The organism is Verrucomicrobiia bacterium, assembly GCA_019634625.1.
GTDB lineage: Bacteria > Verrucomicrobiota > Verrucomicrobiia > Limisphaerales > CAIMTB01 > CAIMTB01.
This window is the reverse complement of the sequence record JAHCBA010000023.1, coordinates 1-57,671: the sequence shown is the minus strand read 5'-3', so window position 1 is coordinate 57,671 and position 57,671 is coordinate 1. Positions and strand designations below refer to the sequence as shown.

31 protein-coding genes (1 of these 31 running past the window's edge) are annotated in these 57,671 nt (G+C 68.1%); 21 read left to right on the top strand and 10 right to left on the bottom strand.

The annotated features are described in order from the left end of the window. From dnaJ to KF833_14440, 3 genes are all read left to right on the top strand, one after another. Positions 1-61 carry the 3' end of a molecular chaperone DnaJ gene (dnaJ, locus tag KF833_14450; protein ID MBX3746505.1) on the top strand. The gene continues 1,085 nt to the left of window position 1, outside the view, so 61 of the gene's 1,146 nt are visible here — the last part of the coding sequence; its start codon lies off the left edge, out of view; the stop codon is at positions 59-61. Positions 62-76: 15 nt separating this feature from the next. Then, a complete protein-coding gene (locus KF833_14445) occupies positions 77-835 on the top strand; it encodes a 16S rRNA (uracil(1498)-N(3))-methyltransferase (GenBank protein MBX3746504.1) in 759 nt (252 codons plus the stop codon). A 65-nt stretch (positions 836-900) separates the two neighbouring features. Further along, entirely contained in the window at positions 901-2,157 is a 1,257-nt protein-coding gene (locus KF833_14440; GenBank protein MBX3746503.1) for a hypothetical protein, read from the top strand. On the opposite strand, the gene KF833_14435 is transcribed toward KF833_14440, so the two are convergent. Together KF833_14435 and KF833_14430 are read right to left on the bottom strand one after the other, a co-directional pair. Then, positions 2,136-3,350, bottom strand: coding sequence for a glycosyltransferase (locus KF833_14435; GenBank protein ID MBX3746502.1), 1,215 nt, complete (start codon positions 3,348-3,350; stop codon positions 2,136-2,138). The genes KF833_14440 and KF833_14435 overlap by 22 nt on opposite strands. A 334-nt stretch (positions 3,351-3,684) precedes the next feature. Continuing rightward, positions 3,685-4,527, bottom strand: coding sequence for a type II secretion system protein (locus tag KF833_14430; GenBank protein ID MBX3746501.1), 843 nt, complete (start codon positions 4,525-4,527; stop codon positions 3,685-3,687). Between the two features lie 369 nt (positions 4,528-4,896). Here KF833_14430 and KF833_14425 point away from each other — a divergent pair, with 369 nt between their 5' ends. Then, positions 4,897-8,340 (top strand): hypothetical protein, encoded by a 3,444-nt coding sequence (locus tag KF833_14425; protein MBX3746500.1) that lies wholly within the window; start codon positions 4,897-4,899, stop codon positions 8,338-8,340. Between the two features lie 287 nt (positions 8,341-8,627). Further along, on the top strand, positions 8,628-9,335 hold the full coding sequence (locus KF833_14420; protein ID MBX3746499.1) for a formylglycine-generating enzyme family protein: 708 nt from the start codon (positions 8,628-8,630) through the stop codon (positions 9,333-9,335). A gap of 250 nt (positions 9,336-9,585) precedes the next feature. Here the strand turns inward: KF833_14420 and KF833_14415 are convergent, their stop codons facing one another. Continuing rightward, complete coding sequence (locus KF833_14415; protein ID MBX3746498.1) at positions 9,586-9,768, bottom strand: hypothetical protein; 183 nt, start codon at positions 9,766-9,768, stop codon at positions 9,586-9,588. A gap of 51 nt (positions 9,769-9,819) precedes the next feature. Here KF833_14415 and KF833_14410 point away from each other — a divergent pair, with 51 nt between their 5' ends. Further along, entirely contained in the window at positions 9,820-12,558 is a 2,739-nt protein-coding gene (locus tag KF833_14410) for a hypothetical protein (protein MBX3746497.1), read from the top strand. Positions 12,559-13,232: 674 nt separating this feature from the next. Here the strand turns inward: KF833_14410 and KF833_14405 are convergent. After that, positions 13,233-17,666 carry a hypothetical protein gene (locus tag KF833_14405; GenBank protein MBX3746496.1) on the bottom strand — a complete coding sequence of 1,478 codons (4,434 nt, stop codon included), beginning with the start codon at positions 17,664-17,666 and terminating at the stop codon, positions 13,233-13,235. A 1,221-nt stretch (positions 17,667-18,887) separates the two neighbouring features. On the opposite strand from KF833_14405, the gene priA reads away from it, so the two are divergent. Beyond that, a complete protein-coding gene (priA, locus tag KF833_14400) occupies positions 18,888-21,203 on the top strand; it encodes a primosomal protein N' (GenBank protein ID MBX3746495.1) in 2,316 nt (771 codons plus the stop codon). A gap of 152 nt (positions 21,204-21,355) precedes the next feature. Here priA and KF833_14395 read toward each other — a convergent pair whose 3' ends face one another. Next, positions 21,356-31,273 carry a lamin tail domain-containing protein gene (locus KF833_14395; protein ID MBX3746494.1) on the bottom strand — a complete coding sequence of 3,306 codons (9,918 nt, stop codon included), beginning with the start codon at positions 31,271-31,273 and terminating at the stop codon, positions 21,356-21,358. Between the two features lie 104 nt (positions 31,274-31,377). Here KF833_14395 and KF833_14390 point away from each other — a divergent pair, with 104 nt between their 5' ends. The 7 genes from KF833_14390 to KF833_14360 all read left to right on the top strand — a co-directional run bounded on the left by KF833_14390 (position 31,378) and on the right by KF833_14360 (position 42,363). Continuing rightward, positions 31,378-33,783: a right-handed parallel beta-helix repeat-containing protein gene (locus KF833_14390; protein ID MBX3746493.1), complete on the top strand. Its 2,406-nt coding sequence runs from the start codon at positions 31,378-31,380 to the stop codon at positions 33,781-33,783. Positions 33,784-34,661: 878 nt separating this feature from the next. Further along, on the top strand, positions 34,662-35,516 hold the full coding sequence (locus KF833_14385; protein ID MBX3746492.1) for a cobalamin biosynthesis protein CbiX: 855 nt from the start codon (positions 34,662-34,664) through the stop codon (positions 35,514-35,516). A gap of 81 nt (positions 35,517-35,597) precedes the next feature. Next, the gene (locus KF833_14380; GenBank protein ID MBX3746491.1) at positions 35,598-36,329 is read left to right on the top strand and encodes a hypothetical protein; all 732 of its coding nucleotides are present in this window, start codon (positions 35,598-35,600) and stop codon (positions 36,327-36,329) included. 359 nt (positions 36,330-36,688) lie between these two features. Beyond that, positions 36,689-39,712, top strand: a complete 3,024-nt coding sequence (locus tag KF833_14375) for a hypothetical protein (GenBank protein ID MBX3746490.1) — start codon at positions 36,689-36,691, stop codon at positions 39,710-39,712. 165 nt (positions 39,713-39,877) lie between these two features. Then, positions 39,878-41,056 (top strand): DUF1573 domain-containing protein, encoded by a 1,179-nt coding sequence (locus tag KF833_14370; GenBank protein ID MBX3746489.1) that lies wholly within the window; start codon positions 39,878-39,880, stop codon positions 41,054-41,056. Then, complete coding sequence (locus tag KF833_14365) at positions 41,053-41,703, top strand: hypothetical protein (protein ID MBX3746488.1); 651 nt, start codon at positions 41,053-41,055, stop codon at positions 41,701-41,703. The genes KF833_14370 and KF833_14365 overlap by 4 nt, the downstream gene beginning before the upstream one ends. A 132-nt stretch (positions 41,704-41,835) precedes the next feature. Continuing rightward, a complete protein-coding gene (locus KF833_14360; GenBank protein MBX3746487.1) occupies positions 41,836-42,363 on the top strand; it encodes a DoxX family membrane protein in 528 nt (175 codons plus the stop codon). A 35-nt stretch (positions 42,364-42,398) separates the two neighbouring features. Here the strand turns inward: KF833_14360 and solA are convergent, their stop codons facing one another. Then, a complete protein-coding gene (gene solA, locus KF833_14355; GenBank protein MBX3746486.1) occupies positions 42,399-43,562 on the bottom strand; it encodes an N-methyl-L-tryptophan oxidase in 1,164 nt (387 codons plus the stop codon). 381 nt (positions 43,563-43,943) lie between these two features. Between solA and KF833_14350 the strand changes: the two genes are divergently transcribed. From KF833_14350 to KF833_14335, 4 genes are all read left to right on the top strand, one after another. Next, the gene (locus KF833_14350) at positions 43,944-44,582 is read left to right on the top strand and encodes a hypothetical protein (protein ID MBX3746485.1); all 639 of its coding nucleotides are present in this window, start codon (positions 43,944-43,946) and stop codon (positions 44,580-44,582) included. Between the two features lie 104 nt (positions 44,583-44,686). After that, positions 44,687-45,223, top strand: a complete 537-nt coding sequence (locus KF833_14345) for a DUF2760 domain-containing protein (protein MBX3746484.1) — start codon at positions 44,687-44,689, stop codon at positions 45,221-45,223. A 49-nt stretch (positions 45,224-45,272) separates the two neighbouring features. Continuing rightward, positions 45,273-47,108: an Hsp70 family protein gene (locus KF833_14340; protein MBX3746483.1), complete on the top strand. Its 1,836-nt coding sequence runs from the start codon at positions 45,273-45,275 to the stop codon at positions 47,106-47,108. A gap of 71 nt (positions 47,109-47,179) precedes the next feature. Further along, positions 47,180-49,948, top strand: coding sequence for a hsp70 family protein (locus tag KF833_14335; protein ID MBX3746482.1), 2,769 nt, complete (start codon positions 47,180-47,182; stop codon positions 49,946-49,948). 51 nt (positions 49,949-49,999) lie between these two features. Here the strand turns inward: KF833_14335 and KF833_14330 are convergent, their stop codons facing one another. Then, complete coding sequence (locus KF833_14330; GenBank protein ID MBX3746481.1) at positions 50,000-51,058, bottom strand: c-type cytochrome; 1,059 nt, start codon at positions 51,056-51,058, stop codon at positions 50,000-50,002. Positions 51,059-51,520: 462 nt separating this feature from the next. On the opposite strand from KF833_14330, the gene rsgA reads away from it, so the two are divergent. Continuing rightward, positions 51,521-52,609 (top strand): ribosome small subunit-dependent GTPase A, encoded by a 1,089-nt coding sequence (gene rsgA / locus KF833_14325; protein ID MBX3746480.1) that lies wholly within the window; start codon positions 51,521-51,523, stop codon positions 52,607-52,609. Positions 52,610-52,628: 19 nt separating this feature from the next. On the opposite strand, the gene KF833_14320 is transcribed toward rsgA, so the two are convergent. After that, entirely contained in the window at positions 52,629-53,597 is a 969-nt protein-coding gene (locus KF833_14320; GenBank protein ID MBX3746479.1) for an MBL fold metallo-hydrolase, read from the bottom strand. A gap of 512 nt (positions 53,598-54,109) precedes the next feature. On the opposite strand from KF833_14320, the gene KF833_14315 reads away from it, so the two are divergent. Both KF833_14315 and KF833_14310 read left to right on the top strand, forming a co-directional pair. Then, entirely contained in the window at positions 54,110-54,913 is an 804-nt protein-coding gene (locus tag KF833_14315) for a DUF481 domain-containing protein (GenBank protein ID MBX3746478.1), read from the top strand. A gap of 103 nt (positions 54,914-55,016) precedes the next feature. Further along, a complete protein-coding gene (locus KF833_14310) occupies positions 55,017-55,676 on the top strand; it encodes a DUF2959 domain-containing protein (protein MBX3746477.1) in 660 nt (219 codons plus the stop codon). Between the two features lie 74 nt (positions 55,677-55,750). On the opposite strand, the gene KF833_14305 is transcribed toward KF833_14310, so the two are convergent. Together KF833_14305 and KF833_14300 are read right to left on the bottom strand one after the other, a co-directional pair. Then, positions 55,751-56,845 (bottom strand): M23 family metallopeptidase, encoded by a 1,095-nt coding sequence (locus tag KF833_14305; GenBank protein MBX3746476.1) that lies wholly within the window; start codon positions 56,843-56,845, stop codon positions 55,751-55,753. A gap of 37 nt (positions 56,846-56,882) precedes the next feature. Next, positions 56,883-57,431: a hypothetical protein gene (locus KF833_14300; protein ID MBX3746475.1), complete on the bottom strand. Its 549-nt coding sequence runs from the start codon at positions 57,429-57,431 to the stop codon at positions 56,883-56,885. Between the last annotated feature and the right edge of the window lie 240 nt (positions 57,432-57,671).

The following is a 57,671-nucleotide window of genomic DNA, read 5'->3' as shown; positions in this document are numbered from 1 at the left end:
CAACAACAGCTACCCGCAGGCAAAGTCGTTCTTCGAGCGGGCCAGGGAGTTCTTCCGGTAGCGTCCGGGGGGGTGCGTGCATCGATTCGTCCTGGCACGAGAAGGTGAGGGCGGGGCGGCCGTGGGGTCGCGGTGGGCGCTTGGACCGGAGGACAGCCACCACGCCGCGCGGGTCCTTCGTCTGGGTCCGGGGGACGAGATCGAGGTGCTGGACGGCGCGGGTGGCATTCTGGCCTGTCGGGTGACCGGCGGGGGACGGCGTGCGTTGGAGGTGGAGGTGGTGATGGCGCGGCGTCAGGCGGCGCCGATGCCGGTGGCGTTGGCGCCGGCGCTGTTGAAGGGGCGGGCGATGGATTTCCTGATCCAGAAGGCGACCGAACTGGGCGCGACGGCGATCACGCCGCTGGTGACGGCGCGAACGGTGGCCCGGATGCCGGACGGCGAGGCGGTGGCGAGGGTGGCGGACTGGGAGCGAACGGCGCGGGAGGCGTGCAAGCAATGCGGGAACGCCTGGATGCCACGCCTCGAAGCGCCCCGGACCTTGGCACGGTTCCTGTCCGATGCGGGCGATGGATTGCGGGTGGCGGCGATGCTGCGTCGCGAGGCGCGTTGGCCGGGACAGGTGCTGGACGAGGCAGGGGCGGAGGTGTTGGCGGGTCCGGTCACCTTGATGACGGGGCCGGAGGGGGATTTTACGCCGGAGGAGGAACGGGCCTTGATCGACGCCGGGGTGCAACCCATCACGCTGGGGCCGCTGGTGCTGAGGGCGGAGACGGCGGTGGTGGCGGGTCTGGCGGTGCTGCAGCATGAACGCGCCCGCCGGGCCGGTGGGTGAGACGAAGGGGCTGTGGCGGCGGCAATTGGGTTGCGGGCGGGGCGGGGATCGGATTCGGTGGCGCCATGATGCGAGCGAACGGACGGGTGCGGGGATGTCTGGTGCTGATGCTGGGGTTGGGAGGGTGGATCGGTGCGGCTTCGGGGGCGGTGCCGGTGGCGCGTGACCTGGCGGAATTCGGGCTGTCGCCCACGAACACGCCGGGGGCGAACCGGGAGGCGTTGCAGCGGGCGATCGACTGGGCGGCGCCGCGGGGCGGGGCGTTGTGGCTGGCGCCGAGCGAGGATCCCTACCCGGTGGCGTCGGGGGTCGTGTTGCGGCAGAACGTGTCCCTGCTGGGGGTGCATGGGCCGGTGGGGCGTGGCACGCGGCATCCGAACCGCCGGCAACCGGTGGGGAGCGTGTTTGCAATCATGGACGCGGACGCGCCGTTTTTGACCGTGGAAGGGTCCACGCAGGTGCGGGGATTGCAGTTCTGGTATCCGGGCCAGACGCTCACCGATCCGGCGGCCATCGTGCCGTACCCGGCGACGCTGCGGGTGTCCCAGGAGCGGATGGTGCAGGGCGTGACGCTGTCGTGTCTGACCTTCTACGGCGAGTACCTGGCGATGGATTTCAAGGCGCGGCGGGAGTTTCCGTGCGAGCAGATTCTCATCGAGCATTGCTACGGGTATCCGCTGGGGGGCGAGTTTGTGCGGATCGACTTCTGCTACGACGTGCCGCGGGTGCTGCACTGCCATGTGAACCCGGCGAACCTGAGGTATTTCCGGGGCGGATACAGCCGGGCGGTGATTGACGCCGTGGTGGCGAAGGGGACGTTCAGCTATTGGATCGGGCACACGGACAACGCGGTGCTGATGGATGTGTTCACGTTCGGCGCGTACGGCGGGGTGTATCTCGGGCCGGCGACCTACGGGCAGTTGACCAGCTTCAACCTGGACTGCGTGACGGTGGGCATTCACAAGGCGGGGGACAGTCCGTTCAACCGCAACTGGCAGATCGCGCAGGGGTCGATCATTGCGAACGTGGGGGCGCGGGTGGAGGACATCCGGCCGATCATCATCGAGGGGAGGGGGCACACGAGTCTGAGCCAGGTGGAGGCGTTTTCGGGCGGGAACCCGGCGCTCACGACGCTGGGCCGGTCGCAGGATTTTCTGTGGGTGCGGGGGGATCAGCGGCTGACCGTGAGTCTGTTCGGGTGCCGGATGCGGAACTATGCGGCGGCGGAGCCGATCACGCGGGACAACCCGCGGGCGCTGATTCAGGCGGTCGCCTGTGTGGACGGGGACGAGAGGGCGTTTCAGGGGACCTGGGGGGAGTGAGCGGGCAGGGCTGCGCCCTCGATCCAATCGGCGGCGCGGCGGCAGATGATGTTCCAGTCGAGTTCGGTGGCGACCTTGTGGCGGGCGGGCGCCACGGCGGCGGCACGGCGGGTCGAGGACCAGTCGAGGGTGTCAATGAGGAGTCGGGCGAAGTCCGGGCCGTTGGCGCGCGAGAAGCGGATGCCATCGAGACCCTTGTAGTAGCGGAGGGCGCTTTCGAGGGGGGTGCAGACCACGGGCAGGCCGAGGGCGAGGTACTCGACCGTCTTGGCGACGAACGCGCAGTGGGTGCCGGTGGACGGTTCGTAGGGGGTGATGCCGACCGTGGCATCGAGGAGCGAGGACGGCATGCGGTCGTAAGGGACGAAGCCCGGTTGTTCGATGAGGATGCCGGGGACGGCGGCCCGGACGGTTCGGAGGAAGGCGTTGAGGGAAGGGGTGGCCGGACCGACGAATCGGAACGGGACATGCGGGCGGGCGCGGGCGGTTTCGATGACGGCAGTACGGGCGATGGGGCCGAGGTGGTGACGATCGAAGGAGCCGTGCATGACCACGCGGGGTTCCGGCGGGGAGGGGCACGGTTGGGCGGGGACCCGGAAGAGCGTCGAGTCGTAGCCGTAGTACGTTGCCCGGACGCGGTCGGCGGGGTAGCCGGTGGCGATGAGGCGTTCGCGGAGGCTGTCGGAGACGGTGAGGACGCGGCTGGCCTGAAAGCGGACGGGCAGGTGCAGTTCGTAGCGGACGAGGGCCCGGGCGAGGGGGCGGGGCATCAGGCAGGCGGGCCAGGTTTCGAGGAAGCCGGTGAGGCAGTCGAGCAGGTTGAATACGGTGGGGATTTGAAAGCGGCGTCCGAGGCGTCCGGCGGCGACGGCGGAAATGGCGTGCTGGGCCACCACGACATCGAAGTGGAGTCCGGACGCCAGCAAGCGGGCGATCTGGCGGGAGAGGGCGACGGGGTAGGCGAGGTACTTGGGGGTGCGAAGGGGCGTGGTGCGTCCCATGGGCCAGGCGGTGAAGGGTCGCAACCGGATGTGGAAGCGGGCTTCGACGTCGGGCGCGTCGGGGAGGGCGGGTCCGAAGACCTCGACCTCATGGCCGCGGGCCACCAGTTGGCGGACCAGGTACACGGCGGCCGCGGAACCGCCGCCGGACGGGGGATGGAAGGGTTCGTGGGTGAGGAGGGCGATGCGCACCGGGCGTCGAGGATAGGTGTCGCCCGGGGGAGTTCGGAAGGCGCAAGGCGGGGGTTGGATGGGACACCCAACCGCCGTTCTCCAAGCCTCTCGTCGGGGCGTACTCTACAGCGCTGCGGCTGTGGAGTGCGGCGGTTCCCGCCGCTTTGGATTGGGGGCCGGGGCTTCGCCGTAGCCATGCAGCAAGGTCGGGCGCGCTGGCTTGATCTGTTCGGGCAAGCGCTTCGTCGGTCGCTCGTTCCGTATCCCGGTTTCGATACGCGCCTCGCTCACTCCTCGTCCTGCCCGAACCTCTGCGGCGCCATCGCTTGCCTCCTTAATGCATGGATACGGCTTAGCGGGCGCGCGAGGCGACGTGATCGACGAACCACTGGTGGTCGGTGCGGTGGGCGCGTGGGAGCCAGGCGATGTTGTTGGGGATCACTTCGAGACCGCGTCGCTGAAAGCCCTCGAGGTTGCTGCGCCACCGGCGGATTTCGGCATGGCCGTCGGCGAAGGTGAATCCGGCGGCGTTGCCGTGGCGGCCGGACGGTGCGTCGAGCCAGGGGTTGTTGTTGTATTGGCGCAGATCATCGAAGGGAAAGAAGTGGGAGTCGTTGATGCTGTTCTCGTGTTCGTCCACGAGGGTGAATACCTCGGAGGGGCCGGGGTGGCTGAGGTCCGTGAACTTGATGGCGCGGAGGTACATGGCGCTGGCGCCGTCGGCGTGGCGGCTGACCCACGGGGTGCGGGTGTCGCCGATGAACCCGTTCATGGCGTAGCTGCGGTTGCGGAGGACGACCTTGCCGCCGCTGCGGAGTCCGGCGCGGTCGGCCTGGCAGCGGAACACGTCGCGGCTGGAGAGGTAGGGCCAGGTGGGGCTGTTAGTGAGGAAGCGGTCGTTGATGGCATCGGGGACGGAGTGGACGTTGCCTTCGCACCAGGCAGGGGCGGAGGCACTGGCGACGGGGCCGAGGGCGATGTCATTGAAGTCGGTGGCGTAGAGGACGTGGGCGAGGCCCAGTTGCCTGGCGTTGTTCAAGCAGGCGATGCCCTGGGCCTTAAGGCGGGCCCGGGCGAGAGCGGGCAGGAGCATGCTGGCGAGGATGGCGATGATGGCGATGACCACCAGCAGTTCGATGAGTGTGAAGCCCGGCCGGGCGGGGGCCGGGCGCTGAGGAATCGGGGCGGCATGCATGGGAGGAGCGTGGGGATGGGAGCATGTCGGGGTGTGGCGGGCTAGAACGAGCGAATCGCCGGCTAGGACGATTCGATCATGCCCCCGACGGGATGGTGGGCGGGTGCGGCGACGAGACGGAGGTTGAAGGTGTGCGACGCCCGGGAATGGGCCGGCCATGGGCCGGGCCGTTCGAGACGATCGACCCTCCCAATCGATGAATCGTCACCCAGCGGTTGCGGCGGTTCCGGGGACGGTCGTCCGCACCAATCAGTCCTTGACGCGAGGGGGTGCATTCCTAGCCTCGCAACACCTCGGGCGGACCTGTGACTCGATTACAATTGCGGTGAATGACCATGCGCGTGGTCCGCGCGGGATGGAGCATCCGATATGAGACTATACACAGAATACCAGGAAGGCCGGGATGGGGATGGCGCAGGGGCAGGCATGCGTCGATGGCTGTTGGGAATGGCCCTTGCGGTGGGTCTGGCCGGGGCGAATGCCTCGGGCGCGACAGGCGGCGAGGTGCTGGTGACCGATCCGAAGGACATGGCCGACAGCAGCGGGGACATCCGCAGCATCGGGGCCCGGGTGCGGGGAGACGTGCTCTTCCTCAGCATGACCGTGGACGGCGTGGCGGCGCCGTCGGTCGGGCAGACCCCGGAAGGGATGTCGAACCGCTATTACTACCACTGGCTCCTGGACACGGACAACAACCCGGCGACGGGGCGGAGCAACGCGGAGTATGAGGGAAACGCGACGGGCGTGACGCAGCCGATCGGCGCGGAGCGGGTGGTGATGATCGGATGGCGGGACGGCCGGCCGAATGGCGTCGAGGTGTATGATCCGCTGGACGAGGGCACGACGATCCTCGCGGACTTTCCGTTCCTGGCGAGCGGCAACAGTCTGACGGCAGTGGTCCCGCTTTCGGCGCTGGGGCTGGTGCGGGGACAGACGTTCGGTCTGGCGGCGTTCCAGGAGGGCGCGTCGGACGGTTGGGCGGTGGACTGGACGGAATCCGTGGTGCTGACTGCGGACGGGCCGCCGGGCACGGTGGCGAGGGTGGGGGATCCGGCGGACCTGGGGGACCCGAGCGGGGACATCCGCAGCATCGCGGCGTACGCCCAGGGGGACCGGGTGGTCCTGTGGATGAGCGTTCACGGCGTCGCGGCGCCGTCGGTCGAAAACACGCCGGCCGAGAAATCGAACCGTTACTACTATCACTGGCTGCTCGACACCGACAACAACCCGGCGACGGGGCGGAGCAACGCCGAGTATGAGGGGAATGCCACCGGGGTGACGCGGGCCATCGGATCCGAGCGGGTGATCATGATCGGGTGGCGCGACGGGCGTCCGAACGGGATCGAGGTGTACGATCCGTTGGATGAGGACACGGCGATTCTGACGGGGTTCCCGTTCCAGGTGGGCGGCAATTCGCTGGTGGCGGTGGTGCCGATGTCGGCGCTCGGGGTGGTGCGGGGCCAGACCGTGTCGCTGTCCGCATTTCAGGAGGGCGCTTCAGACGGATGGGCGGTGGACTGGGCGGAATCCGTGGAGTGGACGATCGACGGCCCGGACATCCCGGTGGCGGCGGTGGCGGATCCGAAGGACATGGCGGACCCGAGCGGGGACATCCGGGGCATCACAGCCCATGTGGCGGGTGGTGAGCTGCACCTGTCGATGACGGTGGATGGCGTGGCGGCGCCGTCCACGGCGAACACCGCCGAAGGGATGTCGAACCGCTATTACTATCACTGGCTGATCGACACCGACAACAACCCCGCCACGGGACGCAGCAACGCGGAGTACGAGGGGAATGCGACGGGGGTCTCCCGACCGGTCGGCACCGAACGGGTGGTGATGATCGGCTGGAGGGACGGGAAGCCGAACGGGATCGAGGTGTACGATCCGCTGGACGAGAGCACCGCGATTCTGACCGGGTTCCGGTACCATGCGGCCGGCAACACCCTGACCGCTGTGATTCCACTCGAGGCGCTGGGCGTGGCGCTTGGGCAGACGGTGTCCGTCTCGGCGTTCCAGGAGGGGGCATCGGACGGGTGGGCGGTGGATTGGATCGAATCGGCGGAACTGACGCTCACCTCCGACGAGGCGTCGATGGCCCCGGTGGCGGTGGTGGAGGATCCGGAGGACATGGGAGATGCCAACGGCGACCTGAAGAGGATCGAGGCGACCCTGGCGGGCGGGCAGCTGGTGCTGCGGATGACGGTGTACGGGACGATTCTGCCGGCGGTGGAGGACACGGCCGAAGGGATGGTGAACCGGCACTACTATCACTGGCTGCTCGACACCGACAACAATCCGGCGACGGGCCGGAGCAATGCCGAGTATGAAGGCAACGCGACCGGCGTGAGCCGGCCCGTGGGCACCGAGCGGGTGGTGATGGTGGGATGGCGCAACGGGAATTTCGACGGGCGCCAGGTGTATGACCCGCTCGATGAGGACACCGTCATCCTGAGCGGGTTCGAGGTGGAACATAGCGGTGACACCATGGAAGTGCGTCTCCCGCTGGCGGCGCTGGGCCTCTCCCTGGGCCAGACGATTGCGGTGTCAGCCTTCCAGGAGGGCGCTTCCGAAGGATGGAAGGTGGACTGGATGGAGTCGGCGGAACTGACCCTCAGTGAAGGCGGGGCCTCGGGCATCGACCTGGCGACCGTGTTCGAAGGGGACGCCTACGGATTCAGCATCCGGCTCGAGGACGAAGGGGCCCGGCAACTCGATCCGGCATCGGTCCAGGTGGCGCTGAACGGCACGGCTGTCACCTCGGAGGCGACCAAGACGGGTGGATTGACGCGGGTCACGGGCGTCCACGGGACGCTGCTTCCAGCCAACAGCACCCATACGTTGCGACTGACGGCGTCGGTCGGCGGGGAGGTGCAGTCGCGCGACTTTGTGTTCCTTGTCGGGCCGTACACGGTCCTGCCAGCGGCCGGGCGGTTGAGCACCGTCAACACGGCCCATGGCGGGTTCGTGGTGTATGTCACACAGATCTCGTCGGACCAGACAGCGGACGGGGCCCGCGAGGTGCATGGCGGCGTGGCGGAGCTGGCGGAGCGACAGTTGCGGGGCGAACTGGCCCCGGAGGGCGGGAGTCCGTACTACAACGAGGCCAATCTCGAATGGGAAGGCCCGTGGAAGGGCGATCCGACCGTCGTCGAGGGGGTGATCAACTGGTACGAACTGGCGCCGGGTGATTCGGCGAGTCTGAACTTCCCGGACGACGATCCGTTCCCGCACCAGTACGCCACCACGGCGGAGGGCCGGGTCATTGAGATCCTGACCTATCTCGAACTGTCCGCAGGCAGTCACAAGCTGGGGCTGTACAGCGAGAGCGGGCACAAGGCGACGGCGGGGCTGAGCGCGACCGGGCCGGTGCTGAGCCTGTTCGACAACTCGGAAGATCCGACGCGGGTTCCCACCTACTTCGGTCGGAATCAGTTCTTCGACGTGGTCGCCCCCGAGGCCGGGTATTATCCGATCCGGGTCCTGTGGTTCCACCGGTACCGGCGGCAGGAGCCCGGTGCGATTCTTGAGCTGTTCTCCGTGCGGGACCGGGGGCTGCACCTGCTCAACGACACAACCAATCCGTTGGCGATCCGCGCCTACCGGGCGGGCACGCTGCTGACGCCGGGTGTCGAACAACCTGAGATTCAGATCAGCCGGGAAGCCGGCGGTCTGCGGGTGGTGTGGACCGGGGCGTTGGAGGCGGCCGCGACGGTGCAGGGACCGTGGCAGGTGATCGCCCAGGAATCGCAAAGTCCGATGGTTGTGCCCACGACCGACGCGGCGCGATACCTGCGGTCCAGGCGGGATTGAGCCCGCTGCTCGGCCTTCCGCGTGAAGGCCGGTGGGGATTGACGCATGGGGCGGATTGGCGCGAGCCGGTCCGCCCCATGGTTGTTGGGAGCGTCTCGGTCTGCCGGGCGGTCGATTTCCCGGCCATGCACCGTGCGGGGCTGGACCCTGTGGTGGGCGTGTGTACGCTCCGCGACATGCACCCTCCCGCACGGGCTCGCAGTCTTGTGAGAGCTGTTGAGTGGCGGCCCGGCCTTACCGGCGAGTTCCCCGGCCAGCGGAGCGTGATGAGGGTGGGCAATCCGCCCGTGTCGATGGTCCTCTGCTGGTGCCCGCCCACACCGCCCGGCAAGCCGTTCGTCATGGGCAGTCCGCCGGATGAACCGGAGCGCGGTGCCAATGAAGAACAGCGCGCCTGGACGTTCTCCGAGGGATTCTGGCTGGCGCAATATCCCGTCAACCAGCAGCAATGGCTGGCCGTCATGGGTGAGAACCCCGGCCGGCGCGGGAAAAGGGACCTGCATCCCGTGGACAGAGTCTCGTGGAACGACGCCCAGGAGTTCTGCCAAAAGACCGGCTTGCGCCTGCCGACGGAAGCCGGGTGGGAATACGCCTGTCGGGCAGGCACGATCACGCCCTTCGGCATCGGTTCCGGCCGATGCTTGAACAGCCAGATGGCGAATTTCGACGGCAACCATCCCTGCGGCAGCGGACGCGAAGCCTTCCAGTGGCTTTATCGGGAGCGCACGATTACAGAAGGCAGCTTCCCACCGAATGCCTGGGGTCTGCACGACATGCACGGCCAGCTCTGGGAGTGGTGTGAGGATGTCTATGAGGGCGGGGCCCGCGTGCTTCGCGGCGGCTCTTGGTTCTTCGACTGCAGATACACGCGATCCGCCTTCCGCTTCGGCAGCGCCCCAATCAACCGCAACCGTGCCATCGGCTTCCGGCCCTGCCCCAGTTCCACCGGCAATCCAGTCCGGATCGAGGCCGGAGGCCGGGCTTCCGCCGCGTAGCGGCGAAGATTTCTGAAAACATGGCCTTTGCGTTCTTTCAAGTGCCGGCCGACGCCAGCCCGGAAGTGGCCGCGCCCTTGAACCCCTTTGTGCGGTCGCACCGGGTGGTGCGGGTGACCCGGCAGGGGTGTGAAGCGGGCAAGGAAGGTTCCTGGGCCTTCTGTGTGGAGTATCTGGACGGTCCCTCCGTCACGGGCCCGTTCCCTGGAGGCGGGACAGCGAAAGTTGGAATTGCTCCATCATGAGCGGCTCAGAACTCAAGCCCTTCCAGCGCATCATCGCCGACTGTCTTGCGGTCGAGAACGGCGAACTTGTCCAGCGGCACGACCATCTCAACCTCGCCGGCCTCGATTTGACCGACGCGGATCTTTCCGCCCCGTTCGAGGTACCCGAGCGCGACCTGGCAGGCATCAGCCTGGCGAGCCTGCCGCACCTCCGCTACCTGGACCTGACGGGAAACCGGCTCACCGAGCTGCCGGAGTGTGTGACCGGCTTCACCGGCCTGGTCTGGCTGGGGCTGAATTTCAACCGGATCGAGACGTTGCCGGGATCCATCGGGAACCTGACGAACCTCCAAAGGCTTTACCTGCGCGGGAACGCACTGACGAAACTGCCGGACCGCATCGGCGATCTGAGGTCGTTGGTGGAACTGGACATCACCGGCTGCGAGACAGCCAGTCTGCCGGCGGCGATGGCCCGGCTGGAGGCCTTGGAACACGTCGGTCTCGATGAGAAGTCGCTGGCTCCGGACCTTCGCGCGGTGTGGAAGGAGGAGGGATGGAAGTCCCTTCGAGAACACCTGGGACGCGCAGCGGAAGAAGTCTCCGTGACCCAGTGTGTGGGCAAGGTGGTGCTGGTGGGACCGCAGGAGAACGGCAAGACCTGTCTGCAACGCGCGCTACGGGGCGAACCGTTCCAGGCAGGGGGGGAAAGCACGGACGGCATGAGCCGGGAACGCCTGCATCTTGGCCTGACCGGGGATTTCGTGACTCTCGCGGAACGTGCGAGGAAGTCCGGGCCGCGTATGGACGTGATCGACCTCACGCTCTGGGACATGGGCGGGCAGGAGCACTACCAGCATACGCACCAGATGTTTTTCACGCCGTCGGCGCTGTACCTGGTGGTGACCATGCCGCGCCAGGGCGCCAGCGTTCAAAAGCTCCACGAATGGATCGAGCTGGTCGGGCGCCGGACGGGCGGCGACGCCACGGTGATCGTGGTTTCGACCCGCTGCAACGATAAGGACTGCCAGCCGGACAAGGCCCTGACCCTGCAAGAACTGCAATCCAGACACGGCGAGATGATCCGGGCCATGGTGGCCGTGGACAGCAGGGATGGGACGGGCATTCCGGAGATGCGCGTACTGCTGGCCACGGTGGCGCAGGAAAAGCGCAGCAAGTGCACCCACACCTGGCTCCCCGGCTGGGCGAAGGTGCTGGACGAACTGTCGAACTCGGGCGTCGCCTTTCTGCGCTGGCGGCAGATCAGCGACATCTGCGCGCGGCACGGGATCGGGGAGGCACAGGAACAGCGACAAGTCATCCGCACCGGCCACTACATTGGCGCCCTGCTTTGGCGTGAGGATATTCCCGCTGGCGAAGACGTGGTGATCCTGAATCCCGACTGGCTGTGCCGGGCCGTGGCGCGGCTGGTGGACGACGAGCACACCCGGCTGGCCCACGGCCTGGTGGACATCCTCAAGCTGGAACGTGTGTGGCGTGGGCCAGGACGCGACAACACCCCGGGTTACGAACCGGACACGTACGAGGCGTTGATCGAACTCATGGAGATCAACGAACTGGCTTATCGCCCCCGGATGGCAGGCGCGAAGACTGGCCAGGGGCATCAGCTTCTGGTGACCCAGATGGTCGAGGACAGGCCCAGGCACGACGTGGACACGACCTGGACGGACATCAGCCCTCCGAACGGAGCCGAGGCGGTGCGAGTCATCGCGTTTCGCAAGGTTGGCAGCATCGGCTACGAGGAAGTGCCGGACATCATCTACCTGCTCATTTTCCGGCTGCGGGAGTTCTCGCTGGGCCGGGCCGACTACAACAAGGCGCTGCACTGGCAGCGCGGCCTGCTGGTCACGGACGACTACGGAAGCGCCGGGAAGATCGAACTCGATGGTCCCCTGCTACGCATCACCGTCCGTCATCGGCTGGGAGACGGGTTGATGCACTCCATCGTCCACCGCATCGGCGTTCGTGGCGATGGGTACTGGAGCGGGCTGGGCCTGGAGAAAGTGGAGTTTGTGCCGTGTGGGCGGGTTTGCGCGGTGGGCAAACCAGATTCAGGGCTGATTTCAATGGAGGACTGCGCGGAAGCGGACCGTGCCGGCAACCGGTCTGTCCGCTGCGAAACGTGCAAGAAGTACGTCTCGATCCGGGAGTTGCTCAGTCTGCGCGCCGTCGTGCCGCCCGTCCTGGAAGCGTTGACCACGCGAGTGGCCGAGATGGAAGCGAACCTGGCTGCCGTCATTCGCGAGGAAGGCGCTGCCACGCGGGAGGATATTGCCAGCTTGAGGGAGGTCATCCAGATGCAGGGGGACGGCATCCTGGACGCCTTCACCAGCGAATGGAAAGACGGTCCGCGGCTCTTCAGCGTGATTCCCGTACCGGGTGAGAAGGGAGAAGTCTGGTGGAGGCCGAACCTGGAAAGGTGGACGCACATGACGTTCCGCATGACTGTCTGGTGCGAGGCGAGCCGAAGGCCGGTTCCTCTGTTCAGGGAACTGAAGGATCAGAAGGACGAGGGCAGGGGCTTCAAGGGCAGCGAGACGATCACACTCCCGGGCGAGTGGCTGCAAGGCGTGCGCCGGGCGCTCACGTGGGGCAGTTGGGCCACGCTGGCTCTGACTGCTGGCGGTGCGGGCGCCATCGGAGGGCTGGTGACAGCCGCCGGCGGCCTGATTGAACCGCAGGACGCCAGGAATCTGGCCGCGGAGGTCTCCCGACAACGGGGGGTCATCAAGGAAGTCGCCGCCGCCATCCCGGACCACTCCAGGCGTCTTCTGCTGGATCGAAAGGGCGCACTGGAAGCAACCCAGCCGGAGATGTTCGGGAGCACAGGCAGCCTGGGCTTTGGCAAACTGGTGGAAGAGGACTTGAAGCTGATCCGTTTTCTGCGCGAGGAGTTCAAGAGGAAGGACCCGGCCTGGGGCGGCCTCCGGCCGCGGAATGATGGGAAGTTCGGCCGCATCTGGGCGCATCCGAAGGCATGAACCGCAGCGGCACTGTTCTCCTGGGTGGGAGGTGGCGGTCAGAGGGGGACGCTAGTCGTGCTTGGAGGGTGAGCGGTGAGCAGCAGGGCTCCCGGATTGGTGTCCGACGGATCGGGTTCGGGCATGGGCGAGTCTGCCGGTGACTCGCGGATTTGGAGACCTCGCTTGAAATCGGAGGCGTGCCTGTGCGCGGGGTTTTTGGGCGATTCCGAGGGGTGGGAGTGAAAACAAGCACTCCACCCAATTTCTGCGACCCCTGGCGGGGTCGTGAACGATGGGGGGTATTTGTTCCGGGGGTCGAACCCGCGGAGCGGGGTTCGACCCCCGGCTAATGGCTGGAAACCCTCCGGGTTTCTTCGAGCGGCGTCCGCGCGGGAGAAATGGCCAGACTCCACGCTGAAGCGTGGACACCGAACGGGCGGGGCGGGGCGGGGAGGTGGGGGGCAGAGGGCGGGTCGGAGTGGGTTGGGTGTGCACGGATTGGCGTGGCGGGTGGTTTGGGAGGCTCACGCTGAAGCGTGTACACCGAACGGGCGGGGCGGGGCGGGGTATGAGGGCACAGGGTTGGTCCGTGTTGGTTGGTGTGCACGGTTACGGATTCAAACCCGACGATGAAAACGGCGCGGAGGGGGGAACCCTCCGCGCCGTGCGCGGGAAGCGGAGCCGGCTTCGGGTTACTGTCGGAGCCGGTAGAACTGGCCGGCCCCGGTGGGGGTGAGGGTGGCCGAGGTGCCGGTGACGCCGGCGACGGGGGTCCAGGTGCCGCCGAGGGCGCCGGTGGATTCGAGGGTGAAGCCGTTGCCGGTCCAGGTGAGGGTCAGGGTGCCGTTGGCGTTGACCGTGAGGGCGATTTCCGGGGCGGTGGGCGGGGGCGGGGTGCTGCCGCCACCGCTGCCCGAGGCGGCGGAGGGGATTCCGAAGGCGGAAGGTCCGCCGAGGATGGCCACCTCGTCGTCGGTCAGGGCGCCTTCGCGGATCTGGATGGCATTGACGAAGGCCTCGGTGCGTTCGTTGTCGTCGCCGTCGCCGAAGAGGAAGATCTCCGGAGGCAGTCCGTAACGTCCGTCGAGGGTGCCGCCGTCGCCGGTGACGTCCTCGCGGTGCTTGTACCCGTTGATGAACTTGGCGAGGCGGGGCGGGTTGGCGGCGATGTCGGCGACGAAGACGACGCGGGCCCATTCGCCCTGGCGATGGGAGCGTTCGGCTGGGAGGCCGTCGTAGATCGAGCAGCAGCCCTTGCCGTAGGAACCGTCGCTGGCGCGCCAGAAGAGGTCGCCGTCGGTGGGGTTGTCGAAGTCATGGGTCTGGAGGAGACCGCCGAAGCCCTGACCTTCGGGACCCCAGAGGAGATCGAGGATGAGGGTCCACTGGTTGGCCTTCTGACCGCCGCCGTTGGGGGGAACGAGATGTTCCATGCGGAGGCCGATCCTGCTGAAGACCTCGCGGGGTTCGCCCGGGGTGTAGGGGATGTGGATCACGCGGGCGGGCATGCCGTTGATGTTGGGGATGCCGAGCGCGGTGGTGGTGCCGAAGGCGTAGCGGCTGGCGAGGGCGTTGTCGATGTAGCGCAGGTCGCGGCCGACGGTGGCGGCGAGGTTGCCCTGGTCGAAGTTCCATTCGCCCTTGACCGGGTTGGGCGTGGGGATGCCGGAGGCGCTGGGGCCGCCAAGGGCGATGACTTCGTCATCGGAGAGGGCGCGGGCCTGGATCTGGATCGAATTGACGAAGGCCTCGGTGCGTTCGTTGTCGTCGCCGTCGCCGAAGAGGAAGACCTGGGAGGGCAGGCCGTAGCGTCCGTCGAAGGTCCCGCCGTCGCCGGTGAGATCCTCGCGGTGTTTGTACCCGTTGATGAACTTGGCGAGGCGGGGGGGATTGGCGGTGAGGTCGGCGACGAAGACGACGCGGGCCCATTCGCCCTGGCGATGGGAGCGTTCGGCGGGGAGTCCGTCGTAGATGGAGCAGCAGCCCTTGCCGTAGGAGCCGTCGCTGGCGCGCCAGAAGAGGTCGCCGTCGGTGGGGTTGTCGAAGTCGTGGGTCTGGAGGAGACCGCCGAAGCCCTGACCTTCGGGACCCCAGAGGACATCCATGACGAGGGTCCACTGATTGAGTTTCTGACCGCCGGCGTTGGCGCCGAGGCCATGGTGCATGCGGAGGCCGATCTTGCTGAAGACGTCGCGGGGTTCGCCCGGGGTGTAGGGGATGTGGATGACGCGGGCGGGACGGCCGGCGATGTCGGGGATGCCGAGGGCGGTGGTGGTGCCGAAGGCGTAGCGATTGGCGAGGGACGAGTCGATGTATTCGAGGTCGTTGCCGACGGTGGCGGCGAGGTTGCCGGCTTCGAAGTCCCACTGGGCATAGGGGATCGGGATGCCGTTGGCGGAGGCGCCCCCGAGGGCCGCGACCTCCTCGTCGCTCATGATGCCTTCGCGGATCTGGATGGCATTGACGAAGGCCTCGGTGCGTTCGTTGTCGTCGCCGTCGCCGAAGAGGAAGACCTCTGGGGGCAGACCGTAGCGTCCGTCGAGGGTGCCGCCGTCGCCGGTGAGGTCTTCGCGGTGTTTGTAGCCGTTGATGAATTTGGCGAGGCGCGGGGGGTTGGCGGTGAGATCGACGACGAAGACGACACGGGCCCATTCGCCCTGGCGATGGGAGCGCTCGGCCGGGAGTCCGTCGTAGATGGAGCAGCAGCCCTTGCCGTAGGAGCCGTCGCTGGCGCGCCAGAAGAGGTCACCGTCGGTGGGGTTGTCGAAGTCGTGGGTCTGGAGGAGACCGCCGAAGCCCTGACCTTCGGGGCCCCAGAGGACATCCATGATGAGGGTCCACTGGTTGACCTTCTGGCCGCCGCCGTTGGGGGTGATGGTGTGCTGCATGCGGAGGCCGATTTTGCTGAAGACCTCGCGGGGTTCGCCCGGGGTGTAGGGGATGTGGAGGACGCGGGCGGGTTGACCGTCGATGGCGGGAATGCCGAGGGCGGCGGTGGTGCCGAAGGCGTAACGGCTGGCGAGGGAGGCGTCGATGTACTGGAGGTCGCGGCCAATGACGGCGGCGAGATTCCCCTGGGAGAAGTTCCAGTAGCCCTTGACGGCGTTGGCGAGGTTGCCGGCGGCGGCCCTGCCGGTGGTGAAGGTGTACTCACGGATGACCGGGGTTCCGGCGCTGTCGGTGAGGGAGAGGCGCAGCGTCTGGTCGGCGAGCGGTTCGAGGGCCGTGGCCGGGCGGAACTCGATGGTGGTCACGGCGCCCTGTTTGGAGACGGCACCCTCGGGGAGGGTGAGGGTCTGGCCGTTGAGGGCGACCTGAATGGAAGCGGCGTTGACCGTGGGGCCGGTCTCGGTGAGTTGGAGCCGGACGGTGGGGGCCGTGCTGACGTTGGCCTCGCCGGGGGCGGGGCTGGCCGCGCTGAGGTAGGGGGCGGCCTGGTAACCGGCGGCGCGGGCGCGATAGGAGCGGACGTGACCGGGGGTGGATCGGTCGTTGATGAGGATGATTTCGCCGGTGGGCGTTTCGAGCCAGAACTCGATGTGGGCGCCGCCGACGCCTTCTCCCCAGAGACCGCGGACGGGGTAGATGCCGGCCTGTTCGATGATGAAGGTGCCGCGGACGGTGCCGATGGGGGTATCGAGGAGGCGGAGGGCGGTGACGTCGCGGGGATTGTCGCCGATCGTCAGGCGGAAGTTGTCATCGCTGACGGCTCCGAAGGTGTAGGCGCCGGGAGCGAGATCGAGGTAACCGATGATCTCCATGGCGATGTAGTCGTAGGTGCCCAGGAGCCCGGGGATGCCGGGGATGAAATCGTCGGGGTGGCCGGTGGCACTATTGACGAGGCCGGCGTCGAAGCCGTCCTGCTCGAAGTTGATGACGTCCACGAGGAAGCTGCCGTCCCCGACGCCGAGGGAGATGTCGGCGATATTCTCGCCGTATTCGCCGGCGAGCTGACGTTCGACGCGGTCGGCGGTATTGCCGCCCGGGGGTGCGGATTCGAGCTGGTGAACGCGGACGGTAAAGCCGCTCTGGGCGGTGGCGACGGTGGCGGCGGGGACGGCGAAGGCGGCGGGGATCACGGGGGCGCTGACCACGGTGAAGGCGTACCGGAGGGTTTTGTCGCCGTAGGTGAGCTGGACTTCGTGGGTTGAGCCTGGGGCGAGGGTGCCGGGGGGATCGTAGGTGACCGTGGTCACGGCACCGGCGGTGGCGACGGTGGGCTGGACGGTGGCGCCGTTGAACTGAAGGGCGACGGAGGCGCCGGCGAGGTCCTGGAGCTGGATTTCGACCCGGGCATCGGGGCGGACGGTGGCGCCGAGGGGCAGGGCGGAGAGCACGTGGGCCCCGCTGACGGTGGTGGTGGTGATGGAGAGGTCGTCGATCCAGTGGTTGTCGCGGAGGGCGGCGGTCAGCTCGGCGGTGCCGGCGCCGAAGCCGAAGTTTCCGGCGATGGGGGCATAGGGGATGGGGAAGTTGTCGTACACCTTCACCCCGTTGTAGGTCACATCGAGGGTGCCATCGGGATCGAGGCGGATTTCGACGGGGACGAAGGTGGGGGTCTGGTTGTTGGGGGAGCCGGTGCGGAGGCCGTTGAAGCGCTGGGCGGCGACGCGTTGATTTCCGATGCGGATGATGATGCCGGGGGCGTCGCCGAGCTGGTTCCCTTCCGCTTCGAATCCGGCGAGGTTGTCGATGGTATCGAAGGAGATGACGAGGCCCTGGCTGCCGCCGCCGCTTTCGCGGAAGGGGGAGGTGCGATCCTCGATGTCGTTGGCCAGGACAAAGCTGAAGCCCTGGGCGCCCTGTTCGGTGCCGCCATGGATGCTGGCGCGGAAGGTGGCGACGAAGGAGGCGACCTTGGCGCCGCCATCGATCTCGGGGAAGACGTAGGAGCCGTGCATCGGGAGGCTGGCCTCTCCGTCGATGAGTTCCTGGAGGTCCTGGAGCTTGAGGATGCCGTTGTCGATCTTGGCGCGGCCGAGGGGCGTTCCGCCCGGGTCACTGGAGAAATTGGCGGTGAGGGTGCCGGCCCGGACTGGGACGAGCAGGGTGGCGAGGGCCAGGATGCCGGTGACGACCGAGGCGACCACGGATCGCGCCGTGGTCTTCGGTCGGCACGGATCCATGGTCGATCCGGGCGGTTTGTGGGAGGGGATTTGCATGGGATTGGTGGAGAGGATTGGTTGGGTTGCTATGCGGAGGGTAGGGCGATTTCCCTGGAGACCCGACGTTCCAAGGCATCCCGCACGGATGGCCAAAGGGGCCATGGTCCGTGGAGGGAAGGAGACTGGGCCAGTAGATCCGTTTGGGGAAATCGTGACTCTGGTTAATCGAATCCCCGGGGTCGCGCCAAGCGGAAAATCCCGATTGGGAATGGTCGGGGCGGTGGGTTTGCGAGTCGAGGGACGGGATCTGCGACCCCTGGCGGGGTCGTGTGCGGGGTGGGACTTTTGCCCGGGGGTCGAACCCGCGGAGCCGGGCTCGACCCCCGGCTAATCTCTGGAAACCCTCCGGGTTTCTGGGGCGGGATCGAAGGTGAAGCTCCCAGGAACTCTGGGATCGCTTGCAGGTCCGCGGTGACCCGTCATGGTGCGCCCAACCCGTTCGCATGCGGAATGGGAGGTCCGAACCGGATCGAACCCATCGGGGCGGCCATGAGGCGATGCTGAAACGGTGTGTCTGCGAGTCGAGGACCGAGGACGAGGACGAGTACCGCCCTTCGGGCTGAGTACGAGGACGGAAGAGGGGAGAAAGGGTGTGGAGCCATGGATTGAGGACCTCCGAAATTGCGGGCGGGGGTTATCGGGGCGCGGACAGTCATGTCCGCGGGGTGCGGTTTGGAGGTGGGAAGAGCGGACAGGGCTGTCCGCGCTCCTGCAATGGGGCGGGGAGCAATCGGTTGAGGACTCGCGGAGCTCGTCCCTCCGATTCGCTGCCTCGTCACCCACAACTCGGGGATGCACCGTTCGCAGCAGACCTCGTAATCGGCCCCCCAGTTCCCATGCGGAACGGGAGGTCCGAACAGGATCGAACCGATTGGGGCGGCATGAGGCGATGCTGAAATGGTGTGCCTGCGAGTCGAGGACCGAGGACGAGGACGAGTACCGCCCTTCGGGCTGGGTACGAGGAACGAGGGGGGAGAAAAGGTGTGGAGCCATGGGTTGAGGACCTCCGAAATTGCGGGCGGGGGTGATCGGGGCGCGGACAGCCCTGTCCGCGGGGTGCGGTTTGGAGGTGGGAAGAGCGGACAGGGCTGTCCGCGCTCCTGCATGGGGCGGGAAGCCATGGGATGAGGACTCGCGGAGCTCGTCCCTCCGGGAGGGGGGGGCTTTACCCGCGGATCGGGGATGCAGCGGTTGGGGAGATTCGCCTTTTCCTGGCGGCGTCCGGGGGCCTTGCATAGGGAAGTGATTGCCCGAGTTGCCCTGGATTTTGCGGTGCGGAAGGAGTTCGACTACGTGGTGCCGGAGGAGTGGGCGGACCGGGTGGAGGTGGGGCGCCGGGTGAAGGTGCCCTTCGGGCATCGGGAGGTGCTGGGGAGTGTGGTGGCGCTGGTGACGACGTCCCCGCACACGAATCTGCGGCCCATTTCGAAGGTGCTGGGGCGGCAGGCGGCGATGTCGGAGTCGGTCATCGGGCTGGCCCGCTGGATGGCGGAGTACTATTGCTGCCCGTTCGAGGTGGCGCTGAAGAGTGTGTTGCCGGAGGCGGTGCGGCGGGAGGAGCCGGGCTGGCGGGAGCGGTTGCAGGTGCGGGTGCTGCCGGTGTCGGGGCCGGTTCCGGAATTGACGGCACGGCAGCGGGAGATTTTGAGCGTGGTGGAGGAGTGGCGGGAACTGCCGTTGAGCGAGCTGCTGCGGCTGGCGGAGACCACGGCGGAGACGGTGCGGCGGCTGGAGGACAAGGGTCTGGTGCAGATCCGGAGCGAGGTTTCGGAGCGGGACCCGTACGGGGCGGAGGAGATTCTGCCGACGCAGGAGCTGGCGTTGAACGCGGGGCAGGAGGGGGCGTTGAAGGAGGTGGCGGAGGCGATCGGGAAGGTGCCGGCCGGGGGTGGGGGGGAGACGGCGGCGGGGGGGGTGGCGGCACCGGTGTTTCTGCTGCACGGCGTGACGGGTTCGGGGAAGACGGAGGTGTATTTGCAGGCGATCGGGCGGGCGTTGGAGCGGGGTTTGGGGGCGATCGTGCTGGTGCCGGAGATCGCGTTGACGCCGCAGACGGTGGAACGGTTCAAGGCGCGGTTTCATCACGGGCCGCAGCGGACCCTGGTGGCGGTGCTGCACAGTCATTTGTCGGCGGGCGAGCGTCACGACGAGTGGCACAAGATCCGGGACGGGCGGGCGCGGATTGCGATCGGGGCACGGTCGGCGGTGTTCGCGCCGGTGGAACCGCTGGGGCTGATCGTGGTGGATGAGGAGCACGAGCCTTCGTACAAGCAGGAGGAGGCGCCGCGGTATCATGCGCGGGATGTGGCGGTGATGCGGGGTCGTCGGGAGGGGGCGGTGGTGGTGCTGGGATCGGCGACGCCGTCGATGGAGAGCTACTACAACGCGCGCCGGGGGAAGTACCGGCTGCTGGAGCTGCCGGTGCGGGCGGACGAGGCGCGGATGCCGGTGGTGCGGGTGGTGGACATGCGGACGGAATCACGGAAGGCGAAGGGGCCGCCGGTGTTTTCGCATGCGCTGCACGAGGCGATCCTGCAGCGGCTGGAGCGGCGGGAGCAGGTGATGTTGTTCCTGAACCGGCGCGGCTATTCGACCTCGTTGCAGTGTCCGAAGTGCGGGTATGTCGCGGGCTGCCCGAATTGTTCGGTGGCATTGACCTACCACCGTCAGCGGCAGCGGCTGTGTTGTCATGTGTGCGGGCACGAGGAGGAGGCGCCGAAGGCGTGTCCGGAGGCGGCGTGCCGGAACCCGGCGATCCGGTATGCGGGGTTGGGGACGGAACGGCTGGAGGACGCGCTGGCCGGGGCGTTTCCGCAGGCGCGGATCGGGCGGATGGATTCGGACACGTTGAAGCGGAAGGAGGATTACCGGCGGGTGCTGACGGCGTTTCGGGTGGGGAAGATCGATATTCTGGTGGGGACACAGATGATCGCGAAGGGGCTGCATTTTCCGAATGTGACGCTGGTGGGGATTGTGCATGCGGATCTGGGGTTGCATCTGCCGGATTTCCGGGCGGGCGAGCGGACGTTTCAGTTGCTGACGCAGGTGGCGGGGCGGGCGGGGCGCGGGGATGTGGAGGGGGAAGTCTTCGTGCAGGCGTTCACGCCGTATCATCCGGCGATCCAGTTTGCGCGGCAGCACGACTACGTGGGGTTCTACGAGCAGGAGATCGAGTTCCGGGAGCAGTTGCGGTATCCGCCGGTGGCGCGGGCGGCGCTGCTGACGTTGCGGGGCCGGAATGAGGAGAAGGTGCGGTGGTGCGCCGAGCAGGTGGGGCGGGTGGTGAGCGAGGGGTTGTCGGATCTTGGGGACCTGATTGTGGCGGGTCCGGCGCCGGCGCCGCTGCTCAAGGCGGAGACGTTCTACCGGTACCAGGTGATGCTGCGGACGCGCACGATGGCGCGGTTGACGGCGTTGTGGCCGTCGTGCCGCGAGCGGTTCGAGCTGCCGGACGACATCCGGCTGACGCTGGATGTCGATCCGGTGGATTTGATGTGAGAGGGGCGAGTGAGGCGGACAGGGCTGTCCGCGCTCCTGGGTGAATGAGGTGAGCGGGGCTTGTGCTTGCTTTGGGGGAAGGAGGCGGACAGGGCTGTCCGCGCTCCTGGGTGAATGAGGTGGACGGGGCTGTGCGCGCTGCGGGCGGACAGTTATTCGTCGAGTTCGAGGATGCGGTAGAAGCGGGAGGCGCCGAGGCGTGGGAGGGATTGGGTGACAGTCGGGGTGCTGGCGGTGACGGGCGGTTGGGAGGCGACCCAGGGACCGAGGATGGAGGCGCTTTCCTGGACGCGGTAGGTGCGTCCCAGGGTGCCGGACCAAGTGAGGGTCAACTGGGTGTCGGAATCGAGCCGGAGATGGTCGATGCGGACCGTGGGTGTGGGGCCGGCCAGAACCCGGACGGTGAAGCTGCGCTGGTGGCCGCGGGGTGGCAGTCCGTCGTCGGCGACCAGCACGGTGATGGCGTGCACACCGGCCTGGTGGGGCAGGGGTGTCCAGGTGAACTGCCCGGTGGCCGGATGGATGACGGCGCCGAAGGGGGCGGTGTCCGTGAGTTCGAAGACCAGACGCTGGTCCGGATCGGGATCCGTGGCCGTCGCGACGAAGGTCAGGGTGTGTCCGAGGGCGAGTTCGCGGTCGGGGAGGGGATTGAGGGTGGGGGCGCGATTGGGTTGGCTGGCGGTGCCCGGGGTGGGGGTGGAGAGGGGGCCGCGGGTGAGGGGATCGGATTCGGAGACGATGCCGAAGGACCGGTCGGCGGCGGTCACGGAATAGTCGAGGAAGTCCACGACGGCCGGGGCGCCGAGTTGTTCGCGGACGAGGGCGATGATGCCGGAGGGGTAGGGCGGGGTGAACGAGGCGTGCCAGGAATCGGGCGTGGATTCGGAGGGTTCGCCATCGGCCCAGACGAGGCGGAACGAGCGGGCCTCGAGGGGGGCGGGGGTGGGGAAGGCCCACCGGGTGAGGCGGGAGAGGTCATCGGTGAGCCACCAACCGGCGAGGTCGGCGGGTTCCGGGCCGGCATTGAGGAGTTCGATCCAGGGATCGCGGTCGCCCTGGGGATCGGCGAGGCCGGTGGTGTTGCGGGGGAGGACCTCGGAGATCCAGACGTCGGGGAAGGGCTGCAGGGTGGCCCTGAGGGAATTGGCGTAGCCGGGGGTGGCGGAGTCTCGACGGACTTCGAGGAGTTCGACCCTGGCGCCCCAGACGATGTCGGAGCTGGTGGCATTGACCTGGTGGACTTCGACGGCGAGGACGTTGTGGCCGGCGACGAGGCCGGTGGCGGGGACGGTGAAGGGGCCTTCGAGGACGGCGTTGTCCACGGTGCGATTGGCGGGCGTGGTGTCGGTGATCGTGCCACCGGGCATGCCGAGGCGGAACAGTTCCCGGCCGTTGAGGTGGAGGACGAAGCCGTCATCGACGATGGAGGAGAACCGGAGGAGGGCGCCGTCGGGATTGCCGGCGAAGGGGAAGCTGGTGCGGAAGTAATAGGTCATGCGCCCCTCGGTGCGGACGAGGGGCGTGTTCTTGGGGGCGGGCAGGGGCGATTCCTCGACGTAGAGGAGGGCGCGGCCGGCGGGCCAGGCCGCGTCGTCGAAGTCCGGTTCGCGCCAGGCCGCGGGGGCGGGTCCGTCCTGGCGGTAGCGCCAGAGGTTGGTGAGGGCGACGATCTCGACGGGGGTGTTGGTGGTGGTGCCGATCTGGGCGGCCCAATTGGCGACGCGGCGACCGTCCTGGCGGGCGTCGAGGCGCTGGAGGGAGGCTCCGGTGGCGTTGGCGGCGACGGGCCAGGGGGCGGTTCGGAGGAAGGACAGTTCATCGACGGTTTCCCATCCGCCCGGGATCGGGCGCCGGAGCCGGACCGACTGGGGGCCGGCATCGGTGAAGGAGAGGGTGGCGGGACCGACCACGGTGGCCTGCGGGCCGTGGGCCAGACGGAAGGCGGCGGGATCGCGGGCGACGACGAGGTAGCCGTTGGTGGCGAGGGTGGTGCCGGCGGGGAAGGTGAAGTCGAGTCCGGAGAGGTGCCACCCGGCGAGGGGCCATGGCGTTAGGGACGAAGGATTGTGGAGTTCGATGAACTCGGTGCGGGGTGCGGCGGGAGCATGCATCACCTCGTTGATGGCGACCCGGACGCGGGGGTGCACGCGGAGGGTGAAGGTGCGGGTGGCGGTGCCGGCCTCTGGGGCGTTGTCGGTGACCCGCACGGTGAGGGTGAGTTCGGCGGCGCCGTGATCCTCCGGGATGCGCCAGGTGAAGCGGCCGGAGTCCGGGTCGATGGAGGCGTCGTCCGGCGCACCGGGGTCGAGAGTGAAGGTGAGTTGCTGCGGGGGCAGGTCGGTGTCGTTGGCGCGGGCGACGAAGGTGACGAGGTCCCCTTCGAGGGCTTCGAGATCGGGAAGGGTTGCGAGGGAGGGAGGTTCGTTGTCCTCGAGGACGGCGATGGAGAACGTGAGGGTCCCCACCGGGCCGCCGCCGGCCTGGAGGGCACTGACGGTGATGGAGAACAGGCCGGGTCCATCGGCCTCGGCCGGGGTCCAGGTGAAGCGGCCGGTCAGCGGATCGAGGGCGCTGCCGGGCGGGCCGCTGTCGAGGCGGTAGGTCACCGACCGGGGCGGAGTATCCGGGTCGCGGGCGACGAGGACGAGGGTGAAGGGAGTGCCTTCGAGGACGGACTGAAGGCCGACGGGTTCGAACTCGGGGGCATCGTCCACCTCGTTCACCGTCACCTGGAACGTCCGGGTGGCGGAGAGTGGGGGTATGCCGGAGTCGGTGACGCGGACGGTGATGGGGTAGGTGCCGGGGCCCTGGGCTTCGGTGGGGGTCCAGAGGAAGGCGCCGAGTTGGGGATGGATCGAGGCGCCCTCCGGGGCTCCGGGATCGAGGGTGAAGGTGAGGCCCTGGGGTGGGAGATCGGGATCGGACGCGAGGACCTCGAAGGCGAGGGTGGTGCGTTCATCGACGGTGCGGTCCGGGAGAGGTTCCAGCGAGGGCGGCAGGTTCACTTCGAGGACGGTGAGGGTGACGGTGCGGCTGGCGGCGCGCGGGGGCAGACCGTTGTCGGTGACCCGGAACGAGAAGGTGTAGAGGCCGGGTCCGTCGGCCTCGGTGGTGAGCCAGTCGAAGGCGCCGGTCACGGGATCCAGCGTGGCACCCGGCGGGGCGCCAACCATGGAGAAGCGGAGCTGCTGACCGGCGTCGGGGTCGGAAGCGACGAGCTGGAAGGCGATGCGGGTTCCTTCGCTGGCCGTTTGGTCGGGGACGGGTTGGAGGATGGGCGGTTGATTGGCGGTGGCGAAGGCGTTGAGGCCGCCCGGGGTGGGGAAGTCCATGAAGACGAACGGGGGCGGGGCGCCATCGGGGAAGCGGCCCTGGGAGACGTTGGGGGACTGGGGGCCGAAGGTGACTGCATCGACGGGGGAACCGTCGGGGGCGAAGAGGCCGATGGCTTCGCCGTCGGCGGCCAGGCTGAAGTTGACGTGGAGCTGGCCGGGGACGGTTTGTTCGGGTTGACCGTCGGCCCAGACGAGGAGGAAGCCGCCGGGCGGGATGACGGTGCCGTTGGGGATGCGGAAGCGGGTTGGGTTGGCGAGGTTGTCGGTGAGGGTGTAGGCGGAGAGATCGGCGGGGGTGACGCCCGCGTTGTAGAGTTCGAACCAGTCGTCGGCCTGGCCGTCGGCGGGATCGAGGAAGGCGCCCTGGTTGGAGGCCAGCCACTCATTGATGAAGACCCCGGTGGCGGGGGCGCCGAGGGTGTTGGGGGCGCCCGGGGTGGGGCGGTGGAAGAGGCGGTGCCCGAGGGGATCGCCGTCGGGGAACGAGCCCCAGGACATCCCGGGAGGCAGGTCGGAATAGTCGAGGTGATCGAGGACGGCCGGGTTGCCGTTCTGGAGGCGGACCAGGGCGATGGAACCGCGGTTGGGCGGGAGGTGGAAGGAGGTGCGGGGTTGAGCGGGTGTGGAAGCGGCGGACTGACCGTCGCAGCGGACGACGAGGAATCCGCCCGGGGCGAGTGTGGTTCCCGGGGGGAAGGACCACTCGGTCAGGTTCGAGTAGGAGGACGCGAGATGGAGGCTGGAGAGATCGACCGACTGGGTGCCGAAGTTGTGAAGTTCGACCCAGGGGGCGGGCGGATCGGTCGGGGGCTGGCCGGGGGCTGATTCGGCGAGGAGTTCATTGAGGCGGACGGTGGGGAAGGGCTCGAGGGTGGCGCGAACGGAATTGGCGCGGCCGGGGGTGGCGAGGGTGGCATCGGTGGGGGCGGCGGCGGCCCAGTTGGCGGGGAGGCGGTTGTCCTGGAGGGGATCGATCAACTGGAGCGAGGGACCCTGGCCGCGGGCCTGGGTGGGCCACGGGGGCCGGTCGCTGTAGCGCACCTCGTCGATGACCCGGTCGAGGTCGGGGGTGGGACCGGGTTGGATGAGGCGGAGGCGTTCGCCGCTGTTGTCGAGCCGGCTGGGGAAGACCCCGGCGGGGACGACGGCATTGCCATAGGTGGCGCGGAAGGCGGCGGCGTCGGAGACCAGGATGAGGAAGGCGCCTGGCTGGATGAGGGAACCGGGCGGGAAGGTGAATCCTGTGCCGGTGATCCGCCAGCCCGAGAGGTCGAAGGCGGCGGTGGGCGAGACGTTATGGAGTTCGAGGAACTCGGCGTCGTTGCCGGGCGGGGCGTACTGGATTTCGTTGAGGACGATCAACCCCTCCGGACTCGGGAGGGGCCCGGTGTAGCGGACGGTGCGCGTGGCGGTCGCGCCGGGGACGGGTTGGCCCAGGCGGTCGAGTCCGACCAGTTCGAGTTGATTGGTGGCGGCGGCGAGGGGCAGCGAGAGGGTCCAGGCGGTGAGGGACGTCCAGGTGACCGGGAACGGCATGCCATTGACGGCGATCCGGTCGATGGCGATGGGGGCGGTGCCGGAGAGGGTGGCGAGATTGCGGTCGGTGGTGGTGGTGGTGGCGGACGGGGTGGTGACGGCGAAGGCTGGGGCATCGACGGCGGCGAGGCGTTGAATGAGATCCTGACGGCGCTGGGCGACGTAGTTCTTGATCGCTTCGGTGCCTTCGAGGCGGAAGCCGTTGTCCGAAAGCGCGCGGTAGCGACCGTCGAGGACGGGGCCGATGGCATCGGCGCGGAGGGGTCCGTGGACGGCATCCTGGAAGGCGCGCCAATAGACGCGGCGGAAGGCCGGGGTATCCCAGAGACGGCGGATGGTGGGGTCGTGGGTGCCGAAGGGATCGCCGACCGGGCCGTCACTGCCGGAGCCGAGGACGAAGTCGATGTCCCAGGGGATCATCTGCCAGCGTCCGCCGATGGGGAGGTAGATGTAGGCGTTCTTGCCGCGGTTATAGCCGTAGGCGTCCCAGTTCCCGACGATTCTCTGGAGGGCGATGACGCGCATCCAGGTGTCGATATCGACCTGGCTTTCGACGCGGGCGACGAAGTCGGGTCCGGTGCCATTGACGGCCTCGACGAGGTTGAAGAAGTGGGTGTAGTCATTGGCGGAATCGGCGACGGCGCGTTTGCGCCAGGCCCAGCGGTAGCGGGCGAGTTTGAGCTGGTTGTTGAGGGTGGTGAAGCGCTGGAGGGTGGCGTCGCGGGAGAAGACGAAGCTGTTTCCCTGATCGGTGAACTCGAACCAGTCCTCGACCTTGAGGAGGGTGCCATCCTGTCCGTCGGGGAATCGGCGGTCCACGTAGTGACCGTTGGGTTCCTCGGTGTCCTCGTAGAGGCCCTTGAAGGAGCCGTTTTCGTAGAAGCGGACGTGACGGCGGTGGAGGGCCGGGGCGCCGAGCTGGCGGCCGATCCAGAAGGCGGCCTGTTCGCGCTGGCCGCTGGGGTCGCTGCCGAGATTGCCGAGGGTCACCACCGCCACGTCGCGGGCACCGAGGAGGCGGTCGTCGTTGGGGAAGGCGAAGAGGTAGTCGCCTCCGACGGAGCCGCCGTGCCAGGGGCTGCCTTTGGCGCGCATCCCGGCGTTGTAGATCACGCGGTCGTCGCCGTACACGAACGTGCAGTCGAGGTTGTCGTTGGCGAGGCTTTCGCGGGAGCGGAGGCGGTCGAAGTCGGCGCGGCGCTGCCAGAAGCGGTAGGTGCCGAGGTTGCCGAAGGGCGTTTCCTCGCCCCAGCGGATGAGGGCTTCGCGAACCGGGGCGTCGTCGGGGAACCGGGCGAGGGCGGGTTGGGGATGGCGATCGTCGGCCTCGATGCGGAAGGCGACCAGGGTGCCGGCGGAGCGGCCGGAGATGGTGGCGGAATAGACGCCATCGCCGGCCACCGCATCGCCGCCCTGCCCGTCGTCGCGCATGGGCAGGGTGGAGAGGGTGTTGTTGGGGTCGATGCGGAAGCGGAGGGAGACGGAACCGATGCCATCGGGGTCGGAGACCCGGGCGGAGACGACGACGGGCTGGTTGGCGCGGGGAACCGGGGGGTCGTGGCGGACGTTGTCGATGGCGGGGCCGGCATTGGGGACGGCGCGGCTGTTGCGGGCGCCCGGGGTGCCGAGGTTGCCGGGGATGTCCAGCCGGCCGAAGGCCTCGATGCCGCTGCCGCGGGTGCGGAGGAGGAACTCGGGCCAGCCGCGCAGCCAGCGCACGTGGGCGCGGACGGTCACGGTGGTGTTGGGGGCGATGGAGGGACTGATGGGGGCGCGGATCCTGTTGACGGCGGTGTCGCCACGGCCGGAGGCGATGATGTGCAGGGCGTTGCCGCCATCGAGTCCCCGGCCTTCGGCGAGACGCGAATTTCGATGGTTACCCTGGGCGGTCCAGCCGGTCAGGCCGTTGGCGAAGTCGCCGTTGGCCAGCCGGCTGGAGCCGTCGGCGGTGAGGACCTCGATGCGGTCGATGAGGTATTCGCCGGGGCCCTGGGTGAGAAGGTGAAGGCGGTCGGTGGGGACGCCGTCGGCGACGTTGTCCACGCGGCCGGTGAACTCGATGAGGGTCCAGGGGGCCTTGGCCGATTCGTCGCTGTCGGCCCAGTTCGAGGGCTGGAGCAGATCGGAGTGGGGATCGATCAGTTCGAGGCTGCTGCCGAGGCCGCCGCTCCAGGCGCCCCAACGTCCGCCGGGCAGGTAGGTGACCTCGCAGACCTCGATGTCGATGCGGTTGGTTTCGGCGAAACCGAAGGCGTTGGTGGTGACGAGGAAGTCGGGGCGGGCGAGGGCCAGTCGTTCGCCGCCGTTGCGGAGGTTGCCGGAGTAGTTGCCGAAGACCACGGACGGATCGAGGCCGGGGTGATGGGCGAGGAGCCGGTCCCGGTTGCGGGCCACGACGAAATGGGCGCCGGGGGGCATGAGGGTGCCATGGGGGAAGCGGAAGCTGATGCCATCGGAGAAGCTCCAGCCGGCGAGGTCCACGGGGTGTTGGGTGCGGTTGTAGAGTTCGACGAACTCGTCGTCCTGATCGCCCGAGATCGGGTCGAAGAGGAGTTCGTTGATGACCACCCCGGCGAGGAGGAGGGGGGCGTTTTCGTTTGCCGGGGTTGGGGATTGGAGCCGGCGCCATTCGGGGGTGCCGTCGGGGAACCGGCCGCTGGAGACGCCGTTTTCCTGGGGACCGAAGCGGACGGCATCGAGGACGCGGGTGAGATCGGGGTTGAAGAGAAAGACCGTTTCGCCGGCGGCGCTGAGGCGGAAGCCGAGGGTGGATTCGTCGAAGGCGAGGAAACCGCGCGGGGTGATGATGGTGCCGTCGGGGATGCGGAACCTGGGGTTGGCGGCGTCGTCGGTGAGGACGCAGCCGGAGAGATCGACGGGCTGGTTGCCGCGGTTGTGGAGTTCGATGAAGTCGAGCTGGGGCAGGTCGGTATGGGCGAGGATTTCGTTAATGAGGACGGCGTCGCGGGGGTCTGTGAGGAAGGGTTCGAGGAAGCCCGGGGAACCGCCGATGCGGCGGCTGGCCGCCCAGGCGCGGGGATCGGCCTCGCCGTAGGAGGGGCGGGCCAGCACCAGCGAATGGCCGGCTCCGCCCGAGGTGGCGGCGGGCCAGGGAGGTCGGGTGTTGTACTGGACTTCGAGGAGGACGGAACCCTGCGGGCTGAGGAGCTGGACGGTGCCGGCGTCGTTGGGGAGGTTGCCATCGTCGAGGAACGGGCCGAGCACCCCGGAGAGGCCATGGAGGGCTTCGAGGTCGGCGGGAACACGGGCGATCACGGCGAGGCCGCCGGCGGGGATCCGGTAGCCGTCGGGGAACAGGTAGCGGATCGAACCGTCGAGGCGATGTCCGGTGAGGTCCTGGGGGATGAGGTCGGCATTGTGGAGTTCGATGAACTCGGCGCGGCGAATGGTGGGATGGGGGCGGGGGTGAAAGAGGATTTCGGTGATGGCCAGCGGGGTGACACGGCTGGAGGGGCCGTGACGTTCCGGGGGACGCGGGAGTTCGGTGACGAAGGCGCCGCCGGGGGTGTCGGCGGCATCGAGGAACCGGGCGGTGGCGGTTTGGGAATCGTCACGGCTGGACACGGCGAAGCCGACCAGGACGGTGGCGGGGAGGGAGAGGTTGGCGCGGCCGAGTTCGAGCCAGTGTTGGCCATCGAGGCTGGCGTAACCGCGGAGACTGCCCCCGACGCGGATGAGGCGGAGCCAGGTGTCGGGATAATTGGAAGGGGCGGAGCCCGTCCGGACGGCCTCGGAAGCCGGGCTGGTGCGGGAGAGGAAGAGCGAGCCGACCAGGCCCGGGGTGGTGAGGGCGGCGGCGAAGGGGCTGCCGGGTTCGAGGCTGACGCGGGCCATCAGGCCGGCCAGCGCGAACGGGTCGGACGGCGTGAACGAGGCGACGCGCACGCGACGGTCGAAGTCGCCGGTGACGGGTTGGTAGGCGAACTGGAAGGCGTCGGCGGAGTCGCCCAGGGTGCCGCTGCCCTGGACCTGGGTGCCGCCGGGGATGGGGTGGACCTGGCCTGCGAGGGGCGGGGTGCCGACGGCGGCGGGGGCGTATTCGACGGCGACGAAGTTGACGCGGGTGTTGGGGGCGATGGGGTTCGGGGTCTGGGCGCGGTCGCGGACGCTGGCGATGGAGAGGACGTAGTCCGCGCCGTAGGTGAGGGGTTCGACGGTCAGTTCCACGATCGCGGTCGTCGCGCCGAAGCGGGCTGCCGAGATGGCGCGGGACGGGGTCAGGCCGTAGTTGGCGGCCTGGAGCGCGGTCGATTCGGACACCGGCTCGGAGAAGGTCACGCGGAGGAGGGTGGTGCCGATGTTGAGCACGTCGGCCACCGTTGGCGGGGTGACGTCGGGCGTGACCGAGAGGGTGGCGTCGGCGCTGGTTGCGGAGCCGAGGCGGTTGGTGACCACCACGCTGAAACGGGCGCCATGGTCGGCGAGGGCAACGGGGCCGAAGAGGAGTTCGCGGTCGGCGGCGCCCGGGAGGGGGATGCCGTTGCGGCGCCACTGGTAGCTGGCGGGGCCCACGGTGCCGAGGGTGACTTCGAAGCGGGCGTAGCCGCCTTCGACCGCGGTGGTGGGGGCGGGGGGAATGGCGATGGTCGGCGGGGTGAAGGAAACGCCCCAGGGCAGGAGGTTGGTGGCGACGATCGGGGCCTGGTCGGTGCCGTCCGGCATGCGCCAGCGGACGGCGAGGTTGTCGCCGCCCCCGGCCTCCTTCATGAGCGCCGCGACGTAGTAGGCGCGGCCGGCGGTGAGGCGGATGGGGGCCGACTGCTGGTTGGGCTCCTTGCCCCATTCGCGCGACGAGGTCCACGAATCCACGCGGGCGATGCGGGTGCTGGTCGCGGGGTTCTCGTCGGTGCCGAGAAAGAGGGCTCCGCCATCGTCCGAGGCAATCCAGAAGGTGTAGTCCCCGGTGAGCGGCGGGACGATGTACCCGTGCATCCGCTGGCCGTAGTTGTCGAGGACGTCGGTGGGCGCCTCAAAGAAGTCGGTGACGTAGTTGGAGGAGGTTGGGCGATCGGGGAAGTCGGGGTGACTGGTGAGGTCCGAAACCGAGGCGCCGGGGATGTTTTGCCAGACCTCGCGCAGGAGGCCGGCCGTCTGGGCGGCGGCGCGGTGGGGCTGGAGCGTGGAGGCGAGGATGAGACCTGCGGCGAGAGCGCGGAAGACGAACGAACCTGGCGGCATGCGCGGGCAAGGTCCCTCATTGGGACCGAATGACAAGCCTTGGAAGGCGGTTGGCGAGGTTGAGGATTGACCCTTGGGCGGGCGGCGAATTGGGATGGCGTTGCATGAAACGGTGTCACGTGGACCGATGGGGGGCGGTTGTCGGGCGACGCAGGCGTTCCGCCGGGGACGGCCTGGTGGCGGTGCTGCTTTGGGTGGGGATGGCGGCGGGGTTGATGGCGGTCGAGTCCCTGCCGACGCTGGTGCTCACGGAGGATGACACGGTGGTGCGGGAATCGTGTGAGGTGGCGATTCCTGCGGGGACGGTGATCCGGGATGCGAATGGGGACGGGGTGCTGCGGGTGGAGGCGGACGACATCACGATCCGGTTCGCGGCGGGAAGCGTGTTGCGCGGGGCCCCGGCCGGGACGGCGGGGGACGCCATGGGCGGGATCGGCATCCGGGTCGAAGGCCGCCGCGGGGTGCGGATCGAAGGGGCACGGGTGGAGGGATACCGCAACGGACTGGTGGCGCTCCGGGCGCCCGGATTGGTGGTGGACGGCGGCGAGTTTGCGGATGGGTACCGTCAGCGGCTCCGTTCGACGCCCGAGGCGGAGGATGGGTCCGACTGGTTGTTCCCGCACCGGAACGATGAGCGGAAGTGGCGGGACGAGTACGGCGGGGCGGTCTGCGTCGAAGCGTCGGCCGGGGTGACGATCCGGGGTGTGCGGGTTCGGGACTGGCAGAACGGGATATTGCTGGACCGGGTGGAGGGGGGGCGGGTGTACGACAACGATGCGTCGTTCCTGTCGGGCTGGGGGCTGGCGATGTGGCGGAGCAGCCGGAACCTGGTTTCCAGGAACGCCTTCGACTTCTGCATCCGGGGTCACGTCGAGGGCGTGTACAACCGCGGGCAGGACTCGGCCGGGATTCTCTGTTTCGAGCAGAGCCATGAGAACGTGTTCGTCGAGAACTCGGCGACACATGGGGGCGACGGGTTCTTCGGGTTTGCCGGGCGGGAGGCCCTGGGGGAGCACTGGATGGAGGAGGAGAGGGCCCGGTTGCGGCGGGAGACGGGCGAACGCGAAGTGGATGACCGGATCCGGGTGCCGGCCGGGGTGGCGGCGAAGTTCAGTGCCCTGGGCTGCAACGGCAATGTACTGATCGGAAACGATTTCTCGTATGCGTCGGCGCACGGAATCGAGATGACCTTCAGCGAGGGGAACATCTTCGCCGGCAACCGGCTGGTCGGAAATGCCATCTGCGGGATCTGGGCGGGATACGCCTCGGACACCTGGATCACCGGCAACGAGATCGCGGGCAATGGCGGCATGGCTTACGGGCTCGAGCGGGGCGGGATCAATGCGGAGCACGCCTCGCGGCTGCGGATTCTCGGCAACACCTTTCGCGACAACCGGTGCGCCATTCATCTGTGGTGGGATCCCGACCTTGCCCTGCGCCGGTTGCCCGGGGTGCTGGGGAACGACCGCGGGGTGACGGAGAACGTCATTGCCGGGAACACCTTCGAGATCACGAAGGCGCCTCCGTTTGGCACCTTGCGCGCCGAGGAACGCCTGCTGGTCCTGCACTTGCGCGACGATGGGGACGGGAATGTCCGCGGGAACCGCTACACGGGGAACGTCGTCCGGTTGGATCATCCGCAGGCCCGCGAGTTCGAGGTCTGTGCCGGTTGCGAGCCGGAGTCCGACGGGCCGGTTCCCGAGGTTGCGCTGCCAACGGTCGAGCCCGTGGGGACCACCCGGCCGGTCGGCGCGCGCGCGGCGCTGCGGGGGCGTCATCGGATCGTCATGGATGAATGGGGTCCGTGGGATCACGAACGCCCCCTGGTCCGCGCCTTGCCGGGCCGGGGACGCCAGCGGACCTGGGAGGTGCGCGGTGTGACGACCGAACCGCGGATCGAGGCGACGGGAGCCGGATGGACCAGCCGGGTTCGGCGCGGGGACGAGGATGTCTGGGAGGTGGTGGTCGAGGCGGGGGATGGCGTGACGCCGTTCGATCTGCGCGTGCGGGCCCCGGGTCTGGATCGGCGCCTGGAAGGGACGATTGTTGCGGCCGAGTGGGAGGCAGTGTTCTTCCCGTGGTCGGTGGACCCTCGCGAAGACATCGAAGGCTGGCGGGCGGAAGCCGGGGGACCGGGGGCGGTGACGGCCCGCCTGGGAGCGTTGGACTTTGCGTACGGGTGGGGCGGGCCGCGCGATTTGCGGGTGTTGAACGACGAGACGCGGAGCCGGGCTCCCGGCGGGGATCGGTTCGGGATGCGGGCGCGGACGCGGTTACGGCTGCCCGCGGGACGCTGGCGTTTCACCGTGCTCAGTGACGACGGCGTTCGGGTGCGGGCCGGCGGGAGCACGGTGGTGGAAAACTGGACGTGGCATGGTCCGACCACGGACACCGGGGTGTACCGGCAGGAGCAGGACGGGGAGATCGAGCTGGAGGTCGAGCATTTCGAGATCGACGGGTACGCCGTGCTGCGGGTGGAGGTGAGCCGGGAGGAGGCCGAAGAGCGGTGAAGGGGGTGGACGCCCAAGCGGCTCAAGCGGCGAACACGGACGCGACATTTTGGCGAGGTAGGGCTTCGACCTGCCGGTTACGGCCCGGAAGGCCGGCTCGCCCAACGAAACGAAAAAGGGCGCAAACAAAACAAACAAAAATGCGGGCCCTATTTGTTGACATGGCAGCGGCCGGCTGAAGCCGGGACACCGAACGAGGAGGGGAATCCCGGACCCACAGCCACAGTGGGTCCTTCTTTGCTCCTACCCACATCGGATTGGGTCAACAATCATGAGTCAGTCAGAATTGCCAGTCGAGTCGGAGTCGGGTCTTCCATGATCGTCAATAATACAATGTCGGTCTCATTGCTTTGACACCCGATTCCGCGTCGGTAGGGGCCGTTTTGAATCCTTGGTTGACCGCGATGACCGCGAAGGTGGAACGCGTCGCGCGTGAGTCAATATATAAAGGATTGGTTATTTAAGTGGAGTCAACAACCAATGATGCAAAGTCAAAATAAAATGTCTGGCTCATTAACTGACTTTAACTTACTGGGTTGCTTCTTGGGATGTCAATATATAAAGGAATGGATATTTAAATGCAGTCAACAATACAGTGTCGGTCCTATTGTTTTTGGCTCTGGGCTCTGTGCTGGAAATGGCCAGACGGAGGGGGGTGGGTGCAGGGGATGGCCCAATGGCCCAAAGATGCCGCTGTTTTCTTCCTGAACGGATAGCTGGCGGCGGCGGCGGCTGATAGGAACGATGCCGTCACGGCTTGAGCGACCCGGGCGGGGAGGGGGAAGGGGCGTGGATGACGGGGTGTGGGTGCCTGCCGGTGTCGGGTCGTTGATCGAGTTCCCTTGTCCGCCCGAGCCGGGCACGCAGCCTTGCAGACCATGGAAGACACCACGTTTCAGGATGCGGCGCTGATCCTGGTGGCGCACGGATCGACCAAGGATGGCGATTCGTGCGGGCCGGCTTATTTGCAGGGGGAGACGCTGCGGCGGAGGGGGGTGTTTGCGGAGGTGATCGAGGCGTTTGTGCAGCAGGAGCCTTCGGTGACGGGGGCGTTGCGACGGGTCTTTTCGCCGCGGGTGTTTGTGGTGCCGTTGTTCGTGGCGGACGGATGGTTCACCGAGGTGGTGGTGCCGGTGGAGATGGGGTTGCGGGCGCCCGAAGCCCAGACGTGGGAGCGGGTGGTGGGGATGGGAGGGCGGCGGGTGCACTACGCGCGGGCGGTGGGTTCGCACCCGGCCATGACCGAGGTGCTGCGCGCCCGGGCCCGGGAGGTGGTGGCGCGGCATCCCATGCCGAGGGCGCCGGAACCCTCGGCGACGGCTCTGGTGGTGGCGGGACACGGGACCTCGTACAGTCCGGCATCGAGGGAGGCCATCGAGCAGCAGGTGACGCTGTTGCGGCGGGCGGGGGAATACGCGGAGGTTCATGCGGTCTTCATCGAGGAGGCGCCCCTGGTGGGGGAGGTGTGGGACGTGGTGCAAACGAAGGACATTGTGCTGGTGCCGTTCTTCATCAGCGACGGGTTGCATGTGGCGGAGGACATCCCGGTGATGCTGGGCGAATCTGCGGAGCGGGTGTCGGAGAGGCGGGAGGCCGGGGTGTCGGGTTGGCGCAATCCAACCGAACGATCCGGCAAGAGACTCTGGCTGGCGCGGGCCCTGGGGACCGAGCCGCTGCTGGCGGAGGTGATTCTGGAACGCGCGCGGGAAGTGGCGGCAGCCGGAGGGGTCTAACGGAAGCGGGTTCTGACGAGGGGGAGCAGCAGGGTGGTGTGGTGGTTGCGTTGGGGAACCGGGTTCGGCAGGGTCGGCGTCATGAAGCGGGTGCGCGTGTGGATCTATCTGCTGGCGGCGGGTGCGGCGTTGGTTTCGGCCCGTGCCGAGACGGCGCCGACGGCCGGGCAGGTGATCGAACGGTACATCGAGGCGGCGGGAGGGCGGGATGCCCTGGAGCGGTTGCGGAGCCGGGTGATGCGGGGACAGATCGAGGTGACGGCCCTGGGGGCGACCGGCGCGTTCGAGATCCGGTCGAAGGCGCCGGACCGGCAGGTGTCGAAGATCGAGTTCCCGGTGTTCGGAACGTTGCGGGAAGGGTACGACGGGACGGTGGCGTGGGCGGTGGTGCCCTTGCAGGGGTTGCGGGTGAAGGAGAAGGAGGAACTGGCGCGCGTGCAACGTTCGACCGGGTTTCCAAGGGAACTGAGTCTGGGGAAGGCGTACCGGCGGTTGGAGGTGAAGGGGGCGGTGGATGTGGGGGGCAAGCCGGCCTGGCTGCTGGAGGGGCACCCGGCGGAGGGCAAGCCGGACCGGTTGTACTTCGACCGGGCGACGGGGTTGCTGGTACGGGAGGAGACGACGGTGAAGACGCTGGTGGGGGAGATGACCTTCCAGGTGGATCTGGGCGATTACCGGGTGGTGGACGGGGTGCAGGTGCCGTTCTCGATGCGGATGCCGAGGCCGGCGGATGTGGGATTCCGGATCGCCATCGAGGAGGTGCATCACAACGTGCCGATGGAAGAGTCGGAGTTTGCGAAGCCGGCGCGGTAGGCGGGGGGAACAGTGCCTCCGCGCGTCGTCGGTAGGGAGGCATCGATTCGGAGGGATGAGCACCGCGGGGCTTCATCCCAACGCACCAGTCCTTCGCGGCCTCGTGGAACTGGGCCCTCCGACGGCTGGCTTCGCGGAGCCCGCACCTTGACCGGCAACGCGTGGCGGCCGTGTGTGACGAATTCCGGCAAGAAATGGGATTGCGTCCGTGAAGTCTGCCGCGTACGCAGGGGTTGTTCCTTTTCCTGAGTTCTGCATGGGCGTTGCAGTCGCGTTAGGCGTCGGGGGCCCATGCCTGGTCTGGCGCGGGGCGCAGGCTCGGGGCGGGGGGAACAACAAACCATCGAAACATCCACGATATGACTATCCGAAGAATGCTCCTTTGCTGGGGGACGGCGCTGGCCGTGGCGAGTGCGTCGGCGCAGGACGGGTTGCCGGGGGCTCCCGAGGAAAACGGACTGCAACCGGTGTCCACCACGGTTTACATCAACACCTCGGACATCCTGAACAACGGGCGCACCGAGAGTCTGGGCATTGCCATCACCAGCGGCGCGCATGTGGTGGTCGGTTGGGAGGACGATTCCCCGACGCCGGCGGATGCCCCGATGGATCATCTTGGGGCGACGTGGACGCTGATCGACACGCTTGGGGAATGGGTGACCCCGGAGACCGAGATTGTGGCGCGGCATCCCGACTATGCGGGAGCGACGGCGTATCGGCGGTTTCTTTCCTTTTTCCGGCCGGACGGTTCGCCGACTCCTGGGACCGGGATGTGGGGTCCGAAGATCAAGGCCAATCCATTCGGGGACGGCTTCGGCATGGGGGTGACGGGATGGGCGGTGGCGGATGAGATTCACGAACTGGAGGCGTTCGACGCGGGGCTGCGGCAGGATTCGCCGTATGTGCAGCTCCTGAACAATGCGGGGGAGCCCCTGGGGGTCCTTACGGGCGTTCCGGCGGCCTACCATCAGCGTGACGGCGGGATTCGGATCGGCGACTGGCACTACCTGGCCAACGGCAACATCGTGATTGCCGGGGAGAGCCGGCAGGATGCCGATCTGGAGGCGGTGTTCGGCGGGCCGGCACCGAACCGGCATGTCATCGTGCGGGTGGTGTCGCCAACGGGCGAGGAGGTGCGGGCGACGCAACTGGCCAGTTCGGATTCCTCGGCACGCGGGGAGATGTGGCATGGGCTGGCGGTGACCCGCAACGGGTTTGCGGTGCGGTTCTCGGACAACGGGGCGGGGGTGATCCGGCTCTTCAACAACGACGGCACGCCGGTGGGCGACAACATCAACCTGGGTGAACTCGCCGAGGAGCCCATTGCCGGGACGGGAGGTCGTGGCGATGGCGTCGGGTTCCATGGCAATGGCGAGGACGCCTATGCGGCGGTGGCCACCGGGGTCGATGCCGAGGAGCGACGTCGGGTGTGGGTGACGGTGATCAACGCGGACGGGACGCGGCGCTGGACCCGGGATGTCTCGGACGACGTGGAACTCGGGACAGTCGGGCGGTGCGACGTGGGGATCGACGGGCAGGGCCGGGTGGTGGTGGTGTACAACGGGACCTTGCTGACTGCGGATTCGCCGTCGGTGGTTTACGGGCGGTTGTTTGCGGCCGACGGTGCCCCGCTGGGCGGGACGTTCTATGTCAGCGAGCTCGAGATGCCGGATCCGGTGACACTGGTGTCGCGGAATCCGCGGGTGGCGTTCCGCAATGACACGGTGGCCGTGACCTGGGAGAGCGAGAACATCGAACCCGGCACGCGCGTCGTGGCGGCCCGGATGTTCGTGGTGCCGGTGAAGCCCGGCAGCATCGAATCGGTCGGCCTGACCCGCATTGTGCCGGACACTGTGATCATCAACCAGGATCTGGACGCGCTGGGGAATTGGGAGCCGTACGTTTCGGTGCTGGGGACCAGCACCTTCCTGGTCGAGGGGAACGCCTTCGCCCGCGACACGTCGGATCAGCAGCGGTACGTGGTGGCGTTGCAGCCGGCGGCCGGAGGGGCGATGCGGACGGTGGAAGGGTTCTATGCCGACAACGGGACGCCTTTCGCGGACGCGATCAACGCCTCGCGGCAGAACGGCAATCCCGGTCGGGTGGCGGGCGATCGACGTCCCGGTGGCGTGCATTACGTCGTTGGCGGCGAGACTTCCGTGCACACCCTGGAACCTTTCCAATCGGGCAACCGCTGGGCCGGCGGATTCGACCGGCTGGACAATGGGCGGTACGCGACCATTCAGACCTTCCGACTGGACACGGCGACACTCGAACCGACGCCGGTGACACTGGCGCTCGACTCCGCCAGCGGGCGGGTGACTTCGGGCTTCGCGCCGGGGCCCGAGATCAGCCGGTTTGGGGGTGACGTGGCCTTTTTGAGCAACGGCAATGTGTTGTCCGTCGTGGACGACCGGTCGGGGAACCTCGGCGAAGGGGCCACCATGGTGGCCACCGTCTTCACGCCCGAAGGGGCCGTGGTGAAGGAGAGCTTCGCGGTCGCGCCGGGCCAGATCTGGGCCAACGTGGCGGCCTACCAGGGCGGGTTCGCCATCCGGGCCAACGGCATGCTGCACTTCTTCGACAACGCCGGGAATTCGCAGGGCGATCCGGTGGATCAGAACACCTCGGGACACAGCTTCGATCGCGGCCGGGGCGACGGCACCCGCATCGCGGCGCACATCAACAGCCCGTATGTCTTCCTGACCGGCAAGGTGACGGATGCCCCGGTGGTGCGGGTGGCCGCCTGGGACGCCCGGGACCGGTCCTTCGTGGCCGTGGCAGATGTCAGCGAGGGCGGGTTCCGAGGTGACTTCGACCGGGCGGTGGTGGCTTCAGATGCGTTGAACCGGGTGGTGGTGTCGTGGGTGGCCCGGCCCGAGGGTTACGAGCAGAACCAGGTGGCGGCGCGGGTGCTTGAGCTGGATGGGACGGCGAAGAGCTTCCGGCCGCTGACGGCGAGCTTTCTGCCGTTCATCAACGAGTCCCAGGCGGGCGCCATCCGGACCATCCAGATGAGCGTGGCTCTGACCACCCGGCAGATCCTGGTGGCGGCCAAGGGGGAGATCAACCTGCAGAACCAGCCGGCCCAGGGGGCGAACTCGCCGCGCGAGATCAACTTCTACACCGTGATCTCGCACCCGGATCCCAAGGACGATCCCACCCCGCCCGCGGGCGGCGGGGACGTGGTGCCGCGTCTGAGCGTGACCCGTGCGGGCGGCAGCGTGACGGTGACGTCGGAGCCGCAGCCGCTGCCGGCGGGCTTCGTCCTCGAACTGGGGCCGACGGTGAACGGTCCGTGGGCGCCCCAGGTTGGAGCGAACTCGCCGGTCACGGTGCCGATCGGAACGGAGCCGGCGGTGTTTCTGCGCGCCCGTCGTTAGGCGGCCTGCTTCCTGCTGTCCGCATGTGGGCGGGACGGCTGAGATGGCTTCGAGGGACCGGATTCAATCCGGTCCCTTTTTCATATCCGCCTTGCCGCGAGCCAACGTCGGCGGATAATCCCCTGCAAATCTCGATCACCGGATCCCTCCAGCCGAAAGCCCATCGTGAAACGCCTCTTGTTCCGAATTCTCCGAAGACCTGCGAAGGTCGCCTCCTTCCCCCGCTGGGCCGTCGTGCTGGTGGCCGGTTCGCTGGCCGGGACGGCTGTGCTGAGCGCGGCGCAATCTCCGGCACCGCCTGCGGTGGCGGAGACCGCGGCGACCGCTGTGGGGCGGGCACCGCGGATCGAGTTTGCGACGCCGAACTACGATTTTGGGCGGGTGGGGGCCGGGCAGGTGGTGAAGCACGACTTCGTGTTCACGAACACCGGGAATGCGACGCTGGTGTTGACCGAGGTGCGTCCCGGATGCGGCTGCACCACCTCCGGGACCTGGGATTCGGAGGTGGAGCCGGGGAGGACCGGGCGGATTCCGATCCAGTTCAATTCGGGAGGATTCAGCGGGCGCACCTCGAAGAGCATCTCGGTGCGCTGCAATGATCCGCAGCGGCCCAGTCTGTTCCTGCAGATCTCGGCGGATGTGTGGACTCCGGTGACCCTCCAACCGGCCTCGGTGTATTTCAATCTCACGGGGGAATCGCCGACCAACCAGGTGCGGACGGTGCGGTTGGTGAGCAATCTGGACGGGCCGCTCACCCTGGAGGAGCCGGAGACCGAGAGCGCGGCCTTCCGCACCCACTTGAAGACGGTCCAACCCGGCCGGGAATACGAACTGGAAGTGACCACCGTCCTGCCCCTGCCGACCTCCTATGTTCACGCGCCCATCACCATCAAGACCTCGTCGCCGGAGGTGCCGGTGCTCACGGTACCGGCGACGGCGATGGTGCAGCCGGTGGTGACGGTGATGCCGGCGACCCTGACGTTGCCGGCCAACTGGGTGCCGGGCGGGGTGGCTCCGGCGGTGACCCTCCGCAACACCGGCAGTCAGCCGCTGGTCCTGACCGACCCGACTCTCAACGTCGAGGGGGCCACGGTTCAGGTGAACGAGTTGCAGCCGGGCCGGTTGTTCCGCCTGATGCTGCAGATCCCCGCGGGGGCGGCGTTGCGACCCGGAGAACGCTGGGAGGTGAAGGTGAAGACCAGTCACCCGAGCTACCCCGAGATCACCGTGCCGGTGGTCCAGGCGCCGCGTCCGGCCACCACCACGACCCTCCGGCCGCCCCTCCGGCCGGTGACGCCACCGCCGCCACCGCCGGGCGCTCCGCTCGGTCCGACCTACCGATGAGCGGTGACGTGGCGAGGCGCCCGGTCGGGGCCGGGTCGATGCGTGGCAACGAGGTGCGCCGGGTGCTGGCGGAGGGTCTGGCGGTCGGAGCGCTGGGGATTGGATTCGCATTGCTGGCCAATTACGGGTCGCCGAAGGGACTGGACCTGAGGCGGGACTATTTTCCTCCGGTCACCGCGGCGGTTCCGGCGACGCTGGCGGTGGCCGACGGGAGCCACGAACAGGGCAGGGGATCGGTCGGCCGGCTCGAGGCGCGATTACGGCAGCGGGGGTTGGAGTCGGCGGACCGGGAGCAGGTGCGGCAATGGTTTGAAGATCCGCGGTACCTCAGCGAGGGGATCGTGTTCCTCGATGCCCGGCGGGAAGGCGCCTACCGGGCGGGCCACATTCCCGGCGCGTATCTGTTCGATCACTATCGACCGGAACCGTACCTGCCGGAGGTCCTGCCCGCGTGCCAGTTCGCCGAGATCGTGGTGGTGTACTGCTCCGGGGGCGAGTGCGAGGACAGCGAATTTGCGGCGGTCTTGCTGCGGGAAATGGGCGTTCCCGGGGAACGATTGCGGGTGTACCTGGGCGGGATCGAGGAATGGTCGGCCCATGGATTGCCTGTGGAGACCGGACCGCGACACAGCGGGGAGCTACGATGAATGGGGAGCGGATGGGGAATGGCGGGTGGGGAATGGCGACTGGCGAATCGGGAATCCGAGTGAGGCGAGTGAGGCGTGTGCGGGAGCGAAACCGGGGATTGAAGAAGTGGTTACGGTGCCATGAGTGATGCGATGTCCATGCTGGAAGGGGGGGGCCGGAGCGGCGGTCCGGGACGAATGGCGGGTCTGACCGCGGACGGGTTGAGCGTGTCGGCGCGATGCGTGGTGGGAGGGTTGTTTGTGGCGATGGGTTTGAGCAAGGCACTGGACCCGGTGGACTTCCTGAAGCTCGTCCGGCAGTACGAACTGATCGAGGCTTCGGTGGGGCTGAACCTGATCGCGGTGGTGTTGCCGTGGTTCGAGTTGTTCTGCGGGGTGCTCCTGCTGGCCGGGGTGGCGGTGCGGGGTACGGCGGTTGTGTCCCTGGGCATGCTCATGCCGTTTTCGCTGGTGGTGTGGGATCGGGCGCGGGGCCTGCACGAATCGCTGGGCGGGCCGTTCTGCGGGATCCGTTTCGACTGCGGGTGCGGGGCGGGGGAGGTGGCCATCTGCCACAAGCTGGCGGAGAACGCGGTGCTGATGCTGTGTTCCGCCTGGCTGCTGGGTGCCGGCGGGCGGCGCTGGTGCCTGTGGCCCGCGTTGTTCCGGGGCCGGGGTTGAGACCGGGTTTCCAGGCCGTCGCCGCTCCACGGATCTCAATCTCTTCCCGGGGGATTCCTTGGGAATCGTGACATGCCGAACAGCGACAGGTCGAACCGCGGGGTCTGATCCGTCACCAGATCCGCGAGGATCTCGCCCACGACGGGGCAGAACTTGAAGCCGTGTCCGGAGAAGCCGGCGGCGACGGCGACTCTCGGCTGGCCAGGCGGGCGGTCGATCACGAAATGGAGGTCGGGGGTCAGGGTGTACATGCAGGTCATGGCCCGCACCACCGGACCGTCCAGGGCGGGCAGAAACCGGCGGAGCAGCCGCCGAAGCGGAACCTCGTCGTCCGGGCGGATCCGCCTGTCCACGGTGCCCGGAGTGCAGAACTCGACGCACGGCGAGCGGTAGAGGGCGAACTTGACGCCGCCGTCCGGTCCATCGACGGACGGGAACCCGTAGGGCAGATCGCCGTCATCGTGCTCCCAGACATAAACGGGGAACTGTTCGGGAAGGAACGGACCGATCCCGCCCGGGGGCTTGAACCAGAAGAGGACCTGGCGCTCGATCCGCAGGGGCAATCGAAGGCGCTGGAGAATATCCGGCGCCCAGGGTCCCGGGGTGACGACGAGCTGGCCCGCCTGAAACCGGTCGCGACTGGTCCGCACTTCAACCCCTCCGGCGGTGGTCTCCCAGGTGAGCACCGGACTGTTGACGCGAATCTCCGCGCCATGACGGATGGCTGCGCGGAGATGGGCGGCGACCGCGCGGTCGCAATAGACCAGACCGGCGGAGGGCTCGAACAGGGCCACGGTTCCTTCCGGCACCTGAAACAGGGGAAACCGCTTCCGGAGGTCGGCGGTCTCGAGCAGTTCATGGGGAAGGTCGAATTGCCGGGCACTTCGGAGGCTGCCGGCGACCACCTCGGAATCCGGGTTTCCCATCATCAGGCCACCCGGCAGGCACAGCAGGTTCGACTGGGTGGACTGTTCGAGTTCATGCCAAAGCTCGTAGGCGCGGAGGAGCAGCGGGACGTAGGACGGATGCTCGAAGTACGCCTGCCGGATCACCCGTGTCGCGCCGTGACTCGATCCGCGGTCGTGGGGCGGATCGTAGGCGTCGAGACCCAGGACGCGCAGGCCGCGCCGGGCCAGATGACACGCCGCCGCGCTCCCCATTCCGCCCAGCCCCAAGACGATCACATCCCATGTCGGCACCGGCAGATCGAAACGGCTCCCAGCCGGTCTGGCAATGGCGTTGCTGTCTTCCGGATCGCCACGATGGATTGGGGACTCGCGGAGCTCGTCCCTCCGAAGGGTGAAGCGGGGTGGTGAGATCGGAGGGCCGAGTTCCACGAGGCCGCAGGGGAGGGGTGCGATGGATTGAGGACTCGCGGAGCTGGTCCCTCCGAAGGGTGGCCCTCCGAAGGGTGAAGTTGGGCGGTGATCGTGCGTGGGCTTGACGGATTCCGGAACTGCGTGGTGCGCTGAAGCGGTCCTGGCTGGCGATTCGGAGGCGATCCGGACGTGGACGGGACGTCACGCATGAACCCAATCAACTTCCATCCTGCCATGTTTCGCGGTCTGCCCAGGCGCCTTTTGACAACGGTTGCCGCCGGGGTGCTGGCCTTCCTTCTGGCGGGTTGTCATTCCGTGGAGGTCACCAAGCCCAAGCGCACCATGGCCGAGCAGTTGCTGCTCAGCACGGCGGCGGACCGGTCGGTCGAGGGCGTGGATCTGTCCGTGTTGCGGGAGAAGCGCGTGTTCGTGGACGACCGGTATTTCGACAGCGTGGACAAGCCCTATGTCATCGGAACGATCCGGGAACTGATTTCGACCAACGGCGCCTACCTGGTGTCGTCGGTGGACAGGGCGGACATCGTGGTCGAACCGCGGAGCGGGGCGCTGGGGATCGACACGCGCGAGACGTTGTTTGGCGTTCCCTCGATTCCGTTTCCCATTCCGTTTGCGGGCACGGTCACGACCCCGGAGATCTCCATCTTCAAGTCCGAGAAGGCGGATTCCCTCGGGAAGTTCGCGCTGCTGGCCTATGAGCGGGAATCGGGCGACCACGTGCATTCGTCGGGTTCCATGGTGGGGGTGGCCCAGTTCCACTACTACCGGGTGTTGAGTCTCATCCACTGGCGGCAGACGGACATTCCCGAGCTGGACCCGAGGGTGTGGCGGCGGTTGCGTCAGGCCGCCCTGACCGCGGGAGGGGAGGAAGCTCCGGAATAGGTGGGGCGCAGACATCGGTCGGGGAATTGTCAAATTCAGAGATGTGACCCCGGGGCTGCTCGGTCCGGCTTGGAAGCGCCGGCTGCTGCGATAGGCTGGGCGGCATGGAACGGAGCACGAGCGGGGATGCGGGTTTTTGGGGGCGGCTGGGACTGGCCTGGAAGGTGTTGTGGGATGCGGACTGGGCGCGTCGCTTGTTGGCGCCGCCGGTGGGAGGCGGGGAGAAGGAGGAGACGCCGCCGCCGGAACGGGTTCATGCGCCGGCACTGCATCTGCTGGCGGCATTGCAGCGGGAGGGGCGTCTGGTGGATTTCCTGCAGCAGGACGTGGCGGGGTTCGGGGACGAGGAGGTGGGGGCGGCGGCGCGGGTGGTCCACAGCGGGTGTCGGAAGGTCCTGCAGCAATGCCTCGAACTGGGAACGGCGTGGCCCGGGGCGGAGGGCGAGTCGGTGCGGGTGGGTCCCGGGTTCGACGCGCAGCGGGTCCGGTTGACGGGCGAGGTGTCGGGCGGGGCGCCGTATTCCGGGGTGCTGCGGCATCACGGCTGGGTGGCCACCGCGGTGCGGTTTCCGGAGGTGAACCGGGCGCTGGATCCGCGGGTGCTGGCGCCGGCGGAGGTTGAGGTGGGGGCAAAGGGGTGAGGGCTGAACCTGCCGGCTGGTGGAAGCGGAGGTGCAGGTTGGATTTCCCATGATGCGACACGTGATCGGAATGGATCTGGGGACGACGAACGGCGCCCTGGCGGTCCGGTCGCCGGAAGCGGCGGACGGCGAAGGGCGGGTGGTGGCGATCCCGCAATTGACGGCGGTGGGGACGGTGGCGGCGAGGCCGCTGCTGCCGTCGTTCCTGTACCTGCCGGCGAAGGGGGAGTTTCCGCCCGGGGGGCTGGCCTTGCCCTGGGATGGGGAGGAACGGGAGGCGGTGGGAGAACTGGCGCGGCGGCAGGGGGTGGGGACGCCGACGCGGCTGGTGGCGTCGGCGAAGAGCTGGTTGTGTCATGCGGGGGTGGACCGAACCGGGCCGCTGCTGCCGTGGCAGGCGCCGCCGGATGTGGAGCGGGTGTCGCCGGTGGCGGCTTCGGCGCGTTACCTGCGCCACCTGGTGTCGGCGGCGCGGCATGGGGGCGATGTCGGTGGGAACTGGGACGAGGTGGAGGTGGTGCTGACCGTGCCGGCGTCGTTCGATGCGGCGGCCCGGGAACTGACGTTGCAGGCGGCCCGGGAAGCGGGGTTGGAGCGGGTGACGCTGCTCGAGGAACCGCAGGCGGCGTTGTACGCGTGGCTGGAGCGGACGGGGGATGGATTTCGGAAGGTGCTGCGCCCGGGAGACACGGTGCTGGTGGTGGACGTCGGGGGCGGGACGACGGACTTCTCGCTGATGGCGGCGACCGACCGGGAGGGGGTGCTGGAACTGACCCGGATCGCGGTGGGAGACCACATTCTGCTCGGGGGCGACAACATGGATCTGGCGCTGGCGCACGAGGTGCAGCGCGGGTTGACGGCGGCGGGGCGGAAGCTCGATGCGTGGCAGTTCACCTCGCTGACGCATGGAGCCCGGGAGGCAAAGGAGCGGCTGTTTGCGGAGGCAGGGCTTGATCGGGCGCCGATCGCCATTCCGGGGCGTGGGTCGGCGCTGATGGGGGCGACGGTGAAGGCCGAGCTGACGCGGGAGCAATTGGAGCGGACGCTGATCGAGGGTTTCTTTCCGGCGGTGCCGGTGGACGAGGGGCCGCAGACGGCACGGCGGAGCGGGTTGACACAGGTGGGCCTGCCCTACGCGCAGGACGCGGGGATCACCCGGCATCTGGCATCGTTTCTGACGCGTCAGCGGCGGGCGTTGGAGGGGGCGGCCGACACGCCGGTCCGGGTGGAGGGACGGCGATTCGTGCATCCGACCGCGGTGCTGTTCAATGGCGGGGTGTTCCGGGCAGGGGTGTTGAAGGCGCGGTTGCTGGAGGTGTTGAACGGGTGGCTGGAGGCCGACGGCGGGGCGCCGGCGAAGGAATTGGAAGGCGCCGACCTGGACCTCGCGGTGGCGCGGGGGGCCGCGTATTACGGATGGGTCCGGCAGGGGAACGGGATCCGGATCCGGGGCGGGACGGCGCGGGCGTACTACGTGGGGGTGGAGTCGCCGATGCCCGCGGTGCCGGGCTACGAGCCGCCGGTGAAGGCGTTGTGTGTGGCGCCGTTCGGGATGGAGGAAGGGACGCGGGCGGACGTGCCGCCGCAGGCGTTCGCCCTGGTGGTGGGGGAACCGACGCAATTCCGGTTCTTTGCATCGTCGGTGCGGCGTGAGGATCGGGTGGGGGATTTGATCGAGGATGCGGCGGGGGACGAGACATTCGAGGAACTGGCACCGATCGAGACGCGGCTGCCGGCGGAGCCGGGGCGGGAAGGACAGTTGGTGCCGGTGCATTTGCGGGCGGCGGTGACGGAGGTGGGCACGCTGGAGCTGGAGTGTCTGGAGGACGGAGGCGCCGGACGTTGGCGGTTCGAGTTGAACGTGCGCCTGAAGGGTGACGCGTGAGCGGCCGGACCGCGGCAACGGATGGGGCGCGGTTCGTGGTTGGGATCGACCTGGGCACCACGAACTGCGCGATGGCGTTTGCCGTTCTCGGGGCCGGGGAGGCGGCGCGGGTCGAGGACTTCGCCATTCCGCAACTGGTCGGTCCGGGGGAGGTGGCGGAGCGGGGGTTGCTGCCGTCGTGCCTGTACCTGCCCGCCGGGCCGGAACTGCCGGATGAGTCGATCCGTCTGCCTTGGGGCAATCCGCGGCGGGAGGTGATCGGGGAGTTGGCGCGGTGGCAGGGGACACGGGTGCCTGGACGGCTGGTGGCGTCGGCCAAGAGCTGGTTGTGTCATCCGGCGGTGGACCGGACGGCGGCGATTCTGCCGTGGGGGGCGGCGGCGGACGTTTCGAAGCTCTCGCCGGTGGAGGCTTCGGCGCGGTTGCTGGGTCACCTGGGGGCGGGCTGGGAGGCGGCGCATCCGGAGGCGCCGTTGGGGCGGCAGGATGTGGTACTGACCGTGCCGGCGTCGTTCGACGAGGCGGCGCGGGCGCTGACGGTGGCGGCGGCGCGGCAGGCCGGGTTGGAGCGGTTGACCCTGGTCGAGGAACCGCAGGCGGCCTTCGGGCATTTCGCGGGGCGGCATCGGGGCCGGATGGCGGGGATACTGGAGGGGGTGCGCCTGGTGCTGGTGGTGGATGTGGGCGGGGGCACGACGGACTTCACGCTGGTCCAGGTGGCCTGGCCGGTCGGAGAGGGGGAACCGGGACTGCGCCGGGTGGCGGTGGGGGACCACCTGATGCTGGGTGGGGACAACATGGACGCCGCGCTGGGAAGGCATGTGGAGGCGCGGTTGACGGCCGGAGGGCGGGCGTTGAGCGCGGGGCAGTGGGGTCAGTTGGTGCAGGCCTCGCGGGCGGCCAAGGAGGCGTTGCTGGGGGAAGGGGCCGCCGGGAGCCAGCGGGTCGCGGTGGCGGGCGAGGGCAGCCGGTTGGTGGGAGGCACCCTGGCGACCGAGGTCCGACGGGACGAGGTGGAGGGGCTGTTGCTGGACGGTTTCTTTCCGCATTGCCGGCCGGGGGAAGGGTTGGCGCCGGGGCCGCGGATGGGGTTGCGGGAAGTGGGGCTGCCGTATGCCCGGGAGGCCGGCATCACGCGGCACCTGGCGGCGTTTCTGGCAGCGCACGCCGGGGACGGGTGGCGGGCGTTGGGGGAGCCGGCCGCTGGGGCGGGAAGAGCCGATGGGACGCTGCCGCGCCCGGATGCAATCCTGTTGAACGGGGGTGTCTTCCGGTCGGCCCGGATGGCGGCGCGACTGGTGGAGGTGGTGTCCTCGTGGTGGCCCGAGGCGCCTCCGATCCGGTTGCTGGAACACGATTCGCTGGATGCGGCGGTGGCGCGGGGAGCGGTGCGGCACGGGCTGGCGCGGCGCGGTTGGGGACCGCGAATCGGGGGCGGGACGGCGCATGCGTTTTTTGTGGGATTGGGAACCGGGGGGGAAGGGCCGCCCGAGGCGTTGTGCGTGATTCCGCGGGGACAGGAGGAAGGGACCGTGGTGGACCTGGGGGAGCGGGTCTTCCAGTTGACCCTGGGGCGGCCGGTACGATTTCCGCTGTTCACCTCGACTTCGGAAGGGGCGGAGGCGGCGGGAACGGTGGTGCCGGTGGGGGAGGCGTTGAGGTCGTTGCCGCCGATTCACACGTTGATCGAGAGCCGGCAGGGGCGGACGGGCCGGGTGCCGGTGCATTTGCAGGCTGGGTTGACGGAGATCGGGACGCTGGAGTTGTGGTGTGTGGCGGAGGAGGGCGGCGAGCGGTGGCGGCTCGAATTCGAGGTGCGCAGCGGGGCGGCGCCGGAGGAAGGGACGGCGATCGAGTCGGTGCCGGTCCGGCTGGCAGAGGCGCGGGAAGAGATCGACAGGGTGTTTGGGGCAGGAGGGAAAGGGCGCGGAAGGGGGGACGGAGGGGCTGCAGCGGTGCCGGCGAAAGCGTTGTGGGGCGCACTTGAGAGGCGGTTGGGACCGCGCGCGGAGTGGCGGTTGCCGGCGCTTCGGGAGTTGTGGGGGGCGCTGCACGCGGGGGCCGGGCGGCGGAGGCGGAGCGCGGATCACGAGCGGACGTATTGGCAGTTGCTGGGATACGCCCTGCGGCCGGGATTCGGGTATCCGCTGGACGAGTGGCGTTGCGAGCAGTCGGCGCGGCTGTTCGCGGAAGGCGTGCAGGCCGGTGGCGAAAAGGCGGTCTGGATCGAGTGGTGGGTGATGTGGCGTCGGCTGGCGGCGGGATTGAGCACGGAGCGGCAGTTGGAGATCTGGGCGGGGTTGAAGCCGCACCTTGCCTACCGGCTCTCGGCACGGGTTCGCAAGCAGGTGGCGCGACCGAAGGGCCCGCAGCCCGAGGGGCTCCATGAGATGGTCCGGCTGGCGGCGGCGCTCGAGCAGTTGCCCGCGGAGGAGAAGGCCGAGTGCGGCGGTTGGGTGGCGGCCCACCTCGATGAGCCCGCGGGTGCGGGAGGTCCCTGGGCCTGGGTGCTGGGCCGGTTGGGGGCGCGAATGCCGGTCAGGGGCAGCGTGCACCGGGTGGTGCCGCCGGAGATCGCGGTCGAATGGATCCTCCGGCTGATCGACGGGCGCGAACGTCCGGTGGAGGGGGCCTTGTTTGCTGCGGTGCAACTTGCCCGGCGAACCGGGGACCGGGCGCGGGATGTGGACGACGGGATCCGGGCAAGGGTCCTGGCGCTGCTGGAAGCGAACCAGGCGCCGCCGTCGTGGCGACGCCTGGTGGCGGAAGTGGCGGAGTTGGAGCGGGCGGACGCCGCGCGGGCGTTGGGCGATACCCTGCCGCTGGGGTTGGAGGCCTGAGAGCCTGTCTGAAATCCAGTTTTCAGAAAGGCTCTGAGCCGGGGAGATGCGTCACCGGCTGGCGGCGGCGGCCTGGGCTCCGGCGCGGCGTTCCTTGTCGGTGAGGGTGCGCAGGAACGCCACCAGCGAGCCCACCTGCTCCTCGGAGAGTTCGAGGCCGAGCTGGTGCCACCCCATCTTGCGGACCGATTCCTCGAGCGTGGCGATCTGGCCCTTGTGAAAGTAGGGGTGGGTCAATTCGATGTTCCGGAGCATGGGGACCTTGAAACGGTACTCGTCGTCCTCTTCCTGGGTGACGTCGAACCGTCCCTTGTCGTCGGTGGGGAACGAATGGATGAGGCCGACCTTCATGAACGACTGGCCGCCGAGGACGGGCCCGTAATGACACGTCGTGCAGCCCAGGGTGAGGAAGTCATCGAGACCGCGCCGTTCCACCGCCGTCAGGGCCTGGTCGTCGCCGTTGAGGAAATCGTCGAAGCGGTCGCGCGTGACGAGGGTGCGCTCGAAGGCGGCGATGGCGCGGGCGACGTTCCCGTAGGAGAGGGACGATTCGACGCCGGGAAAGGCCTGGGCGAACGCCTCCACATAGTGCGGCTTCGATTGCAGACGTTCGATGACGACCGCCTCGCTCGGCATGGCCATTTCGATGGGGTTGAGAACGGGGCCCTTGGCCTGTTCCACCAGGTCCTCGGCCCGGCCGTCCCAGAACTGGACGAACTGGAATCCGGCGTTGAGGACCGTGGGGGAATTGCGACCGCCCCGCTTGCCGAACGCTCCCGGGGAGGTGGCTTCATTGTCCACTCCGCCACGGAACTCATCCACGCGGTGGCAGGTGTTGCAGGACTGGGTGCGGTTCTCGGAGAGCGCCGTCTCGAAGTAGAGCTTCCGGCCCAGTTCGATCCGGGCCGGGGTGTCGTCTTCCGCCCCCGGCATGCGGTCCGGGATGGGGGCCAGGAAATCGAGGGCCCGCGCCCGAAGTTCCTTGGGATCAAGGGAATGCCCGGCCTGGACGAACGGGACGGCGAGCAGCAGGACGAGCGATCCGACGGTCAGGCGGAAACCGGTGTGGGGACTGAAACGGCAGAATGCCTGTGATAAGGTACGCTTCATATAACGTGGCCTCAGCATAAGATGACTGCACGCATCTGGCAAGGGAAGGTTGGCCGTCTGCGGCGTGGGATGTCCCTGGCTCTGTCTGGAACCGGGCCGATTGCGGACGGTCGAGGACGGAGATCGGGGCGGGGTCGGCGCCCTGATGGGGACGCATTTGAACTCATGACCGTCCGCCCATGGCGATCGTCGGCCCTTGGTTCAATGACCTGGCGCGAATTGATTCCATTGCCGGACGGGGGGGTAGGTTGTCGACATGCAGTGCATCCGGGCGTTCCAAAAGGTGCCCATCAAAGAAGCCGCAACGGTGTGGAGCGATGGGTTGAGGACTCGCAGAGCTCGTCCCTCCGATTCGCTGCCTCCTCACCCATGACTACGGGATGCACGGGGGGCGTTGACGTCGGATGAATTGGTGTTTCGCCCGGCCGGGGCGGGGGTCTAGGGTGTCGGGCCTACTGCGGCATGGTCGAACTCGAGGCACTTGGGTGGGATGGGGAGTGGGAACGGGCGTTTGCGGCATTGGGGGATCGGGGCTGGGCACCGGGGCGGGTGGCGTTGGAGGACAAGCAGGCCTTTGTGGCGGTGACGGCCGAAGGGGAGGTGCGGACGCGCCTGGCGGGACGGTTGCTGAAGGACCGGTCGCGGCCGGAGACGTTGCCGAAGGTGGGGGACTGGGTGGCGTTGAGCCGGAAGGCGGGGGACACGCGATCGGTGGTGCAGGAGGTCCTGCCGCGGCGGACATTCCTGGCGAGGAAGGTTCCGGGGCGCGAGACGGCACCGCAGGTGCTGGCGGCGAACATGGATGTGGTGTTCGTGGTGCAGTCGCTGGATGCGACCTTCAATCTGCGGCGGCTGGAGCGGTTCCTGGTGATGGTGCATGAGGGGGGGGCGCGTGGGGTGGTGGTATTGAACAAGGCCGATCTGGCGGAGGCGGTCGAAGACCGGTTGGCGGAGGTGCGGGCGACGGTGGGAGCCACGCCGGTGCTGGTGGTCAGCGCCCGGACGCGGCGCGGGCTGGGGGAATTGCGGAAGCACGTGGCGCCCGGGCGGACGGCGGTGTTCGTGGGGACCTCGGGGGTTGGGAAATCGAGCCTGATCAACCGGCTTCACGGGGAAGCCATCCAGCCGACGCTCGAGGTGCGGGCATGGGACGGGAAGGGACGGCATTCGACGACCTGGCGCGAATTGATCCTGTTGCCGGACGGGGGGCTGGTGATCGACACGCCGGGGATGCGGGAGTTCCACATGTGGACGGCGGAGGGGGGCCTGGACGAGGCGTTTCCCGACATTGCGGAGCTGGCGCTGGGATGCCATTTCCGGGCCTGCTCGCATACCTCGGAGGCGCGGTGCGCGGTGCGGGTGGCGCTTGGGGAGGGGCGGTTGTCGGAGGCCCGATTCGCCAGCTTCCGGAAGCTGCAACGGGAACTGGCTGATCTGGCGACCGAACGGCGGGACCGCACGTATGTGTTGCGGCGGCGGGCGGGCCGGATCCGGCGCGGGGGGGAAGAAGGGGGGGCGGAGTTCGTCCGTCCGGATGGAGCGGATGAGTGAACCCGGAGGGCCGAGCGGATCACCGGGAGGCTGGCATCGCTCCCATCGATCCATCCGGGAGGCGGATCTCCATCCCTTCGCGGGCGGCATCGACGATCATGGCGGAGCCAAGGGCCATTGCCTGGCTGCGCGCCGCGGAGAGGATTCCATCCAGTTGCCCGTCGTCGCGGTCCGGATCGTGGTGGAAGAGGACCAGGCGGCGGACGCCGGCCTGCGCGGCGAGGGCGACGACGGCATCGACGCAACTGTGTCCCCAACCGATGCGCCCGGCGTATTCTTCGGCCGTGTATTGCGCATCGTGGATCAGGACATCGACACCCTGAATCAACTGTTCCATGACGGGCCTGGGGGCGCCGGCGCGTTCCCCGCGGGCGCGGCGCAACGAACTCCGACGGCGGGGCGCCCCGGGACCCACCTCATGATCGGGCACGTACGCCACGGAGCCCGTCCGGGTGTCGAGTCGAAACCCGACGCCTCCGCCCGGGTGGTTCAGCGGTGCCGCCCGGGCCCGAACCGAACCGAGACGGAAGGCAAACCCATCGAGTTCCTCGACGGTGATGTTGCCGGGCATCTCCCGCAGGGCGACCGGGAAGTACGGCGTCTCGACCGCAGCGGCGACCGTGCGCTTCAGTCCCTCATGGGATCCCCGCCATCCCAGAATCCGGATCCGGTGGCGCGCCTCGTAAGCGGGGCCGAAGAAGGGGAATCCCTGGATATGATCCCAGTGGGTGTGACTCACGAGAATCCAGAGGCGGGCGCCCCGTCCGGCGAATTCCCGGTTCAACTCCTTGCCCAATTCCCGGATCCCGGTTCCGGCGTCGAGGACGACGATTTCCCGTTCGGAGCGGACCTCGACGCAGGCGGTGTTGCCGCCGTACCAGACGGTGCTGGGGCCGGGCACGGCGACGGAACCCCGCACCCCCCAGAATCGGATGGAAAGACCGCCGGCACCGGAGTCGGCAGCGGGGAGGTGACGGGAGGCGTCCATGCCGGGCGGAGCCGTCTCTAGGCGACGGGCTCCGGTTTGGAAAGGATCAATTCGGGGTGACACCGACCGCCGGGTGCATTTTGGAGTTTTGGGTGAGCTGCGAACTTCGCCAGGCATCCCTTCGGAGGGCCAGGTTCCACGAGACCGCAAGGGGGTGGTGCTTTGGATTGTGGACTCGCGGAGCTCGTCCCTCCGAAGGGTGAGGCACCGTGGTGAAATCGGAGGGCCGAGCTCTGCGAGGCCGCAGGGGAGTGGAGCGGTGGATTGAGGACTCGCGGAGTTCGTCCCTCCGAAGGGTGAGGCGCCATGGTGAAATCGGAGGGCCGAGCTCTGCGAGGCCGCAGGGGAATGGTGCGGTGGATTGAGGACTCGCGGAGCTCGTCCCTCCGATTGACGGCCTCCTCACCTGCAACTCCGGGATGCACCGGGCGACCGTCGGCAGCCCATCGGAAGCTTGCTTAGCGGGGGGCGATCCCTATCGTCTCCGCAGCCCGAAGGGGCTTCGGTTCCCAATGAAGAACACCAAGCAGCGAATCACTTTGGCGGCGGCGACACTGTTTGCGGGTGCCGGGATGTCCGGTGCGATCGGACAGGAGATGGGACAGGCCGAACCCATGCCGGTTCCCCAGGCCCCGGATGAGGGCGGCGCGGGAGCTCCGGCTCCGAAGCCGAAGTGGGAGACGACGGCAGGGATTGGGGTGAGCGTCACGGACGGGAACAGCGACACGCTCCTGTTCACCGCGAATGTGTCGACCCTGCGCAAGTGGAACCGCAACGAGTTCATGGCCGGGGTGGACGGCGGGTACGGCGAGAATGACGGCACTCAGAATGTGGGGTACGTGAAGGGCTTCGGTCAGTACAACTACCTGGTGACCGACCGGTGGTTCGGATTTGTTCGCGCCGAGGCGCTGCATGATTCCATCGCCGACATCCGTTATCGCATTCCGGTTTCGGTGGGTGCCGGTTACTACTTCATCAAGAACGACCGCACCACGCTGAGTGCCGAGGTGGGTCCGGGCTATGTGATGGAGAAGGTTGGCGATGACACGCGGGATTACGCCACCATCCGCTTCGGGCAGAAGTTCAGCCATAAATTCAGCGACCGGGCGCGGTTGTGGCAGTCCTTCGAGTATCAGCCGAAGATCACCGACTGGGGCAGCTACTTTCTGACCGGGGAGGTGGGTGTGGAGGCGGACATCACCCGGCAGATGGCCCTTCGTGTGGTCCTGCAGGACTGGTATGTGAGCGAGGCGGCTCCGGGCAGGGAAAACAACGACCTCAAACTCATTGCCGGGATCCAGTACAAGTTCCAGTAGGCCCGCCTGCGGGTGCCGTGTTCCGAATACACTCACGGGCGCCCTGTCTCCCGCGGGTCCGTCCGTCACGGAAATTGTCCAGCCCATCCACCCATCGCGAAGCATGAGCCCATTCCGTTGCCTTTCCGGTGTGAGTTGGATTGCGTTGACAGTCGTGGCCCTGGGTGTGTCGGGGTGCCGCTCCTCCTATTATGCGGCCTGGGAGAAACTGGGGTATCACAAGAGGGACATCCTCAAGGAGAGGGTGGTCGAGGCGCGCAACGAGCAGGCGGCGGCCAGCGATCAGTTCAAGGATGCCCTGACCAAGCTCAGGGAGGTGTACTCCTTCGAGGGGGGCAGTCTCGACCGGTCGTACCGCCAGTTGCAGGCGGAGTTCGACAAGGCCCAGGCCCGGGCGGAGGCGGTGCGCCGGCGGATCCGGTCGATGGAGACGGTGGCGGGGGACCTCTTCAAGGAGTGGGAACGGGAGATTGGCGAGATCGGCAACCCGTCGATGGCGGCGTCCAGCCGGAGCCAGCTTGAGCAGACCCGGGCCCGGTATTCCGAGATGAGTGCGGCCCTTGTCAGGGCCGAGGCGAGCATGGCACCGGTCCTGGCCCAGTTCCGGGATTACACGCTTTTTCTGAAGCACAATCTCAACGCCCAGGCCATCGCCTCCCTGAAGGGCGAGGCACTCAGCATCGAGACGGAGATCGCCGCGCTGATTGCCGAGATGAATGCCTCGATCGAGCGGGCGGACGCCTTTGTTCGCGAGTTTCAGTAGGCGGTGGGGGTTTTCGAGGATGGGTGGTGGACCGGACTCGCCATCCGGCGGCACTTGGCTCGGCGGCAACGGGTTCAGCGGTGAACGAGGTGCCGGAGCCATTCCTCTCCACGCGCCGTCAGCACCCAGGCTTGTCCCCTCTTGAAGATCAGTTGCCGGCATCGATGCTGCAGGGCCTCGGACTCGTTGACCCGCAGGAGCCGGTTGGACACCGGGCCTTCGATCTCACTGCGGGCGCGGGGAGTCAGTCGGAAGGGCACCCCGTTGTAATTGAGCGAGGCCTCGTAGGCGACGATGCCCTCGGCCTCGGCGGCGGGATTGCGGCGGATGAGCATGGGGTATCGTCGAAGCCATGGGAAATCGGTGGCGGCGAGCAGGACCCGGCAATACTCGGCCTGGTTCCGCACGTGCGCCAGCAGGCTGAAGGAAGCGCCTTCCCTTCGCTGGGCCAGAAGGATGGCGGCGGGATCGAGCCCCACCAGATTGCGGCCGTTCCAGGGGCCATGGTCATTGCGCGAGCCGGGGGAATGCTTCTGGAGATACTCCGCAAAGCCGTCGTTGACGAAGAGATTGATTTCGAAGTGCAGGTGGGCCCGGTCGCGGGCGATGGGCGTGGCGGTGTTGGCGGTCCGGCCCATGATCCCCAGCACCTGACCGGCGGCGACCTGCATTCCCGGGGCCAGTTCAGGACGAACGTCACGCAGGTGGGCGTACAGCGTGAACACTTCCAGGCCCTCGATGCGATGGGCGACCACCACGTAGATGCCGTAGTTGGACAGGGACGCCTGACGGCTGATGTACGCAATTCGGCCGGGGGCGGAGGCCCGGACTTCGTCCAGGGGTTCGCCGCGTCGGTCGCGCTGGACGAACAGGATGTCGATTCCCTCGTGCATCTGCATCCCTTCCGACCGCACGCAACCAAATCCCCCCGCCGTCCAGGTGCGACCGGGAGTCGGAGCGTAGAAGCGGGGTTCGCCTCCCGGTTCGAAGATGGCCCGGTTGTCGGTGGGCAGGCGGAACGGTCGATCCAGCGCCGTGTCGGCCCCTCCGTCCAGGGGCAACACGAGGAGGACGGCGACGATGAGACCTGTCAGGGTGCCGGAGGCGCGGGGCGGCATGGATTCGGGGCGCCGGGGGAACGGGGAGGCGTGGGTTGCGTCGGGGAGCATCCCGGCATGGCGAAGCGGGTGTGCCAGTAGGGGAGGACTAGTTCAACCATCGCTTGCGGCGCTTCTCGATCGCCTCGTTGAGGCCGCGAACGAGACGTTCCATCTCCTCCCGGCTGGCGTCCGGAGTGAAGGCCAGCGATCCGTCGCTGATCCGCTGACGGATGACGGGGGCGGCGAGCCAGCGGGACTCGCCATCGATGTCGGTAACGATGAGGAGGTGGCGGCCGGCCGCCGCGGAGCTGTAGCTTTCGAGGATGCGGGCCCCGATCCGGTTGAATCGCAACTGCACCCGGAACAAACCGCCCTCCTCGAGGAGCGCGGCGCGATCGATGTGGACTTCGTTGAGGATGGGCAGCTTCTCGACCGTGAAATGCATGGGATCCGAGCGGCCCACCTGGACGGGCAGGGTTCGCTCCGGGAGGTCATGTCGGTTCTCGACATGGACCCGGACCTGATTGACCGGTTTGGGCTTCCTGCCTTTCGACTCGGCGGACGGCGGGTTGGGGCGACTCGCCGCGGTCGCCGTTGGGGCGGCAAGGAGCGTTCCTGCCAGAAGGAGGGGGAGGCAGTTCAGGGCGAGATTCATGATCGAAGGGCCAGCGAAGCGGACAATGGCGGGCGTTGTAAAGACCGATGTCAGGCAATCGCGCACCCTCGGTGCGTCCAGGAGTTGTGGGTGAGGAGGCCGCGAATCGGAGGGACGAGCTCCGCGAGTCCACAAGCCAACGCTCCACACGATTGCGGCCTCGTGGAACCCGGCCCTCCGAGGCGACGCATCGCGACGTTCGCACCTCTCCCCACGACCCCGGGATGCAGGGTGAACGAT

Bases quoted from the DNA above. Each gene is read 5' to 3' on its own strand.
- KF833_14320 (MBX3746479.1), bottom strand. From the start codon at position 53,597: ATGGACGCCTCCCGTCACCTCCCCGCTGCCGACTCCGGTGCCGGCGGT.
- KF833_14300 (MBX3746475.1), bottom strand. From the start codon at position 57,431: ATGAATCTCGCCCTGAACTGCCTCCCCCTCCTTCTGGCAGGAACGCTC.
- KF833_14375 (MBX3746490.1), top strand. From the start codon at position 36,689: ATGACTATCCGAAGAATGCTCCTTTGCTGGGGGACGGCGCTGGCCGTG.
- KF833_14365 (MBX3746488.1), top strand. From the start codon at position 41,053: ATGAGCGGTGACGTGGCGAGGCGCCCGGTCGGGGCCGGGTCGATGCGT.
- KF833_14395 (MBX3746494.1), bottom strand. From the start codon at position 31,273: ATGCCGCCAGGTTCGTTCGTCTTCCGCGCTCTCGCCGCAGGTCTCATC.
- KF833_14425 (MBX3746500.1), top strand. From the start codon at position 4,897: ATGAGACTATACACAGAATACCAGGAAGGCCGGGATGGGGATGGCGCA.
- priA (MBX3746495.1), top strand. From the start codon at position 18,888: ATGCAGCGGTTGGGGAGATTCGCCTTTTCCTGGCGGCGTCCGGGGGCC.
- KF833_14360 (MBX3746487.1), top strand. From the start codon at position 41,836: ATGTCCATGCTGGAAGGGGGGGGCCGGAGCGGCGGTCCGGGACGAATG.
- KF833_14390 (MBX3746493.1), top strand. From the start codon at position 31,378: ATGAAACGGTGTCACGTGGACCGATGGGGGGCGGTTGTCGGGCGACGC.
- KF833_14430 (MBX3746501.1), bottom strand. From the start codon at position 4,527: ATGCATGCCGCCCCGATTCCTCAGCGCCCGGCCCCCGCCCGGCCGGGC.
- KF833_14315 (MBX3746478.1), top strand. From the start codon at position 54,110: ATGAAGAACACCAAGCAGCGAATCACTTTGGCGGCGGCGACACTGTTT.
- KF833_14340 (MBX3746483.1), top strand. From the start codon at position 45,273: ATGATGCGACACGTGATCGGAATGGATCTGGGGACGACGAACGGCGCC.
- KF833_14345 (MBX3746484.1), top strand. From the start codon at position 44,687: ATGGAACGGAGCACGAGCGGGGATGCGGGTTTTTGGGGGCGGCTGGGA.
- KF833_14310 (MBX3746477.1), top strand. From the start codon at position 55,017: ATGAGCCCATTCCGTTGCCTTTCCGGTGTGAGTTGGATTGCGTTGACA.
- KF833_14385 (MBX3746492.1), top strand. From the start codon at position 34,662: ATGGAAGACACCACGTTTCAGGATGCGGCGCTGATCCTGGTGGCGCAC.
- KF833_14330 (MBX3746481.1), bottom strand. From the start codon at position 51,058: ATGAAGCGTACCTTATCACAGGCATTCTGCCGTTTCAGTCCCCACACC.
- KF833_14405 (MBX3746496.1), bottom strand. From the start codon at position 17,666: ATGGATCCGTGCCGACCGAAGACCACGGCGCGATCCGTGGTCGCCTCG.
- KF833_14335 (MBX3746482.1), top strand. From the start codon at position 47,180: ATGGCGTTTGCCGTTCTCGGGGCCGGGGAGGCGGCGCGGGTCGAGGAC.
- KF833_14440 (MBX3746503.1), top strand. From the start codon at position 901: ATGATGCGAGCGAACGGACGGGTGCGGGGATGTCTGGTGCTGATGCTG.
- rsgA (MBX3746480.1), top strand. From the start codon at position 51,521: ATGGTCGAACTCGAGGCACTTGGGTGGGATGGGGAGTGGGAACGGGCG.
- KF833_14305 (MBX3746476.1), bottom strand. From the start codon at position 56,845: ATGCTCCCCGACGCAACCCACGCCTCCCCGTTCCCCCGGCGCCCCGAA.
- KF833_14380 (MBX3746491.1), top strand. From the start codon at position 35,598: ATGAAGCGGGTGCGCGTGTGGATCTATCTGCTGGCGGCGGGTGCGGCG.